The organism is Cyanobium sp. L1E-Cus (assembly GCF_024345755.1).
In the GTDB taxonomy this organism is placed as follows: Bacteria; Cyanobacteriota; Cyanobacteriia; order PCC-6307; family Cyanobiaceae; genus Cyanobium_A; species Cyanobium_A usitatum.
Genome location: NZ_JAGQBS010000002.1, coordinates 276,168 through 329,970 on the forward strand (window position 1 = coordinate 276,168; position 53,803 = coordinate 329,970).

A 53,803-nucleotide genomic window follows, 5' to 3' on the forward strand; every position below is an offset into this window, starting at 1 on the left:
CACCGGCCCCTTGGAGGTGGTGACCCAGGAGGAGGACGAGGTCTACGAACTGCAGTTTGGGCGGCACTTTGGCCGCGGCAAGGTGCGCAGCGCCCTACCCCTGGAGGAGGAATGAAAGCAGCTAGCACCGCGGTCTACGAGCAATCGGGCCTGAGCAGCGGCGAGCTCGAACACCTATCGGCGGTGGCGCGCCGGGCGGCGGAGGTCGGTGGCGAGCAACTGCGCCAGCACTTTGGCCGCCTGCAGCAGGTGCGTGAGAAGGGGCGCTCCGGCGATCTGGTCACCGAGGCAGACCATGCCGCTGAAGCAGCGGTGCTGGCGCTGCTCGAGGCTGAAACACCGCAGATTGGCGTTCTGGCCGAGGAGAGCGGACGCCGCCCCAGGCCAGGCGAGCTGGAGTGGTGCGTCGATCCCCTAGATGGCACCACCAACTACGCCCACAGCTACCCGCTGTTTGCCACCTCGGTGGGCCTGTGCTGGCGCGGCCAGCCCCTGCTCGGCGCCCTAGCCGCACCAGGCCTGGACCAGCTCTACTGGGCCGCACCAGGCCTGGGCTCCTGGTGCAATGGCAGCAGGTTGGCTGTTAGCGCCTGCCCCAGCCTTGAGCAGGCCCTGCTGGTGACCGGCTTTGCCTACGACCGCCGCAGCCGCCTCGACAACAACTACGCCGAATTCGCCTGGTTTACCCACCGCAGCCAGGGCGTGCGCCGCGGCGGCTCAGTGGCCCTGGATCTGGCCTTCGTGGCCGCCGGCAAACTCGATGGCATTTGGGAGCGGGGCCTATCGCCCTGGGATCTGGCCGCCGGAGCGGTGCTTGTGGAGCAAGCCGGCGGTGTGGTGAGCGCCTACGACGGCTCGGCATTTGCGATCGACTCGGGGCGGATCCTGGCCTGTGGAGCGACCCTGCAACCAGCCCTGATCGAAGGCCTGGCATCCTGCCGCCCCCTGGCCGGCGCCAGCTATGGCGCCCCCGAACTCGACTCCCCCTGATTCGATCCATAGGATCAGCCCACCCCATCCCACCTTCAACGCCGCAATGGCCCTGCAACCTGCCGCTGGCGTTCGGGATCTCAACCCCCGTGAAGTTGAGGGCAACCGGCGCATCGCCGATCAACTAGCAGCTGTGTATCGGCTTTGGGGCTACCAGGAGGTAGCGCCGCCCAGCTTTGAGCGGCTCGACACCCTGGAAGCCGGCGGTGGCATCGACGGCCGCGAGCTGGTGCGGCTGGCAAGTGATGAGCCCCTGGGGCTGCGTCCGGAGCTGACCGCCTCGATCGCCCGCGCCGCCAGCACCCGCCTGGCCGAGCGACCCCGCCCCCTGCGGCTCTGGGCCATGGGCAGCACCTTCCGCAGCTCCACGGCTGAAGGCGGCTCCCAGCGGCTGCATGAACAATTGCAGAGCGGCGTAGAGCTGCTCGGGGCCCAAACCGCCGCCGCCGATGTGGAGCTGATGCGGCTGCTGCTTGCCGCCGCCGGAGCCCTTGGACTGCAGGCCCATCACCAACCCCGGCTGCTGGTGGGGCACCACGGGGTGCTCAGCGCCCTGCTGCGCCAGCTACCCGAGCAGCAGCAGGGCGCTGCCCGCGCCGCCCTAACCAACTTCGACCCCCTGGCTCTGGCCCAACTGGCCTTGCCGGATTCTGATAGGCAGCGCCTGGGCAACCTGATGCGCCTGCGCGGCGAGCCAGCCAAAGTGCTGTATCAACTGGAGCAGTGGCTGGGCCCCATCACCCTGCTAACGGAGCTGGGCGAGACCCTGGCTGCGGTGGCCCCGGCCGCAGAGCGCCTGGGGGTGCAATTGCAGCTCGACCCCAGCTTCCAGCCCCACTTCGCCCTCTACGACGGCCTGGTGCTGAAGCTGGTGTGTCAAGGCCAGGAGGTGCCGGTGGAGATTGCCAGCGGCGGTCGTTACGACGCCCTGGTGGGTCGCTTTTGTCCAGAGCCAAGCGAGGCTGCGGGAGTGGGCTTTGGCTTCGATGTGGGAGCGGTGCGGGAGCTGGTGGCACCTGCCATAGAGAGCCCTTCGCCGGTACTGGTGGCCTACGGCAACCCCCAACACCTGGCCGCAGCCCTCGACCAGCTGGAGGCCTTGCACCAGATGGGCACCTGCGCTGAACTGCTCAGCGGGGCCTGCACCAACCAAGCGGAAGCAGAAGCCCTCGGCCAAGCCCGCGGCTGCGGCCGTACCCTCTGGATCGATTCCTAAAGTTCGAAGATGGCTCACACGATCGTCACCAACGTCTGCGAGGGCGTAGCCGATTGCGTTGATGCCTGCCCCGTGGCTTGCATCAACCCCGGCCAAGGTGCCAACAGCAAGGGCACAAACTTTTATTGGATCGACTTCGACACCTGCATCGATTGCGGCATCTGCCTGCAGGTGTGTCCCGTGCAGGGGGCCATCCTTCCCGAAGAAAAGCCCGAGCTGCAGCAGGCAGGCTGAGCGGCGCAGCGCACAGCCTGCCTGCTGCGCCGCTTAGCTTAGCCAAGACTTAGCCAAGTCAAAGTTCGGAGACCCCTCCCTCAGGTCCATTGAGCCGGAAGGCCCAAGCTCCGTAAGGTTTGCCCCAACGACCTAACGCTTGCCATGACGGTGCTGGAACAGGGCCAGATTCAGATCCACACCGAAAACATCTTTCCGATCATCAAAAAGGCCGTCTACAGCGGCCATGAGGTGTTTCTGCGGGAGCTGGTGAGCAATGGCGTGGATGCCATCAGCAAGCGGCGCATGGCGGCGATGGCTGGCGACTGCAGCGAAGGGCCTGAAGCCAAGATTTCGATCCGCATCGACCGCGAGGCCAACACTCTCACCATCTCCGACAACGGCATCGGCATGAATGTCGATGAGGTGAAGCGCTACATCAACCAGGTGGCCTTTTCCAGCGCCGAAGACTTCCTCGAGAAATACAAGCAAGAAAACGACGCGATCATCGGCCACTTCGGCCTGGGCTTCTATTCCAGCTTCATGGTGGCTAAGCAGGTGGAGCTGGTGACCCTCTCGGCCAGTGCTGGCGCGGAGGCGGTGCGCTGGAGCTGTGATGGCTCCCCCAACTTCAGCCTGGAGCTGGCCGAGCGCAGCGAGCCCGGCACCGACGTGATCCTGCACCTGATGGAGGAGGAGCTCGAATACATCGAGCCGGCCCGTATCCGCACCTTAATAACCACCTACTGCGACTTCCTGCCGGTGGAAGTGCAGCTGGAAGGCGAAACCGTCAATAAGCGCGAGGCCCCTTGGCGCAAGAGCCCCAGGGACCTCACCGACAACGACTACATCGAGCTCTACCGCTACCTCTATCCCTTCCAGGGCGATCCCCTGCTGTGGGTGCACCTCAACACCGACTATCCCTACAACCTGCAGGGCATCCTGTTTTTCCCCAAATCCACTGGCCGGGCCGATTGGGAGAAGGGCGAGATCAAGCTCTACTGCAACAACGTTTTTGTGAGCGACTCGATCAAGGAGGTGGTGCCCCGCTACCTGCTGCCCCTGCGCGGCGTGATTGATTCGCCCGACATTCCCCTGAACGTGAGCCGCTCCGCCCTGCAAACCGACCGGCGGGTGCGTTCGATCGGTGGCTTCGTGGCCAAGAAGGTGGGCGACCGGCTCAAGGAGCTACATCGCGACGACCCCAAGCGCTACGCCGAAAGTTGGGAGTCGCTGGCCCCCTTCATCAAGATCGGCGCCATGGAGGATGAAAAATTCGCAGACCAGGTGGCCGATCTGGTTCTGTTTGGCACTAGTTCTTCCCCCACGGAGCAGGAGCCTGGTGAGGGCGAGAGCATTGACCCCATCCCCGGCGAAGGCGGCAAGGCCTACACCACCCTGGCTGGCTACCGCACCCGCCTAGATGGCGCCAACGACAAGCGCATCCTCTACTGCACCGATGAAGCAGGCCAGGCTGGGGCCCTTGCCCTATGGAAGAGCCAGGGGGCCGAGGTGCTGCTGGCCGACACCTTCATCGACACCCAGTTCATCCCCTGGCTCGAATACCGCCACGAGGAGCTCAAATTCCAGCGGGTGGACAGCGAGCTGGATGAATCGCTGCAGGAGAAAGAAAGCGAGATCAGCGACGCAGACGGCAAGGACAATTCCGAAAAGCTGCGCGATTTATTCAAGGCAGCTCTGGCCAACGACAAGATCACCATCCAGGTCCAGGCCCTCAAGGGTGACAACGCCCCCGCCGCCTTGATCCTGCTGCCGGAGCAGATGCGCCGTCTCAACGACATGGGAGCCCTGATGGAGCAGCGCCTGCCGGGCTTGCCCGATCACCACGTGCTGCTTGTCAACCGCAAACACAAGCTGGTGGAAGGCCTGCTCAAGCTCTCTGCCGGTTCGGTGATCACAACCGGTGGCAGTGGCGGCAGCTCCCCCAGCCAGCAGCTGGCCGATGATCTTGGCCGCCATGTGTATGAATTGGCGCGCCTGGCGGTGGGCGGCCTGGAGCCCAACGAGCTGGCCGGCTTCCAGCAGCGCAGCGCCGATTTGATGGGCAAGCTGATGGAGCGGGGGCTCTGACTCCCTCAGGTAGCTAGCGGCAGGGCCAGCCCAGGCTGGATCTGCCCTTTGGTAGGATGTTCACTCGGGACTAGTCCCTGCAAGTCGTTTTGGAAATCGTTCATGTCCCGGGTCTGCCAGCTCACAGGCAAGCGCGCCAACAACGGCATGGCCGTCTCGCACTCCCACGTGCGCACCAAAAAGCTCCAGCAGGTGAACCTGCAAGAGCGCCGTCTGTGGTGGGCTGAAGGCAACCGCTTCATCAAGTTGCGCGTCTCCACCCGCGCTCTGAAAACCATCCAGAAGAAGGGCCTGGGCGCTTACGCCAAAGAGTTGGGCGTCAACCTGGCCAAAATCTGAGCCTGCGATGCGGCGTCGGGCACTTCTGCAGGGCCTAGTTGCTCTTCTGCCCGCAGCTGCGGGTGCTGCAAGCCTGTTGGCATCCAGCCGACAGGCTTTTGCTTTGGGAGGCACCCTGCCCGCACTCAACCAATCCGCCCCTGATTTCGACCTAGCCGGCATTGCGCCAGCAGCCGATGGTGAAGCCGTACCTACTCGGCTGAATTTGGCCGACTTCCAGGGCAAATGGTTGGTGCTCTACTTCTATCCCCGTGATTTCACCGGCGGCTGCACCATCGAAGCTCGTGGTTTTCAAAAAGACCTGGCCAGCTTCCGTGCCGCCAATGCGGCCGTGGTTGGAGTGAGTGCCGACGATGCCGAATCCCACGCCGATTTCTGCAGCAGCGAGGGGCTGGCGTTTCCCTTGCTATCTGATCCAGCTGGCACTGTGAGCCGCGCCTATGGCAGCTGGATCGCTCCCTTCTCTCAGCGCCACACCTTCCTCATCGACCCCTCGGGCATATTGCGCTCCACCTGGGTGGCGGTCCGTCCCAGCGGCCACAGCGCCGAAGTGCTCACCAGCCTTCGGGAGCTTCAGGCCAGCTGATCAGGCGCTAACGCAGCCAATTGGTCATAAAACAGCCAGTGGCGCCAGACATGCAAATACTTGCTGGTGTACTTCGCTCTGCTGGCGCAGCTCCAGCAGCCTTGAAGCGGGTGGAGGGGTGTCTAGCGCCCTATCCCAGCTGGCCACCAGCCCAGGGCCGGGCGCCATATCCAGATTTTGACAGGAGCAGCCCAGGTTGGCGGCGGCGGCAGCCACCTTGGGGTCATAGCTAAGGGCAGCGCAGGGCGCACCGGAGAGGGCTGCCAGGATCAGGCCGTGCAGCCGCATCGCCACCACCAAGCCAGCACCGCTGCATATGGCCATCGCCTCCTGGGGCCGCTCAGCCAGCACCTCCCGACTGCGGGCTGCCAGCCCGGGCGGCAGCAGCTGCTCGCGGCGCAGCTGCTCCAGCAGGCCCCGGTCCTGGTTGGCGTGGAAAGGCAGCCAGATCACCTTCCGGTCGTGGCTGGCGGCCAACTGATCCAGGGCTGCCAGATAGGGCCTCCAAGCTGAACCCTGCAACTGGCGGGTGGGGCGGAAGCAAAGCACCAAGGGGCCGCCCCTACCCCGCCATTGCTGGGGAGGTAGGCCCCAGACCGGATCGCTGCCCACGGGTCCGTCACGCCCCAGGCTCCTGGCCAGGGCAGCCGACTCCGGGTCGCGCCAGCTCACAGCCGTTGCCAATCGCAGCAGGCGGCCCACCAGCAATCGGCTGCGCCGCCGCTGCAGGGGTCCCAGCCCCTGGCCCCAAAGCAGCACAGGCTTGGCCTGCAAGCGGGCGGCCCCAATCAGAGCTGCGTAATAGAGCAGGCTCTTGAAACTGGTGGAATCCTGCAACAGGCTGCCGCCGCCAAGCACCAAGGCATCACAGTGCCGCAGCGCCTTGAGCACCAGGGGCAAGCTGCGGCGCGCCACCGTATCAACCCCAAAGCGCTCCCGCACGAGAGCACCGTCGTGGGCCGTAACCGTGGCCTGATAACCCGCTGGCAACTGGCTCAGCAGCACCTCCAGCAGGGCGTCGTCGCCCAGGTTGTGCTCGCCGTAGTAGCCGCAAAGCAACAGCCGCGGGGTCGGCTCCGAGATCTCCTGGCGGGTTGCGACCACAGACCGCTCGAAAGCACCCAAATAGCCTTTCAGCCTACCTAAGTTCTCCGCAGCTTTTCCACTTTTGCGGTTTGGTGAGCTCTGACCCTCAATGCCCAGACCCGCGATGCAGTGACCCGCAACTTACGCGCCGCATCCGCAATCACCACTTCGATAGCCAGCGCTGGAATGGGCTGACCCCCCGCGACGACGACATCATCATCGCCAGTCCGTACAAGAGCGGAACCACTTGGCTGCAGTCGATCGTGGCCCATCTGCTGTTTGAGGGCGAATTGCCTGCCTCGCTGGCAGAGCTCTCTCCCTGGCTGGAGGCGAATTATCACGATCTTGAGGCCCTGCAGCAAACCCTGGAGCAGCAACGCCACCGCCGCTTCATCAAGAGCCATCTACCCCTGGATGCCCTCCCCTGGGACCACCAGCGCTCGTTTTTATACATTGCCCGCGATGGACGGGATGTGGCGATGTCACTCTGGAATCACTACATCAATTGGAGTGACGAAGCCCACCAGCTGGTCAACCAAGTGCCCAACGAGCGGGGCGATACCTTTCCGCGCGCCCCCGCCGATGTGCAGACCTTCTTTGATGACTGGCTGCAACGCGGCTGGCTGGGTTGGGAGCAGGACGGGTGGCCCTACTGGTCGTTCTTTCACAACGTGCAGTCTTGGTGGGATCACCACCAACAACCCAACATTCTCTTGCTCCACTACAACGACCTCAAGGCCGATCTCCTTGCTCAGGTGCAGCGGATCGCCTGCTTCCTGGGCATAGACCCCGACCCGGAGCGCTTAGAAATGGTGTGTGCCGCCGTCGACTTCAAAGCCATGCGGCGGCGCAGCGCCACCTATGTGCCCTGCGGCGGGCGTCTCTGGAAGGGGGGCGCCGAATCTTTTCTCTACCGGGGTACCAACGGGCGTTGGCGGGGGGTGCTGCGGCCGGAGCAGCTGGAGGCCTACGAGCGGGTGAGCCGCAGCGCCCTTAGCCCCGACTGCCACCATTGGCTCCATCGAAGCTGCGATCAACAACTGCCCACGGTGGATGGCTAGGCGCGATGGTCACCGTTGAGACACTGGAAGCTCTGGATCTTTTGATCTGGCTGGGGAGTGGTGTCCTAGCCGGAGATAGGGCCCGCTGCAATCAGAGCACGGTCTCCCGGCGGGTCAGTCAGGCCGAGTCCAACCTCGGCCTCAAGCTGCAACGCAGAGGCGGCCAGTGGCACCTGAGCGGAAATTCCCTGCTGGTGCGAATGGAGAGAGAAGTGCACCAACTCAATCGAATCCATGGCCATCGCCCCCTGCGGCTTCAGGCTCCAGCCTGGAGTCAAGACCACCTACTAAGGCCGCTGCCGAAGAACTGGATCATCAACCCCAGCGACGCGCCGGGGTCGCCCCATCACTGTCTGGACCTGCTGAAGGAGCGGGTGGTCGACGCCTGCCTGGCAACCCTGCCCGAACGACCGTCCAGCGACGACCATCGCTTCACCTGTTTCGACCTCTACCGCTCGCCAATCCATCTGGTGACCCTGGCGGACTCTCGTGTGGTTGATATCTCCAGCCCAACCCGACTGGAGATCGGATCGTGCTGCCAGATCGCGACCTTCCCGTTCAATCCCCGCGCCCAGAATCTGTTCATCCAAAACTTCTTCCAGCATCACTTCCAGCCAGAGCAGGCCTACGCCGTCGCTAAACAAAGTCAGAAAGAGGCCGTGTACTTCGCCAACAGCCTGATACTCAAGACCCTGCGAACCACCCTGCCGGTGGTTGAGCTCGATGTCGCCGTGCCCTCCCATTACGTCGAGAGCTTGGTGGTGCTGCACGACAACCGAAACGCGCCGGCCATTGCCGAACTGGTCGACACCCTGCGCCGTCGCATCCAGGACCTGTCACGCTCCGAAGAGAAGCTCACGCCCCTGCTCTGACCCCATGCATGCCCTCTCCCTACCCACCTGGTGGATTCACGTCACCTCGGTGCTCGAGTGGGTGGTAGCGATGGTGGCCGTGCAGCGCCTGGGGGTGGCTCGCCGGGAGGGCGGTTGGCGTTGGTTGAGCCTGGCAATGTTGCCAGCCTTGGTGAGCGCCATGGCTGCCTGCACCTGGCATCTATTTGACAACAGCCCAAACCTGCAGGGCCTGGTGGTGTTTCAGGCGGGCCTCACCACCATTGGCAACGCCGCCTTGGCACTTGCAGCCTGGAACCTGCTGCGCCAGCAGCGGCAGGCGACGCCATGAGCGGCCCCCTCGGCTGGCTTGCCGGCATCGACCCCACGCCTTTGTTCGTGTTGTCGCTACTCCCCTATCTGGCCTTCCTTTGGTGGGCAGGGCGGATTGAGGGTTTCCCCAAGCTGGCCCTGCGGGGCTTTCAATTCACCCTGGTGTTTGTGGCCGTCACGATTGCCGCCGCCATCGTGGCCCAACTGCGCTACGGCGAGCTGCTGGCCAATGTGGATTCCTTGCATGGGGGAGCTGAATCGCTGCTCACGATCTCCAACCTGCTGGTGGTGCTGGGCTTCAGCGGCATTGGCGCCGTGATCACGGCCCAACCGCCCCGATCTTGATGCTCTGGCTTCTGGCGATCGTCGTCAGCCTGGCCGCTGGGCCCAGCCAGGCTGCACCCGTATTGAGAGTCGGCGTGGCGGATGGCTCCCAGCCCTGCTCCTATCGCCAGCGGGGCAGCTGGAGTGGCATGGCAGTGGAACTGTGGCAACAGGTCGCCGACCAGGAGCAGATCCCCTACGTACTGGTGCCAGCAGACAACACAACCGAGCTCCTGGCGGCCACCAAGCGCAACGAAGTGGACGTTGCGATCGGCTGCATCACCATCTCACCAGAACGCATCCGCCAGAACCGCTTCAGCCTGCCCTTTCAGGAATCGGGCTTGGGGGTGATGGTCAAACGCAACCAGCTGGAGCTCGGCAGTTCCCTGCTGCGCAGCCTGCTGGCTCCTGATCTGATCAGGCTGCTGGTGGCCTACGTGGTGCTGATAGGCCTGTTGAGCGTGGCTGTCTGGCAGGTGGAGCGCAACGGCAGCAAACCCAGCAGCTGGGAGATCGGGCCGCGCCGCGCCTTCGCCCTGATCTTCCAAGTGCTGGCCACCGGCCCTGGCACAAACACCGTTGTTGTTAGTACACGGGGCCACACCTTTGTCTTTGTGGCCTACCTGGTGCGGATCATCACGGCCTCGCTGCTGGTCAGCTACGTCACCTTGAACGTCGTGCGGGGCAACCAGGAATTGGCGAGCCCCAACATCCGCAGCCTCAACGATCTCGCCGGCCAGCGGGTTGCCGTGCGGCGTGGCACCGTCAGCGACGACCTACTGCAAAGACTCAACGACTCCGGCCTGCAGCCACCGATTCAGCTGCGCGAGCTGGATCAAGTGATCCGCGCCGACAGCCTGCTGGTGGCTGACGCCGTGGATGCGGTGCTCGCCGACGACATCCAGCTCGACTTTTTGCTGCAGCAACTGCCCCACAAGCGCTACGGGCTGGCGCTGCGCAACCTCAACCCCCAATCCCAGGCATTCGCCCTCTCACCAGGCATCAGCGAAGACCTGGAAACCCGGATCAATGAAGCGCTTGGCAGGCTCAAGCGCGATGGCGTAGTCACCCGGCTGCGGCAGCAGGCAATGAACAAGTCTTAAGCCGGGTCATCCATAGGCGGTGCTGCCCGGAAGATGGGGCGTTGGCACCTGCTCCATGATCGCTCCCCTCCTGGCCCTTGCCCCCGCCACCATCACCTGGTCACCCAAGGTGGCGTTGGTGATGATTGTCTGCAACGTGATCGCCATCGCAATTGGCAAGGCCACGATCCAACAGCAAAACGTTGGTCTGAAGCTGCCCAGCCCCGGGCTATTTGGCGGTTTCAGCCACGGCGCCATGCTCGGCACCTTGAGCCTCGGCCACATCCTCGGCATGGGCGCCATCCTTGGCATGGCCTCCCGCGGCGTGGTCTGAAAACCTGGGTTCCACCCTCAGGGCTCAGCGCCAACCCAGCAAGTAGGGCAGCGCCTTAAGCCCGTAGCGCTCAAAGCGGTATTCAAACAACAGGGCGGAGAGATCCTCCGCCCGCCGGGTTTGCAAGCCCGCCAGCAGGCGCTCCAGGCGAGCATCGGCCCTGGCATCAGCAAGTCCTAGCCAGGTGCGCCTAGCTAGGCGGCCACTCAGGCTCCAGCGCCAGCCCAGCTCCCGCCTTAGCAGGCTCGGGTATTGGTCTAGGACGGCACAGCCAGCTTGCTTGGCCAGGGCCTTCAGCAGCAGCGGTGCCAGCACCCTGGCACTGGCTAGGGCGTGGCGGATGCCCTCCCCACCCAGCAGGTTGGCCGTGCTCACCGCGTCACCTAGGCCGATCAACCTGCCCAGCCGGTGTGGTTCATGGCGGCGGACCGTGCTGCGAATGCGGCCCCCATGGCGATCGAGCACCTCGGTTTGGCCTAGGCCGCAGCGCTGCACCAGGGCGCCCAGCTCCAGAGCCAGCGCTGGCTGGGCACGGCTGGGATCGGCCAAGCGGCACACCCCCACCTTGAGCTGGCCAGGTGCCATCGGAAATACCCAGCCGTAACCCTGCCGCACCCAGTCGCTGCCAAGGAAAAAACTGAGCCGGTCTGCCCAGGGCCGGTACTGCTCGGGATGCACCTGCAACAACCATTCCACCCCCAGGCCGGCCACCAGCGGATCGGCCAGCTTTGCCTGCTCGCCAATCAAGGCTCGGCCCTCGCCGCTGGCATCCACCAGCCAGCGGCTGCGCAGCAAGCGGCGACCAGCAGCGCCATCGCGCACCACGGTGCAAACGCCAGCGCCATCTTGATGCCAGCCAATAGCCGTAACGCCGAGCTGCAGGCGGGCGCCCCAGGCCTGGGCCTGGCCAGCTAGCCACTGGCGCAGGGCGCCAAAATCGAGCACGGCGCCGAGGGGTTGCTCTGCGCTCCACAGCCGCCGCTGCTCGCCTGGTCCCACCAGCTGCCAGCCACTCCAGCGCGCCGCCACAACGTGAGCGGGTATGCCAAAGCGATCGAGGGTCTCAAGCGGCAGGGCCGCACTACTGAAAGCCGCCTGCCCCAAATTCTTAAGCCGATCAACCAGCAGCACATCAACCCCAGCCTGGGCAAGTAGACGGGCTAGCTCAGCACCCGAAGGGCCAGCACCCACCACAAGCACCTCGCAGTCGTAGGGCTCCGGTTCAGACAGCAACGGGCGCAGCTGCAGCAGGGAGACTGCTTTGAAGGGGAGCACCAAAACGGCTTATGATCCGCTCCGCCATCTGGGGCGGGGTGAGACCGAGGCTCTGCTTGCTCTGCTCCGGGCTGGCGTGGTCCACGAGCACATCGGGGATGCCGATGCGCAACACGGGCACCAGCACGTCGTGGTCGCTGAGGGTTTCCACCACGGCGGCACCGAAGCCACCAGGGAGGGCGCCCTCCTCCATGGTCACCACCTTGCCGATGCGCTTGGCCATGGGAAGAATCAAGGCCTCATCTAGGGGCCGCAGGAAGCGGGCATTGATCACGGCCGCCCGCAGACCCTTTTCCTGCAGCAGTCCGGCCGTAGCCATCGCCGGAGCCACCATGGCGCCATAGGCCACGATCAGCAGGTCGTCGCCGTCGGTGAGCAACTCGCCCCTGCCGATCTCTAAGGGTTCAAAACCCTCTTCTGCCAGAGGCACCCCCTCGCCTTCGCCGCGGGGAATGCGCAGGGCGCAGGGGCCGATGTGGTGAATTGAGGTCACCAGCATGCGCTGTAGCTCAGCCTCATCCTTGGGGGCCATCACCGTGAAATTGGGGACAGCGCGGAAGTAGCTGATGTCGTATTGCCCCTGGTGGGTAGGGCCGTCGGCGCCAACGATGCCGGCCCGATCCAGCACAAAGGTGACCGGCAGGTTCTGGATGCCGACGTCGTGAATCAACTGGTCGTAGGCGCGCTGCAGGAAGGTGCTGTAAACAGCCACCACGGGCTTGAGGCCTTCGCAGGCCATGCCAGCCGCCATGGTGACGGCGTGCTGCTCTGCGATGCCCACATCAAAATATTGATTGGGAAGAGCCTTCTCCAGCAGATCAAGTCCGGTGCCGGTGGCCATGGCAGCGGTGATGCCCACCACGGTGGGGTCCTGTTCACATAGCTTCACCAGCGTCTGGCCAAACACCTTGCTGTAGCTGGGTGGTTTGGGCTTGCTGGAGGGATAGGCCTTGCCAGTGGCCAGATCAAAGGCGCTCTGGGCGTGATAGCCCACCTGATCGGCCTCGGCGTAGGCGTAGCCCTTGCCCTTGGTGGTGGCCACATGCACCAGCACAGGACCCTCGGTGCGGTGGGCCTGTTCAAAGGTGCGCACCATGCCGGCGATGTCGTGGCCATCGATTGGGCCGATGTAGGTGAAGCCCAGCTCCTCAAACACCGCACCCACCTTGGGCACCGCCAAACGCTTCATGCTCTCTTTAAGCGTCTTGAGCTCGTTGGGCAGCTCGCCGTGCAGGAAGGGCAGGTGCTTGATCGCCTCCTCGGCATTGCCCTGCAGAAATTGCAAGGGTGGGCTCAGCCGCATGCGGTTGAGGTAGGTGGAAAGGGCACCCACCGGCGGGCTGATCGACATGTCGTTGTCGTTCAGCACCACCACCAGCTTGGTTTTCGGCAGGTGGCCGGCGTGGTTGATCGCCTCTAGAGCCATACCACCGGTGAGGGCACCATCGCCGATCACCGCCACGCATTTGAAGTCTTCACCGCGGCGATCGCGGGCCAGGGCCATGCCTAGGGCTGCCGAAATCGAGGTGCTGGCGTGGCCGGCACCGAAATGGTCAAAGGGGCTCTCGCTGCGCTTGAGGTAGCCGGCTACCCCGTTCTTCTGGCGCAGGCTATCGAAATCCTTGTAACGGCCAGTTATCAACTTGTGGGGGTAGGCCTGGTGACCCACGTCCCACACAACTTTGTCGTGGTCGAGATCGAGGGTTTGATAGAGGGCGAGGGTGAGCTCCACCACTCCCAGCCCGGGACCCAGGTGCCCGCCGCTGGTGCTCACCACCTCCAGATGGCGCTCACGAATCTGGCGGGCAATGGCTTCAAGCTCTGCCGTGCTCAGGCCGTGCAGCTGATTCGGGTGACTCAGCTCGCTGAGATGCATGCACAACCCTGGAGGTGGGGTGCAATCTAGGCCTTGGCTTCCGCCCAGGGGTGCGAATTGCGACACTGGTGGGATGAGCGAGGCCCCTGAGAGCTATCTGCAACGGATCCTGCGGGCGCGGGTCTACGACGTGGCGATTGAATCGCCACTGGATCCTGCGCCGAATCTCTCGGCGCGCCTGCACAACCGGGTGCTGCTGAAGCGTGAGGATCTGCAGCCCGTGTTCAGCTTCAAGCTGCGCGGCGCCTACAACAAAATGGCCGGCCTCTCGCCTGCCGAGCTGGAGCGGGGCGTGATCGCCGCCAGCGCCGGCAACCATGCCCAGGGAGTGGCGCTAGCCGCCCAGAAGCTGGGCTGCAGGGCCGTGATTGTGATGCCTGTCACCACACCGGAGATGAAGGTGAAAGCGGTGGCGGCCCGGGGCGCCGAGGTGGTGCTGCATGGTGACAACTACGACGCCGCCTGCACGGAAGCCACGCGCCTGGGCCTTGAGCGGGGGCTCAGCTTCATCCATCCCTTTGACGATCCCGATGTGATCGCCGGTCAAGGCACGATCGGGTTGGAGATCCTGCGCCAGTGCTCCTCGCCGCCTGACGTTATCTACGTGGCCGTAGGCGGTGGCGGCTTAATCGCCGGCATTGGGGCCTACGTCAAAACCCTCTGGCCCCAAGTTCAGATCGTTGGCGTTGAGCCAGTGGACGCCGATGCCATGACCCGCTCCCTAGCCGCCGGGGAGCGGGTGCAGCTTGAGCAGGTGGGCCTTTTCGCCGATGGCGTGGCGGTGCGCCGCGTCGGTGAGCTCACTTTTGAATTGGCAAAGCAAACGGTGGATCGCATGGTGACAGTCGACACCGACGCCATCTGCGCAGCCATCAAGGACGTGTTCGAAGACACCCGTTCGATCCTGGAGCCTGCCGGAGCCCTTGCCATAGCCGGCATGAAGCGCGATGTGGTGCAACAGGGCTTGCACGGCCAAACCTTGGTGGCGGTTGCCTGCGGCGCCAACATGAACTTCGACCGGCTGCGCTTCGTGGCCGAGCGCACTGAGATCGGCGAAGACCGCGAAGCGATGCTGGCGGTGGAAATCCCCGAGCAGACCGGCAGCCTGCGGCGCTTCTGTGGTGTGCTGGGCCAGCGCAGCCTCAGCGAGTTCAGCTACAGGCTGGCCGATCCCAGGGTTGCTCACATTTTTGTAGGGGTGCAAACCAGTGGCACGGCCGACGAGCAGCAACTGATCAACGACGTGCAGAACGCCGGCTTCCCCTGCCTCGACCTCTCCAACAACGAGCTGGCCAAGCTGCACCTGCGTCACATGGTGGGCGGCCGCCTGCCCGCCAGCGCCGGCCCGGCTCTCGCTCAGGGCGAAGAGCTGCTCTATCGCTTCGAGTTCCCCGAAAAACCAGGCGCCCTGATGGCGTTCGTAAACGCTTTACACGCCAACTGGAATATCAGCATTTTTCACTACCGCAACCACGGCGCCGACGTGGGGCGGATCGTGGTGGGGGTGCAGGTGCCTCGCGCTGACAGACCCGCCTGGCAGGAGTTCCTCGATGGCCTGGGCTATCAGCACTGGGACGAATCGGCCAACCCTGCCTACAAGCTGTTTTTAGGCCCCAGCTCAGCGCCCCTGCCAGCCCTGGCATGAGCCAAAAAAGCTGCGGTAACCTGCGGGCATGCAAAGCACGGGGCTGATTCAGGGCCTATCCCTGCCCGCCCGGATGGAGGCGATCCTCTACTTGAAAGGCCGGCCCCTCAGCCTGGCAGAACTTGCTGAGATCGCTGCGGTTAGCCGAGAGGAGGCGGAGCTTGGCTTGATCACCTTGATCACCGACTACGCCCACCGGGATACGGCCCTGGAGGTGCGCCAAGAGGGCAACCGGTACAGCCTGCAGCTGCGCGATGGGCTGGCAGACCTGGTTCAAAACCTCCTGCCCGTGGACCTATCCACGGCCGCCCTGCGAACCCTGGCCACGATTGCCTTAAAAAAGCGGATCTTGCAATCGGATCTAGTCGAGTTGCGCGGCTCCGGCGCCTACGACCACATCAAGGAGCTACTGGCCCAAAATTTCATCGAGCGCAAGCGCCAAAGCGAGGGCCGCTCCTACTGGCTCACCCTCAGCGAGAAGTTCCACCGCACCTTCGCCATCAAGGCTGAGGCTGACCTCTGGAAGCAAGCTGCCTAGAGTTGGCCCACTAACAAAATTACATGGACGCCCTGAGTTTCCTGCTGCAGGTTCTGGCCCAGACCCTCAGCATCTACACCCTGGTGTTGCTGGTGCGGGTGTTGCTGAGCTGGTTTCCCAATCTCGACTGGAGCAACCCCGTGCTTTCGACGGTGAGCTCGATCACCGATCCCTACCTGAATGCCTTCCGCGGCCTGATTCCGCCCCTAGGCGGCCTAGACCTTTCGGCGATCGTGGCCTTCATTGCCCTGCAACTGGTGCAGAGCCTGCTCGAAGGCGCCAGCGTTTCGGTGCTCGGAGCTGGTTACTGATCAGCTAATGCCTGTTCAAGGGGCAGCAGCTCGTCATCGGCGCCAGCGCGGCTGCGCACTGGAGCACTGAAACCCCTTGCCTTGACATTTCTGAAGCTGAGCGGTCCAGGGGTGCCAGCCGGCACCGATAGGCGCAGGGCAAAGGCAGAGGTGCCTGGTGGCACATCACCAATCGAACCCACCCGGGTGCGGTTTTGCAGCACCGGCTCGCCACTTGAATCAACGATCAGGGCAAAGACGTCGGTATCAACAACGGTCTTGCGGGTGGGATTCACCACGCTGCCGCGCAGGGCGTAGCAGCTGGCACCAGCCGGGCGCCGCAATTCCGGCTGTGCGCCAATGTCCTCGGCGGGGCAGGGATCGATGCTCAGCTCAGATACCTGCAGATCTGCTGCCCAGGCAGGAGCTGGCAGCACCAGCGCACCAATGACTAGGAGGGCGAGCAACCGCGCCAGCCACTTTGCAATCTCATGCCGTGGCCCAAGCTCAAAACCTTGCTTGCTCACCGCCTGTCACCACTGCCTCCAATCACGTTACGGGCGGCGCGGCTGGCCAGTTTGTCGAGGTTGGTCTGGGCAATTTGCTCTAGCTCCAGGCCAAGTTCAGTAGCGAGCTGGGCCACGTACCAGAGCACATCACCAAGCTCGAGCTGCAGGTCTGCAATCACCTCAGGCGAAAAATTGCCCTGACGGTCGCGCAGCACTTTTTTGACCTTGTCGGCCACCTCGCCAGCCTCACCGCACAGCCCCAGGGTGGGATAGATGGGGTTGGCGCCGGCATCTGGGTAGCGGGCCGTGGCGCGGCAACCCTCTTGGTATTGCTGAAAATCCACCTATGGCAGCCCATTGCAGGCCTGGATGGTAGTTTCCAGTCGTCTGTTGGCGTTTACATGCCCCAGCCCGATCTCATGCGTCGCACCAAGATCGTGGCCACGATCGGGCCTGCCACGGAATCCGCCGAACGTCTGCGCGAGTTGGTGGCCGCCGGCGCCACTACTTTCCGGCTCAATTTTTCTCACGGCGACCACAGCGAGCATGCGGCTCGCATCGCCACGATTCGTCAGGTGTCAACGGAGCTGGGAATTGAGCTCGGCATCCTTCAAGACTTGCAGGGTCCCAAAATTCGTTTGGGCCGCTTTGCCGATGGGCCGATCACCCTGGCCAAGGGCGATCAGTTCACCCTCACATCCAGGGATGTGGCCTGCAATCAGAAGATTGCCACCGTCACCTACGCATCTCTGGCCGATGAGGTGGTGCCAGGCAGTCGCATCCTGCTGGATGACGGTCGGGTGGAGATGGTGGTCGACAGCGTCGACAAGCCGGAGCAGACCCTGTTCTGCCGCGTCACCGTTGGTGGAGTGCTCTCTAACAACAAGGGGGTGAATTTCCCCGATGTGCAGCTCTCAATCCGTGCCCTCACCGAGAAAGACCGCATTGATCTGGCCTTTGGGCTGAAGCAGGGGGTTGATTGGGTGGCCCTCAGCTTTGTGCGCAACCCCTCGGACATGCGCGAGATCCGGGAACTGATCCGCAGCCATGGCCACGAAACCCCCGTGGTGGCCAAGATCGAAAAGTTTGAGGCCATCGATCAGATCGACGACATCCTGCCCCTCTGCGACGGGGTGATGGTGGCTCGGGGCGACTTGGGCGTTGAGATGCCCGCCGAAGAAGTTCCCCTGTTGCAGAAGGAGCTGATTCGCAAGGCCAACAGTCTCGGCATCCCGGTGATCACTGCCACCCAGATGCTCGATTCAATGGTGAGCTGCCCCAGGCCCACCAGGGCCGAGGTGAGCGACGTAGCCAACGCCATCCTTGATGGCACCGATGCCGTGATGCTCTCCAATGAGAGCGCTGTGGGCGATTTCCCCGTGGAAGCGGTGGCCACCATGGCCATAATCGCCCGGCGCATCGAGCGGGATTACCCCCGCCGGGTGCTCGATAGCCACATGGCAACCACCATCCCCAATGCCATCTGCCAGGCGGTGAGCAGCATTGCTCGCCAGCTGAATGCGGCCGCAATTTTGCCGCTCACCAAGGGGGGCTCTACGGCTCGCAATGTCAGCAAGTTCCGCCCCAGTACCCCAATTTTGGCGATCACCAGCGAGGTGAATGTGGCCCGGCAGCTGCAGCTTTGCTGGGGCGTCAACCCCTTGGTAGTAGAGGAGCAGAGCTCCTCCACCAGCACCTTCAGCCTGGCCATGGGCATGGCACGCGAGCTGGGCTTTCTTCGTGATGGTGACCTAGTCGTTCAAACCGCCGGCACCCTCTCGGGAATCAGCGGCTCCACCGACTTCATCAAGGTGGGCATCGTCTCCGCGGTGCTCTCTAAGGGAACCGGCGTCGGCACTGGATCCGTGAGCGGTCGAGTTCGCCTGGTTGACAGCCCAGAGGCAGCGGCGGCAATCCAATCTGGCGAAATCCTGGTGGTGCATGAAACCTGCGCCGATTACGTCGAGGCGATTCGCAAAGCCAAAGGGGTAGTTACGGAAGCTGGTGGCCTCGAGAGCCATGCCGCCTTGATCGCCGAGCGCACTGGCGTACCAACGATTGTGGGTGTCTGTAACGCGATCGCAAACCTGCGTCAGGGGGAAATCGTGACCCTGGATCTGCAGCGCGGCGAGGTGCATCGAGGCGCCCGCAGCCACGACGCTGACGACAGACCCGCCATCGTTTAGGGCCAGCAGCCGCCACCGCAGCCATGCCAACCAAGCTCCCCATGCGGGAAACCGTCGGCATGGCCCTGAGCACCCTGCGCTCCAATCGGCTGCGCAGTTTGCTGACCATGCTCGGCATCGTCATCGGCAATGCCTCCGTGATCACCTTGGTGGGGGTGGGGCGAGGCGCCCAGAACCTGGCCGAAGGGCAGCTAAGCAATCTCGGCGCCAACGTGCTGTTTGTAGTGCCTGGCAGCAACGACACCCGGCGCCAGGGCATCGACTTCCCCAAAAACCTCGTGCTTGAAGACGCGGTCGCCATCGGCGAGCAGGTACCAAGCGTAAAGCGGGTAGCCCCCCAGATCACCTTGAGCGGGGTGGTTCAGGCGGGCGGCCTGAGCAGCAGCACGTCAATTTTCGGTGTTACACCGGAGTTTCTGCCGGTTCGTCAATTTGAGATCGCCCAGGGGCGCTTCTTCACCGCCAGCGATCTCAACGGCGCTCGCAATGTCACCGTTGTGGGGCCCGACTTGGGCACAAAGATGTTTCCAGGCAAGGCGCCAGTGGGGCGCCAGCTGCGTATTCGCAACCAGCTGTTTGAAGTAATAGGCGTTCTTGAACCCAAGGGCGCCGTATTTGGTCAAAACCAAGACGAGAACGCCTACGTGCCCCTCAGCACCATGGTGAGCAAGCTTTCAGGACGCGACCCCACCTACGGGGTCAGCCTTAATTTCATTAGCGTCGAAGCCCGCGACGAGCAGAGCACGGGGGCCGCGAGCTTTCAAATCACCAACCTGTTGCGCCAGCGGCATCGGATCCTGCGGGAAGACGATTTTGCCGTGCGCTCCCAGAAAGATGCCCTCACGATTGTGAGCACGATCACTGGTGGCCTCACCTTGATGCTGGCGGCCATTGGTGCCGTGTCGCTACTGGTGGGCGGTATCGGCATCATGAACATCATGTTGGTGTCGGTGAGTGAGCGCACCGAGGAGATCGGCCTGCGCAAAGCCCTCGGCGCCCGCAGCGGCGATGTGCTGCTGCAGTTTCTGGTGGAGTCGCTGGTGCTGGCCAGCCTGGGGGGCGTGATCGGCAGCGCCGTGGGCCTTGGCACGGTGGCTGTGGTTGGCGTTCTGACACCCCTACCGGCATCGATTGGTGCGGCCACGGTGCTGGTCACGGTGGGGCTATCCGGTTCGATTGGCCTTTTCTTCGGCGTAGTGCCCGCCCGCCGGGCTGCGCGCCTCGACCCAATCGTTGCCTTGCGCAGCCTTTGAAAAGCTCTGGAGAACCCGCAGCGCGACGGGGCGAAACCAGAAAAAACCATTAAAAATTCAAAACAGTGGCGTCCGTCACTAAACCCGCACTTAAGCCAGTGGCTTTATGGGTGGAGAATTCGGGATTCAGTCGTGGCCCACCTGGCGTGCAGTTACCGCAATACCAGCGATCGGATGGTGATCCTGCGCTGCATCGGTCCCGAGCAGTTCTTCCTCGAACGAGTGGTGTTTCCCTTCGAGCTGCTCAGCTTCCAGTGCCCACCAAGCAGCGTGGTGAAGATCTGGACCCACGGCCTAGGTGGGCCTGAATTGGTGGAGACAGTTAACTCCGGCGATCTGGTCAACGATCCACCGGCCCAACCAGCTCAACCGGCCCAACTCGAATCTCTGCGCTGGGCAACGGCTAGCTGAAGCTGGGCTCGGGGAGGGGGCCTGGCGCCGTTACACTTGTCAACAAAGTGTCTCAGCTATGAACCAGCGCTGGCGTCTGATTGCCCTCTGGCTGCTGCCCCTTGCAGTGGTCGCATTCCTCGGCTGGCAGCTGCTTGGTAACGGCGGCACGGCCCGTTTCAAACCAGAAGGCGCCACGGTTGCTCCCCGCAATGCGGCAGTAGCCCGCATGAGCTACGGCCGCTTCCTCGATTACGTCGATGCGGGCCGGGTAACGGCGGTTGATATTTTCGACGGCGGTCGCAGCGCAGTTATCGAGGCTGTGGATCCTGACCTCGACAATCGGGTGCAGCGTCTGCGCGTAGACCTGCCCGGTGTTGCTCCAGAGCTGGTCAACAAGCTCAAAGAGCAGGGCATCAGCTTCGATATCCATCCACCTAAAACCGCTCCACCAGCTCTTGGATTGCTCGGCAATCTGCTCTTCCCATTGCTGCTGATCGGTTCGCTGATCTTCCTTTCACGCCGCGGCAACGGCATGCCCGGGGGTCCAGGTCAGGCGATGCAATTCGGCAAAACCAAAGCCCGCTTCGCCATGGAAGCTGAAACTGGCGTCAAATTTGACGACGTAGCTGGTGTTGAAGAGGCCAAACAGGACCTCCAGGAAGTTGTCACCTTCCTAAAAACCCCTGAGCGCTTCACTTCAGTTGGCGCCAAGATCCCCAAAGGGGTGTTGCTGGTAGGACCTCCCGGTACCGGCAAAACCCTGCTAGCCAAGGCAATTGCTGGTGAAGCCGGAGTTCCCTTCTTCTCGCTTTCAGGATCTGAATTCGTTGAAATGTTTGTTGGCGTGGGCGCCAGCCGGGTTCGTGACCTGTTCAAGCGGGCTAAGGAAAACAGCCCTTGTTTGATCTTCATCGACGAAATTGATGCGGTGGGACGCCAGCGTGGTGCTGGTGTCGGCGGCGGTAACGACGAGAGGGAGCAAACCCTCAACCAGCTGCTCACCGAGATGGACGGCTTTGAAGGCAATAGCGGCATCATCATCATTGCCGCAACAAACCGAGCCGATGTGCTCGATTCAGCCCTGTTGCGCCCAGGTCGTTTCGATCGCCAGGTTCAAGTTGATGTGCCAGACATCAAAGGGAGGCTGTCTGTGCTCAAGGTGCACAGCCGCGATAAAAAGCTGGCCGATGATGTGAACCTTGAAGTGATTGCTCGCCGTACACCAGGCTTCTCCGGCGCCGATCTCGCGAACCTGCTCAATGAAGCGGCAATCCTCACGGCCCGGCGCCGCAAGGAGGCAACTTCACTTGCCGAAATTGATGATGCCGTCGATCGGATCATTGCCGGCATGGAGGGCAAGCCCCTCACCGATGGGCGCAGCAAGCGCCTGATCGCATATCACGAGGTTGGCCATGCCCTGGTGGGCACCCTGGTGCAGGCCCATGACCCCGTTCAGAAGGTCACCCTGATCCCACGTGGCCAGGCCCAAGGACTTACCTGGTTCTCCCCCGACGAGGAGCAGATGTTGGTGAGCCGGGCCCAGCTCCGAGCTCGCATCATGGGTGCCCTCGGCGGCCGGGCTGCCGAGGATGTCGTCTTCGGCCACGCAGAGGTCACAACTGGTGCAGGTGGTGACATCCAGCAGGTCGCCTCGATTGCCCGCCAAATGGTCACCCGGTTTGGCATGAGCGATCTAGGCCAGGTCTCCTTTGAAGCAGGCAACCAGGAGGTTTTCCTGGGCCGCGACCTGATGACCCGCAGCGATGGCTCCGATCGCCTTGCCAGCAAGATCGATGATGCCGTGCGCCAAATGGTGCACAGCTGCTACGCAGACACGGTCAAGTTGGTGGCAGAGCACCGCGCCTGCATGGATCGGGTAGTGGAGCTACTGATCGAGAAAGAGAGCCTCGATGGCGAAGAATTCCGCTCCATCGTGGCCGAATTCACGGCAATTCCAGAGAAGGAGCGCTTCTCGCCCCTGCTGGCCGGCTGATCAAGCAGTCGCACTAGCCATCACAGGACCGGCATCCACGCGACTCGTCGTGGGTGCATTTTTTTTGCTCAGCCAGCGAGCCACCCAGCCCGCTGCCACTCGATTCGACTCCTCAGCTGCCTAACTGCTCTCAAACACTCTGAGGGAGATCATCCGGTCACCGGGCTCACCCACGTCCACGAAGTAGTAAGCAATAAAACTTGGCGGCACTGGTCCGATCCGTAAACCAACCCGTGTTCGAAACTCCTTTAGATGACCGATATGCAAGCCATGATTCGTAGGCAGGCACTTAAGGGAAGCGGCCCTAACCCAACTAAAGTTCCACACCAAAGCACTCAATTGGACTTCTTGGTATGGCGGCCATCGATCCAACAGAAACGCTGGTAAAGCAGCCCGAGCCGCAGTGGATCGGCGAGGCTCTCGGCACCAATGTAAAAAGCCTGGAGGCCAAGCTGCTGGGGGAGGGCAGGGGGTTTCAATCGACCACTTGGCGCCTGGAGCTGAACTGCGATCCACCTGAACAAGGGCCAGCAAGCGTAATTCTCAAAAGTGAAACCTCCAATAAGGACTTCAATGAGTTCAGTCGACTGAATAACGCCTTTGGTCGTGAGGTGGGTGTTTACACTCACTGCACGCCAAGATTGGAAAATCACAAACCCTCAGTCTTTGCAACCAATTCCTCTGAGCCATATTGGTTACTGATCGAGGATCTGACCCACCTACGTTCAGGTGATCAAGTAATCGGACTCAGCTACCAGGAAACGTTGGCCACGATTCAACGCATGGCAGCTATCCACGCCGAATTCTGGCTTGATCCTTCCTTGAACCAGCACAGCTGGTTGCCAAACCATGGCTTCTGGTTTGCAGACCCCAAAGCAGAAATAGTTGATGATTTCTTTGCCACCTACGGCGTGCGCTTCGGCACGGATGTTTGCCGGTTATATCGCGCGGTACTGGAGCAAAGCTCTGACATTGATCAGGCTCTCAATGACAGGCCTTGGACGCTCGTCCATGGTGATCTGCGCGCCGACAATTTACTATTCGGCCATACGCTGGAAGATCCGGAGTCGGTAATAATTGATTGGTCCTGGGCCAGCCGTAGTTCAGCCGCTATTGATATCGCCTTTTTGATTGGCGGCAGCACCCCCCAGGCTCAGCGGCTTGGACGTCATGAAGACCTGCTGCTGGCGTGGCACCAAGAACTACTCAAGCTTGGAGTTTGCGATTACTCGCTTGAAGAGGCCAGGTACGACCTGCAATTAGCGGCTTTACGGACGATCACTGCCGGCATAGCCATGCATTCCTTCACGGGCCCAGATATTCCGATCCGGGCAGCCCTGTTCATGGATGACGCGATCCAGCGTCATGCGGCCTACGCCTTGGAAATTGACGCCTGGCAAGCTCTGCCCGATCCGAGTGCCTGGAATGCCTGATATTGATGTGAATCTCGCCAACCCGCCGCTGGCTCCCGGCCCCTATTTGCGCCTGGGTGCAGGCAGCGATTGGCCAAAGGCAAACGGTTTCAGTGACAACAACTGTGCCAGCCAGCAGCCCCCTGCCCTGTTTGGGTGCGGCACTGGCAATAACGGCCTAGCCCTTGGAGCTTCAGGCAGCTTCGAGCCGGCAGCAGTGATCGATGCCGCGGCGGGATATCGCTTCAACAGCTGGTTGCGGGCCGAAGCCCTGCTCAGCTGGAGGCCAGAGCTTGAGTTCAGCGGCCAAAGCAACTTCTCTGGGCGTGCTGGGGCCAACCAGCCTGTGACTGGCTCAGCCTCCTCAGTGGCCGGTTTTGGGGTTGCCTATGTCGATCTACCCAAAGTGGGCCGGGTTCGCCCTTTCCTTGGCGCCGGCCTGGGTGTCGCCCGCAACAGCCTTAGCTCCGTTAGCTATCGCTTCCCTGGCATCGCTGCTAATGCTGCAACGGTCACGCCCGATGGCAGCTCCAGCGATCTGGCCTACCTACTCACCGCCGGCATCAGCATTCCCCTTAATAAGCGGCTAGATCTCGACTTGGCCTATCGCTTTAGCGACCTTGGGGATGTGCGCACCAATAGTGGTCAGGCTGGCTTGTCGCGACCGACGCTGCCAGCAGGCACAACAATCCCTATCGGAGGAACCCAGGCGGCCTTACAAGCCCATGGGGTGCAGCTGAGTTTGCGCTACTCGTTTTAAAAAACACTTTAAAAAAACCTTTTTTAAAAACCCTTTATTCAGATATTGCCCGGGAACACCAGCCAATCCCTCAAACAGGACGCACAGGTCGTTTTTCGATGACCTTGTCAATTAAGCCGTACTCAACAGCCTCCGCGGGTGACATGAAAAAGTCGCGGTCGGTGTCTTCCTCAATGCGGGGCAGGGCTTGTCCCGTGCGATCGCTGAGCTCCTGGTTGAGCTTCTGCTTCAAGTAGAGAATTTCGTTTGCCTGAATACGGATGTCGCTGGCCTGGCCGCGGGCGCCGCCCAAGGGCTGGTGGATCATGATTCGCGAGTGGGTGAGGCTGCTGCGCTTGCCCTTGGTGCCAGCGCAAAGCAGAAAGGCACCCATCGAAGCGGCCAGGCCTACGCAGACGGTTTGCACATCTGGCTTGATGTGCTGCATGGTGTCAAAAATTCCCAGACCGTCGTATACCGATCCACCCGGAGAATTGATGTACATGAAAATATCCTTCTCGGGATCTTCTGCCTCAAGGAAAAGCAACTGGGCCACAACCCGGTTGGCCGACTCAGCAGTGACCGGTTCACCCAAGAAGATGATGCGCTCCCGCAGTAGCCGGGAATAGATGTCAAATGCGCGCTCACCCCGGCCCGACTCTTCAATAACGATCGGGATCATGGAGCTGCATTTGCGAGTGGTTCCGATCCTACTGAGCCCGGGCGGCTAGGGTCGACCAACCTTGGCCTAATCCAGCGTGAGTGCAGCCCTCACCGTTGCCGACAGCAAGCGGGAGTTTCACCGCGCCTTCCCCCACGTAATCGCGCCGCTCTATCGCCGCATGGTGGATGAGCTGCTTGTGGAGCTGCACCTGCTCAGCCGTCAAACCGGCTTTCGCAGTGATGCCCTGTTTGCCTGCGGCCTGATCCAGGTGTTCGACAGTTTTGCCCGGGGCTATCGCCCTGACGGCCAGCGCCTCCCCCTGCTCCAAGCCCTTTGTTCCGCTTCCGGCTTCGATGCCAACCAGTTGCGCCAGCAGCGTGACAGCGCCATGGCAGCCATGGGCAGCCACAGCGTCGAGCAGGTGAAGCAATGGATCGAACAGGAGGGTTTGGGCGCACCCGAACCCCTTGCGGCAGCTCTTGCTGACATCCGCCGCCCCGATTTCCACTATTCACGGTTGATGGCCGTAGGCCTGCTGAGCTTGTTGGAGCAGGCGCAGGGCGCAGACGCCTTGGATGCCTCCGCCCTGCGCAGCTATGCCCACGATCTGGGCGGCTCCATGGGCTTGCTGCGCGAGCGACTCGACAAGGACCTGAGTCTTTACGCCACCAACCTCGAGAAAATGGCCCAGGCAGTTGAGCTAATGGCGGAAACCGTTGCTGCTGAACGCCGTAAACGGGAACGGCAGCAACAGGAAGCCACCGAGGCACCTACCGAGATTGCAGCTGAAGCCGCCCAGTCAGCTGGCTGAGGGCTGAGCCAGGAGCAGCTGGCACTGCCGTCAGGCTGAGCTGGCTTGCCAGTTGGACGGGCTTGGGCAATTCGGGCGGCAGCAAGCCCCGCTCTGCAAGCGCTGCAGGCCGCAGCCGCAACTGCATCGAAGCGCCAAGGCCTGGCTGATTCAGCACAGGCGTGGCTGCTGCAGGAGTAGCGGCAGGTGGTTCGGGTCCAAGGAACAGCAGCAGCTGGGTGCTGCCTGAACCAGCCAGCACCCAGCGCCAACCTCCCACGACTCGCCCATCCTGCTGGCGCCAGAGCGTCGCGGCTAAGGCCTTGGATCCAGATTGCGTCGCCTCGAGTCCCTGGGTCTCCAGCGGTTCAACAAGCCCGGCAAGCATCTGGTTCCAGGGACGCCGATCCCCTGAGACCGCCAACTGCAGCTCCAGACCCGTTTGGAAGGGCCCCTGGGCCAGCGGGCGCAGTCGCAAGACAAAGGGCACACGACGCAGCATGGTTATTTGGGCATCACCGATGCCGTAGCGAGCCGACAGCGGTTCCCGGATCAGCTGGCGGCTCAGCAGCCCCTGCAGTAAGCCCTCAAGGCCAGGACCGCGCCAATCCAGCAGCAACTCTGAAGGCAGGGGGGGAGGCACAACGGCTGGCAGCGCACGGCCTGGGGCGGCCAGCAGGCCGCTGGCGGCAGCTGCTTCTCCAGCGAGCCCCAGGTTGGCCCCCTCGAGCTCGAGACTCAAACATCCCTCCTGGAAGCGTTGCAGCAAAGGGGCTGCAGGGCCCGCCATCACGCCGAGGCCAAGGGGGGCCCAGAAAACCGCTTGCTCCTGCTGCAAACGCTGCAGACAGCGCTGCTCCAGACCGCGGCGCTGACGTTGGGCCAACTTGAGCTGGTCTTGCAATAGCCGCTTGGCAAGGGGATCGGCTGCCACGACCACGAGGTCATCAACCCGAATTCCATGGGGAGGCAGGGGGCTTCCTACTTGAAACTGATAGGCCAAAAAGGCGCCACCATCGCCATCGCGCCCCCAGAACTGCCACCAGAAGCGGCGCTGCTGACGCCAAATCCGACGCGCCTGAGCAGCGCCGAGGCGCTGGCTCCACAGGGCTGGCACCGGTCGCTCCGGGGCGGCGGGAAAGCTCTGCAGCAGGGCAGCCTGGCCAATCAACCGCTCCAGGCCCTCGGCCCGGGGCCGGGGGGATCGCAGCAGCAAGCCAGCGGGAAGCAGCAGCAACAGAACTGTCAGGGTGAGGGTCCAGCGCAAGCGGGTCACGCCACAGCTCCGTAGAGGGTGGTGCGGCGCCGCACCGGACGGCCAAGCCGCTGGGCAGCCGCCTCAAGCGCCTGGGGGGACTGGCGGGTGCCGCCGCTGGCACCGGCCATCGTGGTGATGTGTTCCTCCATCAAGGTGCCGCCCAGGTCATTGCAGCCCCAGCGCAGGGCCTCGGTGGCTCCTGGGAGGGTGAGCTTCACCCAGCTGGGCTGGTGGAAGCGAAACCAGGGCCCCAGTAACAGCCGGGCCTGGGCCGTGAGCCGCAACATCGCTGCAGGGTCGGGCTGGTCCCGTTGCACCCGGGAGCGCAGGGCAGCTGGCGCCGAGGCGCCCACAAATGGCAGCAGCACAAACTCAGTGAAACCCTGGCGCTGATGCTGCCAGGCGTAGCGCTGCACCGCCACCAGGGTGAGCAGGTGAGCCACCACGTCTGCCGGGGACTCGATGTGGCCTGCCATCAGGGTGCTGGTGGCAGGCAAGCCGTGTTGGTGCACCTGAAGCATCACCGCCACCCACTCCCTGGCCGTGAGTTTCTCCGGACAGAGCACCTGCCGCACCGGCTCACTGAGCACCTCTGCCGCCGTACCCGGCACCGATCCCAGGCCAGCCGCTTGCAACCGCGCCAGCACCTGATCGAGGGGCAGCCTGTCGTGCTGGGCGAAATAAAGCAGCTCCTGGGGCGAAAAGGCATGCAGGTGCAACCCCGGTGCCGCCTGCTGCAACAGACCAAGCAACCGTTCGGCATAGGCCAGCTGACTGCCTGCCACCGTGGCGGCTGGGTTGAGTCCGCCCTGGATGCAGAGCTCGGTGGCTCCAGCCTCAAGCGCCTCGGCGGCTTTTTGCTGCAGGTCTGCTTCGCTAAGCCAGTAGGCGCCGGGGTCGCCAGCATCGCGACGGAAGGCGCAGAAGCTGCAGTGCTTGATGCAGTGGTTTGAAACGTTGAGGTTGCGGTTCACCACGTAGGTGACGATGTTGCCCGCGAGTTGTTGACGCAAGCCATCTGCAGCGCGGCGCAGCAGTTCATCCTGCTCGGCATCAGCGGTGCGGCTGAGCAGGACCAGACCGAGGGAGGCAAGCAAGGCCGGATCCCAGCTGCCCGGTTCGTGCTTATCGCTATCACCACTGAGCGGCAGCTTCGGCTGGGCCGAGTGGATGGCCGCAACTAGGTCATCTAGGTCAAGGGCATCTACGTCAAGGGCCTCTAGGTCAAGGGTTGCCGAAGGGCTAGAGGGCCCAGCTGGGGGTGGCACCAGCAGCTCTGCGGCGCTCTGCCAGGCCCAATCCGCTAACCCAGCGGGAGTGGGGGATGGTGGCGAAGAGCCGGCTGGGCTCACTTGCGGCGCTTGGTTTGAAGGGCGTTGCGACGGCGACGATCGCTCCACTCGATGATGGAGAGATAGATCACTCCTCCGCTGACAAACACCAGCAACAACACCGCGATTGCGGAAAGCACCTGGGAGGCGGAGAGGTTCAGCTCAGGCACAGAGGATCGTCAAAGCCAGGTCAGAACTTGATGCTGTTGTCGCCGTGACGACCCCAGACCACCATGGCGATGGAAAAGCTGAAAAGAGCAGCCAAGGAGGCCCAACCCGCAGAGATCAACATGGTGCAGCTTGCAGTCTTTGAAGGCACTTTACCTAGGCTGGAGCCCTAAAGGTGTTCGTCGTTGCAGTCCGTGGTTGTGGTCCTTTCCTCCGCCAGCCCCGTTCAGGAGCGACTGCGCCTGCGCCAGCCATACCCCGATTTCAAGGTGGTGGTGCTTGACGACGACTTCAACACCTTTCAGCACGTGGTGGAATCACTGGTGCGCATCATCCCGGGCATGCTCGCTGATAAGGCCTGGGATCTGGCCCACCGCATAGACGGGGAGGGTTCGGCGGTGGTGTGGTGCGGCCCCCAGGAACAGGCTGAGCTCTACCATCAGCAGCTGGGAGCAGCCGGCCTGACCATGGCTCCTTTGGAGCGGGCATGATGGGCCGGGTGGTCATCACCCACAGCACCTACGTGGAGGGGCTGATTCCGCTGCTCAAGCAACTTGCGCTCTGCCCTGGCATCGACACCGTCACCCCGGCGGTTATCAGCCGCGTGCGTGGCCGCAGCAGCCAGATGCGGCTGCGGGTTTCAGCGCCCATCACCGGTGGGCACAAGCTCGTCGCCCGCCGCGGCAGCAGCGTGCAGGAGGTGTTTGTAGTCACCGGCTGGAGCCGCGAGCAACTGCAGCAGTGCCTAGATCGCTTGCTGGGTCAGACACCACCCAAAAGCAACTCACCGGAAGGGGAACGCTCGTAGGACGCCGTTGCCTGAAACCGGGCAAAGGCGCCCCCCTCCCGAAACCAGGGCTCAAGCTCAAGGCTGAGCCCTTCGGGCTGCAGCTGCCAGCGCTGCTGAAGGTAGGCGGAATATTCCTCAGGGGTGCTTTGGGCGGCCTGCCAATGCACCACCGCGAAGCTCAAGGCGCTAACCCGCACGGTGCCCCCTTCTGATTCCTGAATCTCCTCTTCAAAAAGGAAGGTGCGGAAGCGATCCTGGGCGTCGCGTCCCTCGAGGCAGTATTTGCGCAAGTAGAGCTCCCGAGCGCGAGGAAAAACCGGGCCTGGGGCGAGGGCCAGAAGGGCTTCAAAGGCCTGCTGAAAGGACTCCATCAAGGCTGGCGGCCGAACCCGACCACGGCAGTAACAAGGTCCAGAATGGCCCCTGATCTCCACCGTTGTCGCCACCCCACCATGCCGATCTCCCCCCAGCAGCTCAATGGGGCCATGGCCTGGCGCTACGCCACCAAGGTGTTTGACCCCAGTCGCCGCATTGACGACACCACCTGGGCCGCCCTGGAGGACGCCCTCGTGCAAAGCCCATCGAGCTATGGCTTGCAGCCCTGGAAATTTCTGGAGATAAACGACCCCGCCCTGCGCCAGCAGCTGCGCCCCGAGTCGTGGAACCAGAGCCAGATCACCGACTGCTCCCATCTGGTGGTGTTCCTGGTGCAACGCCAGATCGGCGCCGCCGAAGCCGATCGCCTAATCGAAACGATGGCAGCCGTTCGCGGCCTCGATTCAGCCGCCCTGGCCACCTACCGCCAGATGATCGATGTCGACCTGATCAATGGCCCTCGCAGCCAGCAGATCGACCGCTGGGCCAGCAATCAGGTGTACATCGCCCTGGGCACCTTCATGACAGCTGCTGCCCTGCTCGAAGTGGACACCTGTGCCATCGAAGGCTTCGATCCGCTTGCTTACGACCGCATTCTCAACTTGGCAGACTCGCCCTACCGCAGCTGTGTGGTGTGTGCGGCTGGCTATCGCGACAGCAGCGATAGGTACGCCTCACTGGCGAAGGTTCGCTACGCCCCCGCCGAACTCATCGAGAGGCGTTGATTTGAAAGGGGTGGACCGCCGTGCCGTTTTGCCCCAGTGTTCGACCTGGTGGAACCAGAAGAGGGTCAAGGACGGGGCGCCGTTTCCGACTACGAGGCCGGTTTACGTTGCTTCCGCTGCAGACCCCCATGTCGAAAAGGGAGTCAGATCAGAAAACTGTAAAAGGCAGTCACCAACAAGGCAGTCCTCTGGAAGTGTAGGCCGATTACGGGTTTTGCGGGGGCAGGGGCCAGATGGATCTGACCCGCTCTAAAAGCTGCTCCGCCTGGCCAGCCCTTTCCCCAGCTGTGACCCCGTGCAGCAGCAGGGTGACATGACCAAGCTTGCGTCCTGGACTGGAGCCCTCCTTGCCGTACCAGTGCACCGTGGCCTCCGGTATGGCAGCCAGATCATCCCGCTTGGCCTGGTAGTCGGCTTCCGAACTTTCAAAGCCCAACAGATTCACCATTAGTGCCCCCGGCACCTGCAGCTCTACAGACCCCATCGGCAGGCCAGCAACGATCCTCACCTGCTGCTCGAACTGGCTGGTATGGGCTGCCTCAATCGTGAAATGGCCGGAATTGTGGGTGCGGGGGGCGATTTCATTAACCTGCAGACCGCCCGAGCCATAAAAAAGCTCAATGGAGATCACGCCCACGTAATTGATCGCCGTGAGCAGGGAAGCGGCGATATTGCGGGCATAGGCCTGCACCGCATGGGGCACTGAGGCCGGCGCCAGCACCCAGTCGCATACCTGCTGATGCTGGTGGGTCTGCACCAAGGGATAACAGCGCACGTTGCCAGCCCGGTCGCGGCAGGCGAGCTGGGAGAGCTCCTGCTCAAAATTGACAAACTCCTCAAGAATCCAGTCACCTAGGGGCACCCTTGCCAGCAGGGCCGTGAGATCTTCAGGGCTGCGCAACACGGCTGTCCCCTTGCCGTCGTAGCCGCCGGTGGAGGCCTTGGCCATCAATGGGTAGTTGAAGCCTTCAGGCAACAGGCCACTGGTGGGCAGATCGCACCAGCGCGGGCAAGGCAACCCCTGATCCTGCAGCAACTGCCGCTGGCCCCGCTTACTGACTAGGGGCGCGAGGGCCTCCAGGCTTGGCAAAAAGACGACTCCGTCAAAACTGAGCGGCGCCAGGGCCGGCAGGTCTAGCCATTCGTTTTCAAAGGTGATCGCGCCACTGCGGCGCGCCAGCTCCCGGGTGGCCGCCACATCGTCGAGTTCGGCCAGCACCACACTGCTGGCAAGGGCAGTGGCGGGATCCTGAGCCCCTGGTGTCAAAACATGCAGGGGCACATTGAGCTTGCGGGCAGCGGCGGCAAGCATCAAGGCCAATTGGCCGCCACCAACTACACCGATAGCAACTGCAGCGCTAGCAACTGGCTCAGTCACAGGGTTGGCACCAGCCACGGATCTTGGAACTCGCAGCTTGCAGCGTATGAATCAGGACGCCCCGTTGAACTCGTACCAGGCCACAAGCAGCTGATAGGCAGCATTGCGGCGGACCCAAAGCCTGGAGTCACCACCCTGATCTGGATGCCAATCGATCACTTTACGGCGCCAGGTAGCGCGCACTTCCTGCCAACCACTGCCTGGTATCACTCCCAGCTCTTCGCAAGCCTCTCGGTAGCAACTCAGGAAGGCATCGGAACCGGTAGCGGTTGTTGGGGCGGCAGCCACAAAAGCTGGGGCGCCCTGCTCCAAACGGTCCACCACTTGCTGGGCCTGCTTGCTGGCCTGAACCGCCGCCGCCAGCTGCTGGCGGGCCGTATCCATCTGAGCCCCCAGAGTGCCAGCCAGCTTCTCCACCTGGCGTTGGGCTTGCTGGGCAGTGGCCAGGGCCTCGGCCCGCCCCTGGCCACTGCTGGCCACAGCAGCATCGAGGCTGGCCGTGGCCCGGCTGCAGCTCTGCTGGGCCTGCTGAATCTGCTGGTCCATCGTTGCCATCTGACTGGACACATCTGCAGCGACCGCCTGGGTATCGGCCTGGGCAGCCTGCGCTGAGCTGATCGCCCGGGAAGCTTCGCTGCGCAATCGGGCCAGCTGGGCCTCCTGGTCGCAGCGGAGTCGGTCTAGAGCCGCCTGGGCTTGGCTTGCCTCGCTGCGTAGCTAGGCCAGCTGCTGCTCCTGACTGGCAATCAACCCATCGAGCTGACGCCGAGCCGCTGCCAGTTGATCATTGAAGCCACCGGCGAAGGCATCCAGCTGGCCCTCCACCAACTGGACGGCCGCCAAAGTACCGCTGGTGTCGGCTGTTTGGGTAACCAGATCGCGGCGCAGGTTGGCCTCTAACTGAACGCGAGCCTGCTGGGCTGCAGAGAGCTCAGCCTGCAAAGCCCTAATTTTTGCGCCCGCCTGGGCTGCGGTTCTGTCCTGTTCGCCCTGGAGCGACTCCAACGCTGCCAGTGCCGCCGCCGCCTCGGCGCGAGCCTGGGCCAGCTGCTGGCTAGCCCCCTCGTCAACCCTGGCTAGGGCAGCCTGGGCCGACTGGGTGGTGCGCTGCGACTGCTCCAGCGCCCGTCCCCGTGCGCCGACCCCAGCCTTGGGGGAGCGCAACAACACCACGCCAAAAGCGGAAAACACCAGTGGCGAAACCAGCACCCAATAGGTGTCATTGCTGATCTCCTGGTTGCCCTCGCGGGCGGCCTGCTGGCCCCGCATCAGGATCAACAGAAACAGCACCACTCCCAGCCCAAGGCTGAACAGGCCCACCATCTGGCGTTCGCTGAGGCTGGAGCGAGTTTTGCCACCGGAGGAAGCCATTGCCGTCATTTCAGGCGGACTAACCCTAGGCAGACTTCCGGGACTGGTCTGGTAACAGGCTCTTCAAGTGAGGCCGCGATCACCAGCGAAGAGATAGCGCACCAAACTCAGCATCAGCACGATTAAAAACAATGCCAAACCAATCGTGCAGGCGTAGCTGATCTCCAGCTCGGCAAAAGCCTGGTCGTAGACGTAGTAAACGAGGGTGCGGGTGGAATCGGCAGGGCCACCTTGAGTCATTAAATACACCTCTTCGAACACCTTGGTGGCCGCAATTGCGGAAATGACCGCCACCAGGGTGATGTAGGGCCGCAGCAGCGGCAGGGTGATGTCTAGGTGCTTGCGCAAGCCCTCACTGCCATCGAGGGCCGCCGCCTCGTAGAGATCGGGGGAGATGCCCTGGAGCCCGGCCAGAAAGATCACCATGTAGTAGCCGAGGCCCTTCCAGAGGGTCACGAGCATCACCGACGGCAGGGCCAGCAGCGGCGAGGTGAGGAAACCGATGGGATCGAAGCGGCTGCCCAACAGGGCGGTGAGCCAGCCGTTTATCAGGCCGTTTTCGGCATAGATCCAGCGAAAGGCAATGGCCGCCACCACGATCGACACCAACACCGGGGTGTACAGAGCACCGCGAAACCAATGGATCCCCGGCAGCTGGCGGTTGACCAGCACGGCTAGGGCCAGGGCGCCGACCACGATCGGGGGCACCACTCCCAGCAGATACAAAAAGGTGGTGCCGGTGACCCGGAAAAACATCGGGTCGGCCAGCAGGCGCTGGATATTGGCCAGGCCAACGAAGCGCAGCGGCTCGCTGACATCGAGGCCGGCCTGGCTGAAGCTCATCACCAATGCCATCGCTGCCGGGATCAGCACCGACAGCCCGATCAGCACCAGGGCAGGGATCAAAAAGCCCCAGGCCGTGGCGGTGCGCTTGCGGAGATTTGCCTCGCTCATACAAGGCAAAGTACCTGGGCTAGATAATGATCGCCCTATGGATCTGCAAACGATCAGGGTGGAGCTGCAGGCTTCCCCCTACCCGGTGATCATCGGCTCGGCAGCCTTGCTGAGTCTGGGCGACCAGATTCGAGGCCTGGGCTTTAAAGCAGGCACCAAGGTGCTGCTGGTGACAAACGCTGTGGTGGAAGCCCATTACGGCGCCACTGCCCTGCAAAGCCTCAGCGAGGCTGGCCTCGATGCCAGCACCCTGGTGATCGAGGCGGGAGAAGATCAGAAAACCCCAGCCACCGTGGGCCTGATCCATAACGCAGCCTTTGCCCGCCGGCTGGAGCGGGGCTCGCTGATCGTTGCCCTTGGCGGTGGCGTAGTGGGCGACATGGCTGGATTTGCAGCCGCCACCTGGCTGCGGGGCATTGCCGTGGTTCAGGTGCCCACCACCCTGCTGGCCATGGTGGATGCGGCGATCGGCGGCAAGACCGGCGTCAATCACCCCGGCGGCAAAAACCTGATCGGCGCTTTTCACCAGCCGCGCCTGGTGCTGATCGACCCCAGCAGCCTTGCCACCCTGCCGGAGCGCGAATTTCGCGCTGGCATGGCCGAGGTGATCAAATACGGCGTGATCGGCGACCCCGAGCTGCTTGCCGACCTAGAGGCATGCGGCGCCCAGCTGGCCAGCTTGACCTCATTGCCAGCCGAGCTGCTGCAGCGAATCCTGGTGCGCTCCGCCGCCGCCAAGGCGAAGGTGGTGGCCGCCGATGAACACGAAGGGGGCCTGAGGGCGATCCTCAACTACGGCCACACCCTGGGCCACGTGGTGGAGACCCTCTGCGGCTATGGCACCTACCTCCATGGGGAAGCCGTTGGCTTGGGCATGCTGGCGGCCGGCGAAATCTCCCTGGCCATGGGCCTGTGGAGCGCCAGCGACCAGGCCCGCCAGCGGGCCGTAATCGCCGCCGCAGGTCTGCCGCTGGCCTGGCCAGCCCTCGATCCCAACGCCGTGCTGGCCTGCCTGCAGGGCGACAAGAAGGTGAGGGAGGGTCAGGTGCGCTTCGTGCTGCCCACCGGCATCGGCAGCGTGGAGATCCGCAGCGACGTCAGCGAAGCAACCATCCGCAGCGCGCTCGCCAGCTGCGCCTAGAGGGCGTTGCGTGGTGGGTGGCCGTCGCCGCGCAATAGCTGGCGCTCCCAGCGATTTAGCTGCCGCAGTAGCAGGGCGCTGCCGCCAAGCAGCACCAGCAGGGTCAACCGGGCCGGCAGCCCGGGCAGCCAGGCCGCCACTAGCAGCTCCACCCCCAGGGCCACCAGCACTAGCGGCCGCCAGCGGCGTATCTGTCGCAGGGCACCGGAGCAGGCACGGCAGTGGCGGGTGTGGCTGTCGTAGCGATCCATAAGGGCTGAGCGACCCAGCCGGGGCGGCAGGGCGGAGCCTGGGCATGGCTGGCCAGCAACATCTTTGACCCATTTGTGCAACGCCCGCACGTAGATGTCGGCGCCGGTGGGCAGGAAGCTCGCCTGGTTTTGAACCCGTTCCTGCCAGTGCAGAAACACCTGGTCGTCTTCGAGCACCGTGTGGTTGCCGATGTGCTGCAACCACACCGGCCGAGCCCGCAACAGCAGCCGGGGCAACAGCGAGCGGAACTGAAACGGGAAACGGGCAAACAAGCGGCATTCCCCAGCCCGGATCGGCGTGGCATACACAACCGTGAGGAAGCGGGCAAATCCCTTCGCCGTGAGGTCGTGCCACATCAGGCCCGGCGCCTGAAAGGTGGTGAACTGGCTGCCCAGGCGCCCCCGGCGCGGGCCCTCGGGCCAAGTGGCGGTGAACCCCTCCGGCCCGAAACTGGTGAGCTCGGCCACCACCGGAGCGGCGTTCTGGCGCTTACCCACCGTGCGGTGGTGGGTGAAGGGCACATGGCTCACATCGAGCACGTTCTCCAGCAGGGTGAGGGCATCCATCGGCAGATCGCGGAAGGTGTCCTGCACCAGCCAGCCGGGTTCCTCGAGCACGGGCACCAGCGGCAGGGGCACCGCCGCAGCCGCGGCATGGTCGCCGGCAAACACAAACAGCAGCCCCTGGGCGCTGGCTGTGGCGTAGCGGCGGCAGGAGCTGCGGGGGTTGGCGCCGATTGCGGCTTCGGCCTGGGGGATCGCGGTGCAGCTGCCCTGGGCGTTGAAACTCCAACCGTGATAAGGGCACTCCAGCTCACCCCTTTCGTTGAGGCGGCCTTCGCTCAAGGGTACGAGCCGGTGGGGGCAGACGTCGGCAAAGGCGCACCACTGCTGGCCTGCAGCGTCCCACCACAGCACCAGATCCATCTCCAGCAGGGTGAAGGCCGTGGGGCGGCGAGGGTCGAGATCCTGCAGATAGGCAACCGGATACCAACGCTGCAACCAGTGCTCCTGCCTGATGCTGGCGGTGGGATTGGCAGGAGCGGGGATCACCATGGGGTGCGGCAGCAACTGGGGAGAGCCGGTGGATCGATGATGGCGCGCTGACCCGCAGCTCCGCTCAACTAGAAGCCGAGGTGTAGAAGCGCTGGGCGTAGCGCCACAGCAGGCGACTGCCAGCCAGGCAAAGCCCGGCGGCCAGCAAAGAACCGAAAGCCCAGATGGCCGAACCCCGACCCAGCAACGCCTCGGCGGGCACGGTGGTGAGGAAGGCCACCGGCAGCACAAAGGTGAACAGCAGCCGCAGCGCCGGCGGATAGGCACTCACCGGGTAGCGGCCAGCCACCAGGGTGTAGCGCAACACCTCGGTGGCATTCCACACCTTCACAAACCAGATACTGAGGGCCGCCAACACAAACCAAAGGCTGTAGAGAATCACCAGGGCTGCAAACAGCAGCGCCAGCGAGAGCAGCACGGGCCCAGCCGCCGGCAGGCCGGATGGAGCCCCAGGACCCCTGTTCAGCAGGGCCCAGGCGATCAAGCCAAGGCCAGCCAATATTCCTGGCAGCCCCCAGGGCGACACGGTGCGGGCCGACAGCCAGAACTGGCTGTCAATTGGCTTGAGCAGCACGTAGTCGAGGGTGCCGGTCTGCACGTGGTTAACGATGCGGCTGAGGTTGGGCTGCAGCACGCAGGTGGTGAACCCATCCAGCAGCGTGTAGAGGCCCAGCACCACCAAAGCGCCACTCCAGCTCCAGCCACCCAGCTGGGGCCCACCACCAAACAGCAGCTGCAGCACAAAGACGCTGCCTGCCAGGTTGCCCAGCACCGACAGCAGCTCGATCCAGGCATTGAGCGGGTATTCGAGTTCGGCCGCCAGGGAGGTGCCCCAAAAGCAGCGCAGGCTGCGCCAGTAGCGCGCAAACTCCCTCACGCCCCCATCGCCGAGTAGCGGCGCAGGCCCGCCCGCCACAGCCAGTGGCCGATCGGCAGCAGCAGCAGGCACCAGGCGGCGATCGCCCCAAAACCCAAAGCCACATTCACCGGTTCGCCGGCCAGCAGCCGGGCGGGGAAGTCGACCATCCAGGGGAAGGGAGTGGCCAGGGCCAGCCGCCGCACCGATGGAGGAAAGGTGTCCAGGGGTGCAACTATGCCAGACAAAAACAGATAGGGAATCATCAACAGCCGGTCGAGGGCCGCTGCCCGCTCACTCCAAAAACAAAGGGTGGTAACGAGCACCTGCAGCAGAAAGCGCAGCAAAAAGGCCGCCACAATCGCCAGAATTCCCAGCAGTAAAGCCCCCGCCGACGGCAGCCACAGCAAGCCGGGCGCAGCCAGCCCTACCACCAGCACCATCACGGCCACAAACGGAATTCGAGACGCCTGTTCACTGAAATGGGCCGCCAGGTATCGCCAGAGCGGCGAAAGCGGCTGCAGTAGGAAAGGCGACAGGCGGCCCTGCAGGGCGTCGTCTTCGAACACCTGAATCAGCCAAACCACCGTGAATTGGCGCACCACAAAGGCCGCCAGGAAGTAGTGGCTGAGCTGCTCGGGGGAGAGGCCAGCCGCCGCCGCCGCGCCCGAGCCGCTCCAGACGCCGAGCATGATCAAGGGCAACACCCCAGATAGGGCCCAGAGGGCGATCTCGGCCCGGTATTCGAGCATCAGCGCGTACTGACTGCCCAGCAGCGCCCGCGCCACCCGCCATGCCCAGCTCACTGGGAAGCCCCGGAGTTTGAATCACGCTGGCGGAACAAACCGCCGATCAGCTCCTCCACCGGCGGATCACTCACCTCCAGATCCACCACCGCAAAGCGCTCCAGCAGCGCCGCCACCTTCTCTGCGAGCTGGGCCCGCGGCACCAGCAGCCGCACCAGGTGGCCCTGATGGGCCTCGAGCTGGCCGAAACCGGCAAAGGCCTCCGGTGGGTGGAGGTCGGCAAGCTCCAGCCGCACCTGGCGGCAGGGGGCCAACCGCTGGGTGAGATCGGCCAGGGAACCGTCGTGGAAGAGCTGGCCTTGGTGGATCAGCAGCACCCGCGGGCAGAGGGCGGTGATGTCACCCATGTAATGGCTGGTGAGCAGCACGGTGGCGCCGGTGCGGCGGTTGTAGTCGGCGAGGAAATCCCGCACCCGCGCCTGGGCATTCACATCCAGACCCAGGGTGGGCTCATCGAGAAACAACACCGCCGGCTCGTGCAGCAGGGCCGCCAGCAGTTCGGCCTTCATCCGCTGGCCAAGGGAAAGCTTGCGCATCGGTCGCCGCAGCTCCTGGCCCAGCTCCAGCATCTCGGCGAGTTGGCCAATGCGCCGCTGGGCCTCCGCCTCCGCAATGCCATAGACAGCGGCATTAACCCGCAGCGAATCGAGGGCGGGCAGGTCCCAGATCAGCTGCTGGCGGTTGCCCATCACCAGGGTGATCTGGCGCAAGAAGCGGGCCTGACGCCGAAAGGGCTCGTGGCCTGCCACCTCCAGCTCGCCGCCGCTGGGGTGGATCAGGCCGGTGAGCATCTTCAAGGTGGTGGTCTTACCGGCGCCGTTGGGGCCCAGGAAACCAACGATCTCGCCCGGCTCGATTGTGAAGCTGATTCCATCCACCGCCAGCACATCGCGATGGCGTCGCCGCAGCAGATGTTGGATTGTGCCGGCCAGGCCAGGCTGCTTCTCGCTAATTCGGTAGGTCTTGCTCAACCCGCTGGCGCGAATGATTGGCCCTGCCACAACGTTTTGCAATCAGGCTCACCGTAGGCAGCCAGCTGGACTGTTTAGGGTTTAGGTACCCCATCCCTGCAGCCTCCAAGAAGTTGACCGGCGTCGACTGGCTCTGGCTGTTACATCCCGCCCTTGCGGTAGCCCTGGTTTTTCCCCTGCTGGGCGCTGGCTCACCAGCTCGGTGGTGGCCAGCCAGCTCGACGCCATGCGCAGCTCCCTGCTGCTCGTGCTGGCTGGCAGCGTGCTGGCCCTGGTAGCTCTGTGGCGGGTGCGACAACCCCCTCGATCCAGCCTTCTGGCAATCCCATTTCTGGGGCGGCATGGGGCTCACCGGCTTGCTGCTCTTCTCCCTAGCAGCCCGCCCGGAGATCCTGCGCCAACTGCGCTGGCGGCGCCTGCACCTCAGCGCCAACGCCCTGGCGGCCCTGATCTTTCTGGCCCAGGGGATCACGGGCCCGAGGGACCTGCTGGAAATTCCCTTGAGCTGGCAAAAGGCCACCATCTGGAGCTGTGTCTTCAGCTTGCGCGTCTGCCCGCCCCTGGCCCCACCCGGCTGAAGCGCAGCCTGCTGCCAGCCAATCCCCCAAACGAGCAACATGGGGCTGTGATGGCTGAGATGCAGCAATGAGCCTGGTGGCAGTGACGGGAGCATCCGGAAAAACCGGTTGGCGGGTGGTGGATGAAGCCTTGAAGCGGGGCCTGGCGGTGAGGGCGATCGTGCGGCCCGGCTCGGTGCTGCCAGCGTCCCTGGCTGAAGCAGAGCAGCATGGGCGGCTCGATGTGCGGCGTCTGGATCTCAGTGCCACCGAGGCCTTGCATGCCGCCTTGAGCGGCTGTGACTCCCTGGTGATCGCCACTGGCGCCCGGCCATCAGTGGATCTGGCCGGCCCCCTCAAGGTTGATGCCTTCGGGGTGCGCGACCAGATCCGCGCCTGCCAGGCGGTGGGCCTGAAGCGGGTGGTGCTGGTGAGTTCGCTCTGCGCCGGTCGCTGGCAGCACCCCCTAAACCTGTTTGGCTTGATCCTGGTGTGGAAACGCCTAGGCGAGCGCTGGCTTGAAGAAAGCGGACTCGACTGGACCGTGGTGCGCCCCGGCGGCCTCAGCGAGGACGACAGCCGCAGCGAAAGGGAGGGGGTAGTTTTTTCCGGCCCCAACCAGCAGGAGAGCAGCAGCCTGCCCCGCCGCCTGGTGGCCCGGGTGTGCCTCGAGGCCCTGGAAACCCCGGCCGCCAGCGGGCGAATCATCGAAATCACCAGCAGTCCCACCCAGCAGCCCCAAGCCCTCAACCAGTGGCTGGAGGCAGCGATCCCGGCTCCCGGCTGAAGCTGGGCAGCTCTGGGGCCACACCCCGGCCGTAGGCCAGCCAGCGGAAATCCCCCAGAGCCACCGGATCCACCAGGCGCAGCAGGGCCTCGCGCCTGGCCAGCACTGTGGCCAGCTCAGCCGGGGCCTCCTGCTGCAGCCCGTGCAGCCGCTCGGCCAAGCCCAGGGCGAGCAGGGCCTGACCCTGGCGGCACTGGCCCAGGGGCAGCCAGCCGCTGGCGGCGGCGGCGACATCGACGCTCTCAACACACAAATGGGCGGTGAGATCCCAGGCGCCTGGCTCCAGCAGCGGATCGCCGCTGGCCTGCTGGCCCCGATAAGCCATCAAGGTGCCGCCAGAGCGCTGGGGGGCGTAGTAGCGCCAGGCCTCCAAGGCGTAGTCGATCACCAGCAGCTGGCCCTCGGCCACGGCTGCGGCGCACTCGCCAAGCCAGGGGGCCAGGCCCGGGTGCAGCTCGCTGCACCAGCCGGAAGGGCGCTGGGGCGATGGGGGCAGGAGTCCGAGGGGCTCGAGTTGGGCGGCAGCTGCCGGCTCCAGGGGCCCGCCGGGCTCCAGCCGCAGCGAGAGCTCCGCCCCAGGGCCCTCGTGCAGCGACACCATTTGCTGCCGCCAGAGCGCCCCGTCCCACTCGATCCGATCCACCGCCAGGGCATCGAGCACCTCATGGGCGAGCACCACACCGCGCAGCGGTGATGCCGCCAGCTCGGCGAAGCTGGCCCAGCGACAGGGCAGGGGGCAGTCCTGCAGCAGGGCTCGCTGACGGGCCGCCATGCCCCCGTTGGGCTCCACCAGCACCAGCTCCAGGCGCTGCGCCAGCTGGGGCCAGCCAGCCACCAGGGCCTGGGCCAATTGCAGAGCCAAGCTGCCCTCGCCTGGCCCTGCCTCAACCAGAGCCAGGGGCCCGGGACCGGCCGCCAGGGCAGTGAGCCACTCGGCCAGCTGGGGTGCCAGCAGGGCGGCGAAATCCGGCCCCAGGGAGGGGGCGGTGGCGAAATCCCCCGCCGGGCCGATGCGCAGCCGGCCAGCCCCATAGGCGCCGTGCAACGGATCGTGCAACACCCATTCCATATAGGTGCGGAAAGGCACCGCTGCGCCGACGGCCTCGAGGCGCTGCAGCAGCCAGGGGGGCAAGCTCACGCTCAGACGCCTGCTCAGGGAGAATGCATCTTCGCTGAGGCAGGTGTATGGGTCGCGCTTGGAACGCCGTGCTGCCTGCGCTGGTGTCGCTGTTGCTGGTGTTGGCCTGCTGGCTGGGAGTGGGCATTGCTCCGGCCCAGGCCTACGACAACCCCGACCTCCTACCCGACCACCCCACCCCGGTGATCGACCTGGCCAAGGCCCTCACCGATGGTCAGCGCATCAGCCTGGAAGAAAATCTCACCCGCTTCGAGGCCGACACCGGCTGGAAACTGCGGGTGCTCACCCAGTACGACCGCACCCCAGGCCAGGCGGTGAAAGACTTCTGGAACCTGGACGAACGCAGCTTGCTGCTGGTGGCCGATGAGCGCGGCGGCAACCTGCTCAACTTCAACGTGGGTGATGCCCTGTTTGCCCTGATGCCCCGCACCTACTGGGTAGAGCTGCAGACCCGCTTCGGCAACCAGTACTACGTGCGCGACAACGGCCAGGACGCCGCCATTGTCGATGCCCTAGCAGCGGTGGAAATTTGTTTGGAGCGGGGTGGTTGCCAGGTGGTGCCAGGCCTGCCACGCGAGCAGTGGCTGCTCACCCTCTCCACTTCCATGCTCGGCGGCCTGGTGGCGGGCTTCGCTTCCTACCCGCGCAAAGAGGGTCGCAAGGTGGAGTGGGCCTGGGTGCTGCTGCTCTCACCTTTGTGGCTGATCCTGTTTGGAGCCCTAGGCCTGGGCCCGATCCTGACCCGCACCAACGACCTGCTGCCGGTTGCCCGCAACACCCTGGCCTTCCTCGGGGCAGCTCTTGGCGCCTACCTAATCGCCGGAGCCACCGTGGGTAAGGCCAGGCTCAAAGATGCCGATCAGAGTTAGAACTTTCAGCCGGGATTTTGACTGCGGCTGCGCGGTCCCAACTTTTCAAGCCCCTCGAGCTGACAGCGCAGGGAGCCCGCAGGCGCGCAGGCGGGCTTGATTTCAACTTTGGCTATGGACTGGGGCTGCTGATCGCGCAGACGGCTGAGGTTGTCGTCGTAAAAGCGCTTGAGGTCGTGGAAGCGCTTTACCGGCTGGCCGTAGAAGCTGCGGCCGGCGAGGGTGGGGAAGCTGGCCCATTCGGGGGCCAGTTTGGCCGCCAGCAGCGGCGAGAACACGCCTTGATCAGCCAGGGCCAGGGCACCACGACGCTGGATTAGGTAGATGGCGCCCTGGTCTTGAACCTGGGGGCCAAAGGCCGCGATTCCCAAGGAGCGCGAAACCATGGTCCAGGTGAAGGGCATGAACTGGTAAGCACCCGCCGCGGCACTGGCATAGCGAGCAGTGCGAACCACTCGGTCGGGATGGCGCTCCAGGGAGGGCATCAGGCCGCCACCAAACATGATCCGGTAGCCGATGTCGTCGCCATCGGCCCAGGTGCCTTCGGCGTAGCGAATGGTGTTGAGCAGGGCGCGGCGCTCAGCCGTGATCGCGAAGATCCGCACCGGCGGTGGGGGCAGGGGCAGGGCAATAGCCGTGGGGAAGCTGGGCTGAGAGGGCCCAGATGCTTGAAGCAACTCGGAGCCTTTGAGCAACTCAGACGCCTGGGCTACCGGAGCCGTCAGGGAAAGGGTGCCGAGGCCTACAGCCAAGGCAAGGGCGGATCGAAAACAGGTGCTGGGCAAGGTCATACCGGAGCGGATCAAACGGCAGACCGCCTGCAGGCGGCCAAATCTGAAATGCGTAGAAAAGATTTGTTCGTGCCAATTTGCCTATCAATCCACCCAGACACGATGGAGTTAGTGCCAATCACACAGGTGTCCACCAGTGTCAACAACTACAGCGAACGGTTCAGATCACTGTGGCCCAGGTAAATTACGTCTGAATTTTTGACTAAAACGAACGACCCGCTACAAAAGCTGCCAGCGCCTCGGCCGCCTGCGCCGCACCATGGCCAGCCAATGGCTTACCAGTGGGGGGCTGCAAAGGCTGGTCGAGCTGCCAATCCCCCTGGCGGGCCTGCTCCTGGCTGAGCAGCCGGTGCCAGCCGTGGCGCACCAAAGCCGCTTCCAGCACGGGCGCTTCGGCAAAACCTTCGCGATGCACCAAATGCACCCCCACTCCGGCGCTCAAGGCCTCGCAAAAGGAGCTGTATCCGGGCTTGGTGATCAGGCGGGCGCAGTGCCCTAATACCTCCAGCGGCCGCACCCCGGCAGGCAGCAGGCGGCAGTTGGCAGCTGGGGCCAAACGGGGATCGGGACTAACAAACACGTGATCGGGCCAGAGCTGCAGCAACTCCGGATCCAGGTCGTAGCCCAGCCCCCCAAAACTCACCAGCACGCAACGATCACGCTCTTCCGGCAACTGCAGCTGGCGGGCCAGGCTGCCCGGCTCAAGCCGGGGGCTACCGGCGGTGAGCCCAATCGACAGCTCGGGGATGCCCCAGTCGATCGGCATCGCCAGGGGGCAGCGCAGCAACAGGTCGCCCTGGCGGTAGGCCGCCAGGCAACGGTCGGCCCAGGGGCTGAAAGCGGCACCCATAGCCCCGTAGATGGCCTCCCAGCCAAAGCTGGCTAGCCAGATCAGAGGCGCCCCGAGGCCTCGAGCCAAGGCCGCCGCCGCTGGGGGCACGTCTGCAAGCACAAGCAGCGGCATCGCTTGGGCGGCCAGCCAGGCCTGCTCAGCAGCCAGCTGGGCGGGCAGCTCAGCTTCCAGGGCCGATAGGGCGGCCAGGGTTGCCCCAGCGTCGGCCCCTAGGGCATCGGCCTGCACCACGCCCACGTCCCAACGACAGGGGCGGTGTTCAAAGGGCACGGGGCCCAGGGCGGAGCGCAGAAAGGCCTCAGGTAGGGCCGTGGACAACACCAAGCGCCAGTCGGGCCGCAGCCCATGCAGGGCGGTTAAAACAGAAGCGGTGCGGGAGCCATGGCCAAAACCATGGGCACTGACGCAGGCATAAATCAGCACGGCGCCAGTTCGGGAGCTGGGTTGGGGGCCGGGTTAGGGGCCGGTTTGGGAGCAGTCCAGAGGCGCTCTTCGTAGAGCAGCTCACCACCAAGGCCAAACCAGCGATGGCTGGCACTCACGACCTCCTGGCCCACCAGCTCCACCCAGCTGAAGTGACGCAGGGCCTGGCCGGCGCCATCGGTGCCGTGGCGGGGAACGCAGGCGGTGTTGAGGTAGGAGGTGCCGGCCCGGTCGCGGCAGAAGCTTTGGCGATCCCCCTGGCCGCGCCTGAGGGCATGGTGCATATGCCCAAACACCACCAAGGGCACCGGTCGATTGAGGCGGATCTGGCGGATGGCCAGGGCTAGGTCGAGATCACCCCAGTCGCAGGCGGGTGGCTTCCAGTCGCGGCCGCAGGGGGAGGTGGCATCGCTGCCGAGGCCGGAGGGTCCGCTATGGCTCAGCAACACCAGGGGCCAGTCGGGGGGTGCGGTGGCGGCGGCGGCCGTGATCCGATCGGCCGACTCCTGCAAGCTCACCGGGCCGAAGGCAGCCAGCGCCGCCCGAGAAAGCTTGAAACCACCACCGGCGGTAGCCGGCCGCCCCCCCACCACCGCCAGATCCGGCGGGCTCAGGGCTCGCATTTTCCAGCCGCAGTGAACCTCTCCCAGCAGGTCGATCTGGTGCTGCAGCGTGCGCCCAGAAGCGTCCTTGCCGGTGTCGTGGTTGCCAAGGATGCAGGCCACTGGCATGGGCAGTTGGCGCAGCAGGGCCGGAATCCGCTGCTGACCATCGCTTAGGTCGCCCACCACGAGCAGGGCATCGGGGGCCAGGCAGTCCAGCAGCGCATGGTCGCTGTGGTCCCATTCACCATGCAGATCTCCGGCGATGGCAATGCGGAGCGTTTTCCCCCCGCCGGATACCGCCATCACTGCTGCCTAGGCTCATGCCATCCTGCATCAGCTGAGGCCCCGGGTTGGTTTTCACCGCCACCAATAACCACGCACCGCAAGATCTGCCCGCCGCGATCAGCGCCCTAAAACAGGAGCGCAAGGCTGTGATCCTGGCGCACTACTACCAAGACGAAGCCGTTCAGGACATTGCCGACTTCATCGGCGACTCGCTAGAGCTCTCGCGCAAGGCCGCCGCCACCGACGCCGAGGTGATCGTTTTTTGCGGCGTTCACTTCATGGCGGAGACCGCCAAGATCCTCAGCCCGGACAAAACCGTGCTGCTGCCAGATCTGGAGGCCGGCTGCTCGTTGGCGGATGCCTGCCCGGCCGAGGAGTTTGCCGCCTTCCGCGCCGAGCATCCAGACCACATCGCCGTGAGCTACATCAACTGCTCGGCGGCAGTGAAAGCCCTCAGCGACCTGATCTGCACCAGCAGTAACGCCGTGGATCTGGTGAAGCAGCTGCCAGCCGACCGGCCGATCCTGTTTGCCCCCGACCAAAACCTGGGCCGCTGGGTAGAGCGCCAGAGCGGCCGCCAGCTCACCCTCTGGCCAGGCAGCTGCATCGTGCATGAGACCTTCAGCGAACAAGCCTTGCTGCAGCTGAAGCTCGAGCACCCAGCGGCTGAGGTGCTGGCCCATCCCGAGTGCCAGCAACACCTACTGGACCTGGCCGACTTCATCGGCTCCACCAGCGCCCTTTTGCGTCAAGCAGAGCAGAGCCCCGCCACCAGCTTCATCGTGCTCACCGAGCCGGGAATCTTGCACCAGATGCGGCTGAAACTGCCCCAAAAGACCTTTTTCGAGGTGCCGGGCGCCGATGGCTGCAGCTGCAACGCCTGCCCCTACATGCGGCTCAACACCTTGGAAAAAGTGTGGCGGTGCCTCGATCGGATGGAACCAGAAATCGTGATGGATGAGGCGCTGCGGCTAAGGGCCCTGGCACCGATCGAGAAGATGCTGGCCATGAGCCGCTGAATCAGTAGCTGTAGTTGGCCACAAACAGGCTGGTGTCGTCGGAGGGCTCGCTGCCGGGCTTGTAGATACCGCGGCTGGCGGCGCCATTGGCGCGGGCTCGGGCCAGCAGGGCGGCCTGACCAGCCTGCAGGTCGCTGCCGCCCCAGTGCTGCAGACAGGAGTGCTGCAGGGCACGGCCGTAGGAGAAGCCCAGGTGCCACGGGGCGTACCCCTGGGCGGCCGCGTGATTGATGGCGTTGAGGCAAAGGCTGGCGTCTTCTTCACTTAGACCGCCACTGAGAAACAGGATCGCTGGCACCGCCGCCGGCACGGTGCGCCTCAGGGTACGCACAGTGAATTCACCCACCTCCTCTGCGCTGGCCTGCTCGGGGCATAAGGCACCTGGGCAGGTCATTGAGGGTTTGAGCAGGCTGCCCTCGAGAAAGACGCCGTTCATCGCCAGGGCCTCGTAGGTGGTGCGCAGCACCCACTCCTGCACCGAGGCGGTGGTGGTGATGTCGTGGTCGCCATCCATGAGGATCTCGGGCTCCACGATCGGCACCAGGCCCTGCTCCTGCACCGTGCGTGCGTAGCGGGCCAACCCCCAGGCGCTCTCACGCACCGCCAGCTCCGAAGGAGCGCCGCTGGCGCTGATCTGCAACACGGCGCGCCACTTGGCGAAGCGCGCCCCGCGGGCGTAGTAGAGGGCGGCCCGCTCGCCGAGGCCCTTGAGGCCGGTGCACCAGCTCTCCCCCTCCAGGGCGCCGGCCAGGGGTTCGACCCCCTGATCCACCTTGATGCCGGGCACGATGCCCTGCCGTTGAAACAGCTCCACGAGCGGCACGCCACCGGCCGCGGCGGTGCTGTCTTGAAACAGGGTTTCCTCGTAGAGGATCACGCCGGAGATGTGCTGGCTGAGGCCGTCGGTGCTGGCCAGCAGGGAGCGGTAGGCGCGCCGGTGCTCCTCGCTGTTCTCCAGGCCGATGGCCGCGAAACGCTTGCCGATCGTGCCGGTGGATTCATCCGCCGCCAACAGCCCTGTGCCCGGCGTTGCCAGGGCCGCAGCGGTGGCGGCGAGCTCATCGCGGAAGTCGTTGAGGGCCATGGCGGCAGCCGGCGGGGCATCCCTGGCTAGTCGCGGCGCCGCAAACCGTCAACCGTGGTTGGGAGCGGGGAGTTCGCCGCCAGGGCAGATGCCTGAACAGAGAAGTCGCGTTAGGCAAGGCTCCCTAAGGTGCCCGCACCGGGCAATCCGCCACCCATGCGCACCGCCACCTTCGTCAATGGCGACGCCATGCCCCTGCTTGGGCTTGGCACCTGGAAATCGGCTCCAGGGGAAGTGGGGGCCGCGGTGCGGGAGGCCATCCGGCTGGGCTACCGCCACATCGACTGTGCCAGCGTTTACGGCAACGAGCCAGAGGTGGGCGAGGCCCTCCGCGGCGCCATCGAAGCTGGCGAGGTGAAGCGGGAGGAGCTGTGGATCACCTCCAAGCTCTGGTGCAATGCCCATGGACGCGACAACGTCGCAGCGGCGCTGCGCCGCAGCCTCACCGATCTGGGCCTGGCGTGGCTGGATCTCTACCTGATCCACTGGCCGGTGCCGATCAAGTCGGGCGTGGCCTTTCCCACCAGCGGCACTGACCTGCTGCCACTGGCACAGGTACCGCTCGAATCCACCTGGGAGGGGATGGAAGCAGCCCTGGAGGCGGGCCTCACGCGTCACATCGGCGTGAGCAATTTCTCCAGCCGCAAGCTGCACGACCTATTAGCCCACTGCCGGATCCGGCCGGAGGTGAATCAGGTGGAACGGCACCCCCTGTTGCAGCAGCCGGGCCTGGTGGCCTACTGCGCAGCCGAGGGCGTCCACCTCACCGCCTACTCGCCGCTCGGCTCCCAGGACCGGCCCGCCGCCCTCAAGGGCGCCGATGAACCGGTGCTGCTGGAAAACCCATTGATCGGCACGATCGCCGCGGAACATGGCTGCAGCCCCGCCCAGGTGCTGATCGCCTGGCAGCTGCAGAGCGGCATCTCCACCATTCCCAAATCGGTGCGCCCGGCGCGGCTGCTGGAAAACCTGGCGGCAGCGGAGATCACACTCACACCGGCCGATCTCGAGCGAATCGCCGCACTGGATCAGCAGCGCCGCCTGGTGGATGGCTCGTTCTGGCTGCTGGAGGGGGGCCCGTGGTCGCTGCAGACCCTCTGGGACGAAACCTGATCACCGCTTACCCATGCCCCTCCCCACCGGCAGCCTGCTGGAGCACACCCCCCAGGGGCTCTACTGCCGGGCGGCGGCGGCCTGGATAGACCCCGTGGGGCCGGTGCCCCGGGCCCTGATCACCCACGCCCACGCCGACCACGCCCGGCCCGGCTGCGGCGAATATTGGGCGGTGGGCGCCAGCGAAGCGATCCTGCGGCAACGCCTGGGAGCCACGATCAACCTGATCCCGGTCGACTACGGCGCCGCCCATCGCATTGGTGAGGCCAGGGTGTCGTTTCACAGCGCGGGGCATGTGCTGGGCAGCGCCCAGATCCGACTGGAGGCGGGCGGTGAGAGCTGGCTGGTGAGCGGCGATTACAAGCGCTGCGCCGACCCAAGCTGCTCCCCGTTTGAGCCGGTGCAGGCAGACGTATTTATTACTGAGGCCACCTTCGGCCTGCCGATCTATCGCTGGCAGAGCGGCGCCGAGGTGGCCGGCGAGATCCTTGCCTGGTGGCAGGGAGCACCGGAGCGGCCGTCGATCCTGTTTGCCTATGCCTTCGGCAAGGCCCAGAGGCTGCTGGCGGAGCTAGCCGCCATCGGTGTCAAAGATGAGATCCTGTTGCACGGCGCCGTGGAGGCCCTGATGCCGGCCTACCGGGAGGCGGGGGTGCGGCTGCCGCCCACCCTGCCGGTGAGCTCGGCTGCCAAGGGGGAATCGCTGGCGGGCCGCCTGGTGATCGCGCCGCCCTCAGCCCACCGCTCAGTGTGGATGAAGCGGTTCAAGCTGCCGCAGACGGCGTTCGTGAGTGGCTGGATGGCGGTGCGTGGCGCTCGCCGCCGCCGCGGCTATGAGCGCGGCTTCGTGATGAGCGACCACGCCGACTGGCCCGGCCTGATCCAGAGCGTGCAGCAGAGCGGCGCCCGGCAGGTGTACGTGACCCACGGCAACAGCGACGGCCTGGCCCGCTACCTGAGCGAGGTGGAAGGGATCAGCGCCGAACCGCTGGCGGGCTGAGACCGGCATGCGTCGCTTCGCCGATCTCTACAGCGCGCTCGATGCCAGCAGCGGCACCCAGGCCCGGGTGGATGCCCTCGTCGCCTACTTCAGTGGTGTTGATGCCGCCGATGGCGCCTGGGCCCTGCACGTGCTGCTGGGCAAGCAGGGCAAGCGCCTGATCACCGGCCGCCGTCTGCGCCAGATCTGCCTGGAGGAATCCCCCCTGCCGGAGTGGTTGTTCGACGACTGCTACGCCCACGTTGGTGATTCGGCCGAAACGATCACCCTGCTCTGGGCCCAGGTGGGCGCTGGGGCGAGCGAACCCCTGCAGCACTCCCTACACACCTGGATGGAGCAGCTGCTGCCGGCCGCCGCCGCCCTGGAGGGCAGCGAGCAGGCAGAAGCGGTGCGGCAGCTTTGGCGGGGCCTCAGCAGATCCGAACTGCTGGTAGCCAACAAATTGCTCACCGGTGGCCTGCGGGTGGGCGTGGGCCAGGGGCTGGTGGTGCGCGCCCTGGCACGCCTCAGTGGGCTGGAGGAAGCGCAGCTGCAGCACCGGCTGATGGGCGGCTTCAAGCCCAGTGCTGCCGCCCTCACCGCCCTGCTGGCCCCAGCCGATGGAGCCGAAGCGGTGCCCAGCCGCCCCTACCCCTTCTACCTGGCATCGCCCTTGGAGCAGCAGCCGGCCGGCCCCGCCAGCGATTGGCAAGCGGAGTGGAAGTTCGACGGCATCCGCGGCCAGCTGATCCGCCGCGCCAACGAGGTTTTTTTATGGAGCCGCGGCGAAGAATTAATAGGTGCCGCCTTCCCCGAATTGCTCGCAGCGGCAGGGTGCCTGGCCAACGGCACCGTGCTCGACGGCGAGATCCTGGTGTGGCCCGCAGGCTCCGACCAGCCCGCCCCCTTCGCCCAGCTGCAGCGCCGCCTGGGCCGCAAAGCGCCAGGGCGCAAGCTGCTGGCCGAGTGTCCGGCGGCCTTCGTTGCCTACGACCTGCTGGAGCTGGGGGGCGACGACCTGCGCCAGCGACCCCTGAGCCAGCGCCGCTCAGCCCTGGAGGAGCTGCTCCAATACCTGCTTGAAACGACACCCACCCCTGAAGCCGGGCTCCTGCGCCTATCCCCCCGCCTACCCCTAACGGCCTGGGAGCAGCTGGAGCCTTTGCGCCAGCAGGCCGCCAGCGCCACCGCCGAAGGGCTGATGCTCAAGAACCTCGCTTCGCCCTACCTGGCCGGCCGCAAGCGGGGCCACTGGTGGAAGCACAAGCGCGATCCCTACACCCTCGATGCGGTGCTGCTGTATGCCCAGGCCGGAAGCGGTCGCCGCGCCAACCTGTTCACCGACTACACCTTCGGGCTGTGGGATGGCGAAGGGCAACTGGTGAGCTTCGCCAAGGCCTACTCCGGCCTCGACGACGCCGAGATCACCGCGCTCGACCGTTGGATCCGCAGCCACACCACCGAGCGCTTCGGGCCGGTGCGGGCGGTGCAGCCGCTGCAGGTGTTCGAGCTGGCCTTTGAGGGGCTGCAGCGCTCCAGCCGACACAAGAGCGGCATCGCCGTGCGCTTCCCCCGCATCGCCCGCTGGCGCCAAGACAAACCAGCAGCAGAAGCCGACAGCCTGGCCAGCGCCCTTGCCCTGCTAGCAACCCAGCCATGAGCCGGAAGCCCCCTGGCCAAACAAAGTCCGGCGATCTCCTGGCCCCGATCGAAGCCTGGTTTGAGCTTCAGGGCTGGACGCCCCTGCCCTTTCAGCGCCAGTGCTGGCAGGCCTATCTGGCCGGCGAGAGCGGCCTGATCCAGGTGCCCACCGGCTCGGGCAAAACCTATGCCGCCGTGATGGGTCCGATCGCGGAGCTGCTGGCCGAGCCCAGCCCCGGCCTGCGCCTGCTCTATCTCACGCCCCTGCGGGCCCTGAGCCGCGATCTTGCCCAGGCGATCCAGCAGCCAATCGAGGCGATGGGCTGGCCGCTGCGGGTTGGCATCCGCAATGGCGACACCTCCAGCTACGAGCGCGGCAAGCAACTGCGCAGCCCGCCCGAAATCCTTATCACCACGCCGGAATCGCTCAGCCTGCTGCTGGCCAATCCCAAGGCCCCTGCCCTATTTGCGAGCCTTCAGGCGGTGGTGCTGGATGAGTGGCACGAGTTGATGGGCAGCAAACGCGGCAGCCAAACCGAGCTCTGCCTGAGCTGGCTGCGCAGCCAGCAGCCGGGCCTGCGCACCTGGGCAATCAGCGCCACAATCGGCAATCTCGAAGAGGCCGTCCGCAGCGCCCTGGGTGCCGCCAGCGAACCTCGCCTGATCACCGCACCGATAGCCCGGGCCACGGAGATCCGTAGCCTGCTGCCCGAGTCGATCGATGGCTTTCCCTGGGCCGGCCACCTCGGGTTGCGGCGCTATGAGGATCTGGTGGCGGCCCTGGAGCCCGGCGTCTCCACCCTGCTGTTCACCAACACCCGCAACCAGGCCGAGCGCTGGCACCAGTGCCTCCGCTACGCATGCCCGGAAATGGAGGGCGCCCTAGCCCTGCACCACAGCGCCATCGACCGGGCCGAGCGCGAAGCGATCGAAGCCGGGGTGAAAGCAGGAGCCCTGCGCTGGGTTGTGTGCACCAGCTCCCTCGATCTGGGCGTGGATTTCCAGCCGGTGGAGCGCGTGGTGCAGATCGGCTCTGCCAAAAATGTGGCCCGGCTGCTGCAGCGAGCTGGCCGCAGCGCCCACCTCCCCGGCGGCACCTCCCAGGTGTTGTTCATGCCCACCCACGCCTTAGAGCTGCTGGAGCTGAGCGCCCTGCGTCGGGGCCTGAGCGAGGGGCTGGTGGAGGCGCGCCGACCACCGACGGCACCGATCGACGTGCTGCTCCAGCACCTCACCAGCCTGGCCTGCGGCCCAGGCTTTGAGCCGGAGCAGGCACTGGCAACGGTCCGCACCGCCTGGAGCTACCGCCAGCTCAGCGATAGCGACTGGCAGTGGTGCCTGCGCTTCCTCGAGCACGGCGGCGACTGCCTTGGTGCCTATCCGCGCTACCGCAAGCTCGAGCGCGATGGCGATCTCTATCTGGTGAAGGAAAAGACCATTGCCCGAATGCATCGCCTGCACATCGGCACCATCACCGCCGACCGGGCCGTCACGGTGCGCTTTGTGCGCGGCGCCGTGCTCGGCCATGTGGAAGAGGCCTTCATCGGCCGGCTCAAGGCCGGCGATGTGTTCTTCTTTGCCGGCCGTCAACTGGAATTCGTGCGGCTGCGGGAGATGACGGCCCAGGTGAAGGCCAGCTCCAAAAAGAGCAGCACCGTGCCCGCCTGGTCTGGCGGCCAGATGGCCCTTTCCGACCTGCTCAGCCAGCACCTGCGCGCCGAAGTGGATCGTTGCGCCCGCGCCCTGGCGGGGGAAGCCAAGCTCGATAGCCCCGAACTTATGGCCCTGGAGCCCCTGCTTCAGCGCCAGGTGCAGCTCTCAAGGCTGCCAAGGCAACACGAATTACTGGTGGAGGTGTGTAACAGCCGTGAGGGCAGCCACCTCTATGCCTATCCATTTGATGGGCGCTTTGTACACGAGGGCCTGGGTTTTCTCTGGGCCTGGCGCCTGGCCCGCCACCAGCCCAGCACGATCACGGTGTCGGTAAACGACTACGGCTTTGAACTGCTAGCGCCAAAAAACTATCCATTTGAAGAGTTATTTGAGCTACACGCCGAAGAACTGCTCGACGCCACCAATCTCAAGGACGACTTGGAGCAAGCAATCAACCTCTCAGAGCTATGCCGGAGGCGTTTCCGCGCCATTGCCCAGATCAGCGGCTTGGTGCTGAACGGCTACCC

58 protein-coding genes, 1 other RNA gene and 1 pseudogene (2 of these 60 only partly in view) are annotated in these 53,803 nt (G+C 64.4%); 35 read left to right on the forward strand and 25 right to left on the reverse strand.

Annotation, left to right across the window (positions count from 1 at the left end):
• The 7 genes from KBZ22_RS01505 to KBZ22_RS01535 all read left to right on the forward strand — a co-directional run.
• Positions 1-115 carry the end of a 2Fe-2S iron-sulfur cluster-binding protein gene (locus KBZ22_RS01505; RefSeq protein ID WP_254941498.1) on the forward strand. 254 nt of this gene lie to the left of the window's left edge, so the window shows 115 of its 369 coding nt (coding positions 255-369); the start codon falls outside the window, past its left edge; its stop codon occupies positions 113-115.
• The gene (locus tag KBZ22_RS01510) at positions 112-990 is read left to right on the forward strand and encodes an inositol monophosphatase family protein (RefSeq protein WP_255020759.1); all 879 of its coding nucleotides are present in this window, start codon (positions 112-114) and stop codon (positions 988-990) included. Before KBZ22_RS01505 ends, KBZ22_RS01510 begins: the two co-directional genes overlap by 4 nt.
• A gap of 46 nt (positions 991-1,036) precedes the next feature.
• Positions 1,037-2,206 (forward strand): ATP phosphoribosyltransferase regulatory subunit, encoded by a 1,170-nt coding sequence (locus KBZ22_RS01515; protein WP_255020760.1) that lies wholly within the window; start codon positions 1,037-1,039, stop codon positions 2,204-2,206.
• Positions 2,207-2,215: 9 nt separating this feature from the next.
• Positions 2,216-2,440: a ferredoxin family protein gene (locus KBZ22_RS01520; protein ID WP_106501642.1), complete on the forward strand. Its 225-nt coding sequence runs from the start codon at positions 2,216-2,218 to the stop codon at positions 2,438-2,440.
• A gap of 144 nt (positions 2,441-2,584) precedes the next feature.
• Positions 2,585-4,510, forward strand: coding sequence for a molecular chaperone HtpG (htpG, locus tag KBZ22_RS01525; protein ID WP_255020761.1), 1,926 nt, complete (start codon positions 2,585-2,587; stop codon positions 4,508-4,510).
• Between the two features lie 102 nt (positions 4,511-4,612).
• Positions 4,613-4,849 (forward strand): 50S ribosomal protein L28, encoded by a 237-nt coding sequence (gene rpmB / locus KBZ22_RS01530; protein ID WP_106501739.1) that lies wholly within the window; start codon positions 4,613-4,615, stop codon positions 4,847-4,849.
• 7 nt (positions 4,850-4,856) lie between these two features.
• Complete coding sequence (locus KBZ22_RS01535; RefSeq protein ID WP_254999292.1) at positions 4,857-5,435, forward strand: peroxiredoxin; 579 nt, start codon at positions 4,857-4,859, stop codon at positions 5,433-5,435.
• 24 nt (positions 5,436-5,459) lie between these two features.
• Here the strand turns inward: KBZ22_RS01535 and csaB are convergent, their stop codons facing one another.
• The gene (csaB, locus tag KBZ22_RS01540; RefSeq protein ID WP_254941492.1) at positions 5,460-6,539 is read right to left on the reverse strand and encodes a polysaccharide pyruvyl transferase CsaB; all 1,080 of its coding nucleotides are present in this window, start codon (positions 6,537-6,539) and stop codon (positions 5,460-5,462) included.
• 74 nt (positions 6,540-6,613) lie between these two features.
• Here csaB and KBZ22_RS01545 point away from each other — a divergent pair, with 74 nt between their 5' ends.
• Genes KBZ22_RS01545 through psaK form a run of 6 tightly spaced genes read left to right on the forward strand, consistent with a single transcriptional unit; the run spans position 6,614 to position 10,485 of the window.
• Positions 6,614-7,582: a sulfotransferase domain-containing protein gene (locus KBZ22_RS01545; RefSeq protein ID WP_255020762.1), complete on the forward strand. Its 969-nt coding sequence runs from the start codon at positions 6,614-6,616 to the stop codon at positions 7,580-7,582.
• A gap of 5 nt (positions 7,583-7,587) precedes the next feature.
• Complete coding sequence (locus KBZ22_RS01550; RefSeq protein WP_255020763.1) at positions 7,588-8,454, forward strand: hypothetical protein; 867 nt, start codon at positions 7,588-7,590, stop codon at positions 8,452-8,454.
• Positions 8,455-8,458: 4 nt separating this feature from the next.
• Positions 8,459-8,764, forward strand: a complete 306-nt coding sequence (locus KBZ22_RS01555) for a DUF2499 domain-containing protein (protein ID WP_106501638.1) — start codon at positions 8,459-8,461, stop codon at positions 8,762-8,764.
• A complete protein-coding gene (locus KBZ22_RS01560; protein ID WP_106501637.1) occupies positions 8,761-9,090 on the forward strand; it encodes a DUF3593 domain-containing protein in 330 nt (109 codons plus the stop codon). Before KBZ22_RS01555 ends, KBZ22_RS01560 begins: the two co-directional genes overlap by 4 nt.
• Positions 9,090-10,172, forward strand: coding sequence for an ABC transporter substrate-binding protein (locus KBZ22_RS01565; RefSeq protein WP_255020764.1), 1,083 nt, complete (start codon positions 9,090-9,092; stop codon positions 10,170-10,172). The genes KBZ22_RS01560 and KBZ22_RS01565 overlap by 1 nt, the downstream gene beginning before the upstream one ends.
• Positions 10,173-10,227: 55 nt before the next feature.
• A complete protein-coding gene (gene psaK / locus KBZ22_RS01570; protein WP_255020765.1) occupies positions 10,228-10,485 on the forward strand; it encodes a photosystem I reaction center subunit PsaK in 258 nt (85 codons plus the stop codon).
• Positions 10,486-10,509: 24 nt separating this feature from the next.
• Here the strand turns inward: psaK and KBZ22_RS01575 are convergent, their stop codons facing one another.
• Positions 10,510-11,760, reverse strand: a complete 1,251-nt coding sequence (locus tag KBZ22_RS01575) for an NAD(P)/FAD-dependent oxidoreductase (protein WP_315858591.1) — start codon at positions 11,758-11,760, stop codon at positions 10,510-10,512.
• Complete coding sequence (dxs, locus tag KBZ22_RS01580) at positions 11,708-13,636, reverse strand: 1-deoxy-D-xylulose-5-phosphate synthase (protein WP_255020766.1); 1,929 nt, start codon at positions 13,634-13,636, stop codon at positions 11,708-11,710. The genes KBZ22_RS01575 and dxs overlap by 53 nt, the downstream gene beginning before the upstream one ends.
• A gap of 73 nt (positions 13,637-13,709) precedes the next feature.
• Between dxs and ilvA the strand changes: the two genes are divergently transcribed.
• Genes ilvA through KBZ22_RS01595 form a run of 3 tightly spaced genes read left to right on the forward strand, consistent with a single transcriptional unit; the run spans position 13,710 to position 16,130 of the window.
• On the forward strand, positions 13,710-15,281 hold the full coding sequence (gene ilvA, locus KBZ22_RS01585; protein ID WP_255020767.1) for a threonine ammonia-lyase, biosynthetic: 1,572 nt from the start codon (positions 13,710-13,712) through the stop codon (positions 15,279-15,281).
• Between the two features lie 28 nt (positions 15,282-15,309).
• The gene (gene scpB, locus KBZ22_RS01590; protein ID WP_254941483.1) at positions 15,310-15,819 is read left to right on the forward strand and encodes an SMC-Scp complex subunit ScpB; all 510 of its coding nucleotides are present in this window, start codon (positions 15,310-15,312) and stop codon (positions 15,817-15,819) included.
• Positions 15,820-15,842: 23 nt separating this feature from the next.
• On the forward strand, positions 15,843-16,130 hold the full coding sequence (locus KBZ22_RS01595) for a YggT family protein (RefSeq protein WP_106501631.1): 288 nt from the start codon (positions 15,843-15,845) through the stop codon (positions 16,128-16,130).
• Here the strand turns inward: KBZ22_RS01595 and KBZ22_RS01600 are convergent.
• Together KBZ22_RS01600 and KBZ22_RS01605 are read right to left on the reverse strand one after the other, a co-directional pair.
• Entirely contained in the window at positions 16,124-16,576 is a 453-nt protein-coding gene (locus KBZ22_RS01600) for a hypothetical protein (RefSeq protein ID WP_254941482.1), read from the reverse strand. The genes KBZ22_RS01595 and KBZ22_RS01600 overlap by 7 nt on opposite strands.
• 56 nt (positions 16,577-16,632) lie before the next feature.
• Complete coding sequence (locus KBZ22_RS01605; RefSeq protein ID WP_254941481.1) at positions 16,633-16,962, reverse strand: nucleoside triphosphate pyrophosphohydrolase family protein; 330 nt, start codon at positions 16,960-16,962, stop codon at positions 16,633-16,635.
• Positions 16,963-17,019: 57 nt separating this feature from the next.
• On the opposite strand from KBZ22_RS01605, the gene pyk reads away from it, so the two are divergent.
• From pyk to KBZ22_RS01635, 6 genes are all read left to right on the forward strand, one after another.
• Positions 17,020-18,804, forward strand: a complete 1,785-nt coding sequence (pyk, locus tag KBZ22_RS01610; protein WP_254941480.1) for a pyruvate kinase — start codon at positions 17,020-17,022, stop codon at positions 18,802-18,804.
• A 23-nt stretch (positions 18,805-18,827) separates the two neighbouring features.
• On the forward strand, positions 18,828-20,057 hold the full coding sequence (locus KBZ22_RS01615) for an ABC transporter permease (protein ID WP_255020768.1): 1,230 nt from the start codon (positions 18,828-18,830) through the stop codon (positions 20,055-20,057).
• 132 nt (positions 20,058-20,189) lie between these two features.
• Entirely contained in the window at positions 20,190-20,468 is a 279-nt protein-coding gene (locus KBZ22_RS01620; protein ID WP_255020769.1) for a DUF1830 domain-containing protein, read from the forward strand.
• Positions 20,469-20,526: 58 nt separating this feature from the next.
• The gene (ftsH, locus tag KBZ22_RS01625) at positions 20,527-22,443 is read left to right on the forward strand and encodes an ATP-dependent zinc metalloprotease FtsH (protein WP_255020770.1); all 1,917 of its coding nucleotides are present in this window, start codon (positions 20,527-20,529) and stop codon (positions 22,441-22,443) included.
• A gap of 353 nt (positions 22,444-22,796) precedes the next feature.
• Positions 22,797-23,876: an ecdysteroid 22-kinase family protein gene (locus KBZ22_RS01630; RefSeq protein ID WP_255020771.1), complete on the forward strand. Its 1,080-nt coding sequence runs from the start codon at positions 22,797-22,799 to the stop codon at positions 23,874-23,876.
• A complete protein-coding gene (locus tag KBZ22_RS01635) occupies positions 23,869-24,615 on the forward strand; it encodes an outer membrane protein (protein ID WP_255020772.1) in 747 nt (248 codons plus the stop codon). The genes KBZ22_RS01630 and KBZ22_RS01635 overlap by 8 nt, the downstream gene beginning before the upstream one ends.
• A gap of 70 nt (positions 24,616-24,685) precedes the next feature.
• Here the strand turns inward: KBZ22_RS01635 and clpP are convergent, their stop codons facing one another.
• Entirely contained in the window at positions 24,686-25,276 is a 591-nt protein-coding gene (gene clpP, locus KBZ22_RS01640; protein ID WP_106501623.1) for an ATP-dependent Clp endopeptidase proteolytic subunit ClpP, read from the reverse strand.
• A 76-nt stretch (positions 25,277-25,352) separates the two neighbouring features.
• On the opposite strand from clpP, the gene psb29 reads away from it, so the two are divergent.
• Complete coding sequence (gene psb29 / locus KBZ22_RS01645) at positions 25,353-26,069, forward strand: photosystem II biogenesis protein Psp29 (RefSeq protein ID WP_255020773.1); 717 nt, start codon at positions 25,353-25,355, stop codon at positions 26,067-26,069.
• On the opposite strand, the gene KBZ22_RS01650 is transcribed toward psb29, so the two are convergent.
• Genes KBZ22_RS01650 through petN form a run of 4 tightly spaced genes read right to left on the reverse strand, consistent with a single transcriptional unit; the run spans position 26,029 to position 28,929 of the window.
• Positions 26,029-27,324 (reverse strand): hypothetical protein, encoded by a 1,296-nt coding sequence (locus KBZ22_RS01650; RefSeq protein WP_255020774.1) that lies wholly within the window; start codon positions 27,322-27,324, stop codon positions 26,029-26,031. The two genes, psb29 and KBZ22_RS01650, sit on opposite strands and share 41 nt — an antisense overlap.
• Positions 27,321-28,658: a CofH family radical SAM protein gene (locus KBZ22_RS01655; RefSeq protein ID WP_255020775.1), complete on the reverse strand. Its 1,338-nt coding sequence runs from the start codon at positions 28,656-28,658 to the stop codon at positions 27,321-27,323. The genes KBZ22_RS01650 and KBZ22_RS01655 overlap by 4 nt, the downstream gene beginning before the upstream one ends.
• Positions 28,655-28,807 carry a hypothetical protein gene (locus tag KBZ22_RS01660; RefSeq protein ID WP_193486092.1) on the reverse strand — a complete coding sequence of 51 codons (153 nt, stop codon included), beginning with the start codon at positions 28,805-28,807 and terminating at the stop codon, positions 28,655-28,657. Before KBZ22_RS01660 ends, KBZ22_RS01655 begins: the two co-directional genes overlap by 4 nt.
• A 20-nt stretch (positions 28,808-28,827) precedes the next feature.
• Entirely contained in the window at positions 28,828-28,929 is a 102-nt protein-coding gene (gene petN / locus KBZ22_RS01665; protein ID WP_106501620.1) for a cytochrome b6-f complex subunit PetN, read from the reverse strand.
• A gap of 70 nt (positions 28,930-28,999) precedes the next feature.
• Here petN and clpS point away from each other — a divergent pair, with 70 nt between their 5' ends.
• Positions 29,000-29,296 carry an ATP-dependent Clp protease adapter ClpS gene (gene clpS, locus KBZ22_RS01670; protein ID WP_127431955.1) on the forward strand — a complete coding sequence of 99 codons (297 nt, stop codon included), beginning with the start codon at positions 29,000-29,002 and terminating at the stop codon, positions 29,294-29,296.
• A complete protein-coding gene (locus KBZ22_RS01675) occupies positions 29,296-29,613 on the forward strand; it encodes a DUF2103 domain-containing protein (RefSeq protein WP_255020776.1) in 318 nt (105 codons plus the stop codon). The genes clpS and KBZ22_RS01675 overlap by 1 nt, the downstream gene beginning before the upstream one ends.
• Here the strand turns inward: KBZ22_RS01675 and KBZ22_RS01680 are convergent.
• Complete coding sequence (locus KBZ22_RS01680; RefSeq protein ID WP_255020777.1) at positions 29,568-29,966, reverse strand: hypothetical protein; 399 nt, start codon at positions 29,964-29,966, stop codon at positions 29,568-29,570. The two genes, KBZ22_RS01675 and KBZ22_RS01680, sit on opposite strands and share 46 nt — an antisense overlap.
• 81 nt (positions 29,967-30,047) lie before the next feature.
• Between KBZ22_RS01680 and KBZ22_RS01685 the strand changes: the two genes are divergently transcribed.
• Positions 30,048-30,695 carry an NAD(P)H-dependent oxidoreductase gene (locus KBZ22_RS01685; protein WP_254999260.1) on the forward strand — a complete coding sequence of 216 codons (648 nt, stop codon included), beginning with the start codon at positions 30,048-30,050 and terminating at the stop codon, positions 30,693-30,695.
• Positions 30,696-30,703: 8 nt separating this feature from the next.
• Here KBZ22_RS01685 and ssrS read toward each other — a convergent pair.
• The 5 genes from ssrS to KBZ22_RS01710 form a co-directional block, all read right to left on the reverse strand.
• Positions 30,704-30,885: non-coding RNA, 6S RNA (gene ssrS / locus KBZ22_RS01690), on the reverse strand.
• A gap of 15 nt (positions 30,886-30,900) precedes the next feature.
• Positions 30,901-32,073 carry a 5-(carboxyamino)imidazole ribonucleotide synthase gene (locus KBZ22_RS01695; RefSeq protein ID WP_255020778.1) on the reverse strand — a complete coding sequence of 391 codons (1,173 nt, stop codon included), beginning with the start codon at positions 32,071-32,073 and terminating at the stop codon, positions 30,901-30,903.
• A 51-nt stretch (positions 32,074-32,124) separates the two neighbouring features.
• Positions 32,125-32,715 (reverse strand): hypothetical protein, encoded by a 591-nt coding sequence (locus KBZ22_RS01700; protein WP_255020779.1) that lies wholly within the window; start codon positions 32,713-32,715, stop codon positions 32,125-32,127.
• Between the two features lie 75 nt (positions 32,716-32,790).
• Entirely contained in the window at positions 32,791-33,453 is a 663-nt protein-coding gene (locus KBZ22_RS01705) for a hypothetical protein (protein WP_255020780.1), read from the reverse strand.
• A gap of 54 nt (positions 33,454-33,507) precedes the next feature.
• A complete protein-coding gene (locus KBZ22_RS01710; protein WP_254999257.1) occupies positions 33,508-34,398 on the reverse strand; it encodes a carbohydrate ABC transporter permease in 891 nt (296 codons plus the stop codon).
• A gap of 37 nt (positions 34,399-34,435) precedes the next feature.
• Here KBZ22_RS01710 and aroB point away from each other — a divergent pair, with 37 nt between their 5' ends.
• Positions 34,436-35,539, forward strand: a complete 1,104-nt coding sequence (gene aroB, locus KBZ22_RS01715) for a 3-dehydroquinate synthase (RefSeq protein WP_255020781.1) — start codon at positions 34,436-34,438, stop codon at positions 35,537-35,539.
• On the opposite strand, the gene KBZ22_RS01720 is transcribed toward aroB, so the two are convergent.
• The 4 genes from KBZ22_RS01720 to KBZ22_RS01735 all read right to left on the reverse strand — a co-directional run bounded on the left by KBZ22_RS01720 (position 35,536) and on the right by KBZ22_RS01735 (position 39,497).
• A complete protein-coding gene (locus KBZ22_RS01720) occupies positions 35,536-36,846 on the reverse strand; it encodes a Rieske 2Fe-2S domain-containing protein (RefSeq protein ID WP_255020782.1) in 1,311 nt (436 codons plus the stop codon). The two genes, aroB and KBZ22_RS01720, sit on opposite strands and share 4 nt — an antisense overlap.
• 64 nt (positions 36,847-36,910) lie before the next feature.
• A complete protein-coding gene (locus KBZ22_RS01725; protein WP_254942981.1) occupies positions 36,911-37,723 on the reverse strand; it encodes an ABC transporter permease in 813 nt (270 codons plus the stop codon).
• Positions 37,720-38,454, reverse strand: a complete 735-nt coding sequence (locus KBZ22_RS01730; RefSeq protein WP_255020947.1) for an ABC-2 family transporter protein — start codon at positions 38,452-38,454, stop codon at positions 37,720-37,722. Before KBZ22_RS01730 ends, KBZ22_RS01725 begins: the two co-directional genes overlap by 4 nt.
• 50 nt (positions 38,455-38,504) lie before the next feature.
• Positions 38,505-39,497 carry an ATP-binding cassette domain-containing protein gene (locus KBZ22_RS01735; protein ID WP_255020948.1) on the reverse strand — a complete coding sequence of 331 codons (993 nt, stop codon included), beginning with the start codon at positions 39,495-39,497 and terminating at the stop codon, positions 38,505-38,507.
• Positions 39,498-39,592: 95 nt separating this feature from the next.
• On the opposite strand from KBZ22_RS01735, the pseudogene KBZ22_RS01740 reads away from it, so the two are divergent.
• Positions 39,593-40,057 (forward strand): annotated as a pseudogene (locus KBZ22_RS01740) (DUF4079 domain-containing protein).
• A gap of 67 nt (positions 40,058-40,124) precedes the next feature.
• Positions 40,125-40,823: an SDR family oxidoreductase gene (locus KBZ22_RS01745; protein WP_255020783.1), complete on the forward strand. Its 699-nt coding sequence runs from the start codon at positions 40,125-40,127 to the stop codon at positions 40,821-40,823.
• On the opposite strand, the gene KBZ22_RS01750 is transcribed toward KBZ22_RS01745, so the two are convergent.
• Positions 40,783-41,961: an SAM-dependent methyltransferase gene (locus KBZ22_RS01750; protein WP_255020784.1), complete on the reverse strand. Its 1,179-nt coding sequence runs from the start codon at positions 41,959-41,961 to the stop codon at positions 40,783-40,785. The two genes, KBZ22_RS01745 and KBZ22_RS01750, sit on opposite strands and share 41 nt — an antisense overlap.
• Before the next feature lie 47 nt (positions 41,962-42,008).
• Between KBZ22_RS01750 and KBZ22_RS01755 the strand changes: the two genes are divergently transcribed.
• Positions 42,009-42,830, forward strand: a complete 822-nt coding sequence (locus tag KBZ22_RS01755; RefSeq protein ID WP_255020785.1) for a TPM domain-containing protein — start codon at positions 42,009-42,011, stop codon at positions 42,828-42,830.
• 5 nt (positions 42,831-42,835) lie between these two features.
• Here the strand turns inward: KBZ22_RS01755 and KBZ22_RS01760 are convergent, their stop codons facing one another.
• From KBZ22_RS01760 to KBZ22_RS01770, 3 genes are all read right to left on the reverse strand, one after another.
• Positions 42,836-43,621 carry an endolysin gene (locus KBZ22_RS01760; RefSeq protein ID WP_396111550.1) on the reverse strand — a complete coding sequence of 262 codons (786 nt, stop codon included), beginning with the start codon at positions 43,619-43,621 and terminating at the stop codon, positions 42,836-42,838.
• A 202-nt stretch (positions 43,622-43,823) separates the two neighbouring features.
• Positions 43,824-44,897 (reverse strand): hypothetical protein, encoded by a 1,074-nt coding sequence (locus tag KBZ22_RS01765; protein WP_255020787.1) that lies wholly within the window; start codon positions 44,895-44,897, stop codon positions 43,824-43,826.
• Positions 44,891-45,805: a TIGR04168 family protein gene (locus tag KBZ22_RS01770; RefSeq protein WP_255020788.1), complete on the reverse strand. Its 915-nt coding sequence runs from the start codon at positions 45,803-45,805 to the stop codon at positions 44,891-44,893. The genes KBZ22_RS01765 and KBZ22_RS01770 overlap by 7 nt, the downstream gene beginning before the upstream one ends.
• A 47-nt stretch (positions 45,806-45,852) precedes the next feature.
• Between KBZ22_RS01770 and nadA the strand changes: the two genes are divergently transcribed.
• A complete protein-coding gene (gene nadA / locus KBZ22_RS01775) occupies positions 45,853-46,806 on the forward strand; it encodes a quinolinate synthase NadA (RefSeq protein WP_255020789.1) in 954 nt (317 codons plus the stop codon).
• Between the two features lies 1 nt (position 46,807).
• On the opposite strand, the gene KBZ22_RS01780 is transcribed toward nadA, so the two are convergent.
• Positions 46,808-47,890 carry a class I fructose-bisphosphate aldolase gene (locus KBZ22_RS01780; RefSeq protein WP_255020790.1) on the reverse strand — a complete coding sequence of 361 codons (1,083 nt, stop codon included), beginning with the start codon at positions 47,888-47,890 and terminating at the stop codon, positions 46,808-46,810.
• 156 nt (positions 47,891-48,046) lie between these two features.
• Here KBZ22_RS01780 and KBZ22_RS01785 point away from each other — a divergent pair, with 156 nt between their 5' ends.
• The 4 genes in view from KBZ22_RS01785 to KBZ22_RS01800 are tightly spaced (at most 13 nt apart) and all read left to right on the forward strand, a layout consistent with a single transcriptional unit that may run on beyond the window.
• Positions 48,047-49,003, forward strand: coding sequence for an aldo/keto reductase (locus KBZ22_RS01785; protein WP_255020791.1), 957 nt, complete (start codon positions 48,047-48,049; stop codon positions 49,001-49,003).
• Positions 49,004-49,016: 13 nt separating this feature from the next.
• A complete protein-coding gene (locus KBZ22_RS01790) occupies positions 49,017-50,003 on the forward strand; it encodes a ligase-associated DNA damage response exonuclease (protein WP_255020792.1) in 987 nt (328 codons plus the stop codon).
• Positions 50,004-50,010: 7 nt separating this feature from the next.
• Positions 50,011-51,642 (forward strand): ATP-dependent DNA ligase, encoded by a 1,632-nt coding sequence (locus KBZ22_RS01795; RefSeq protein WP_255020793.1) that lies wholly within the window; start codon positions 50,011-50,013, stop codon positions 51,640-51,642.
• Positions 51,639-53,803 carry the 5' portion of a ligase-associated DNA damage response DEXH box helicase gene (locus KBZ22_RS01800; protein WP_255020794.1) on the forward strand. 319 nt of this gene lie beyond the right edge of the window, so only the first 2,165 of its 2,484 coding nucleotides appear in the window; its start codon is at positions 51,639-51,641; its stop codon lies off the right edge, out of view. Before KBZ22_RS01795 ends, KBZ22_RS01800 begins: the two co-directional genes overlap by 4 nt.

What these genes read in the sequence shown, in the direction of transcription:
- KBZ22_RS01510 (WP_255020759.1), top strand. Translation starts at nt 112, where the DNA reads ATGAAAGCAGCTAGCACCGCGGTCTACGAGCAATCGGGCCTGAGCAGC.
- KBZ22_RS01515 (WP_255020760.1), top strand. Translation starts at nt 1,037, where the DNA reads ATGGCCCTGCAACCTGCCGCTGGCGTTCGGGATCTCAACCCCCGTGAA.
- KBZ22_RS01520 (WP_106501642.1), top strand. Translation starts at nt 2,216, where the DNA reads ATGGCTCACACGATCGTCACCAACGTCTGCGAGGGCGTAGCCGATTGC.
- htpG (WP_255020761.1), top strand. Translation starts at nt 2,585, where the DNA reads ATGACGGTGCTGGAACAGGGCCAGATTCAGATCCACACCGAAAACATC.
- rpmB (WP_106501739.1), top strand. Translation starts at nt 4,613, where the DNA reads ATGTCCCGGGTCTGCCAGCTCACAGGCAAGCGCGCCAACAACGGCATG.
- KBZ22_RS01535 (WP_254999292.1), top strand. Translation starts at nt 4,857, where the DNA reads ATGCGGCGTCGGGCACTTCTGCAGGGCCTAGTTGCTCTTCTGCCCGCA.
- KBZ22_RS01550 (WP_255020763.1), top strand. Translation starts at nt 7,588, where the DNA reads ATGGTCACCGTTGAGACACTGGAAGCTCTGGATCTTTTGATCTGGCTG.
- KBZ22_RS01555 (WP_106501638.1), top strand. Translation starts at nt 8,459, where the DNA reads ATGCATGCCCTCTCCCTACCCACCTGGTGGATTCACGTCACCTCGGTG.
- KBZ22_RS01560 (WP_106501637.1), top strand. Translation starts at nt 8,761, where the DNA reads ATGAGCGGCCCCCTCGGCTGGCTTGCCGGCATCGACCCCACGCCTTTG.
- KBZ22_RS01565 (WP_255020764.1), top strand. Translation starts at nt 9,090, where the DNA reads ATGCTCTGGCTTCTGGCGATCGTCGTCAGCCTGGCCGCTGGGCCCAGC.
- psaK (WP_255020765.1), top strand. Translation starts at nt 10,228, where the DNA reads ATGATCGCTCCCCTCCTGGCCCTTGCCCCCGCCACCATCACCTGGTCA.
- dxs (WP_255020766.1), bottom strand. Translation starts at nt 13,636, where the DNA reads ATGCATCTCAGCGAGCTGAGTCACCCGAATCAGCTGCACGGCCTGAGC.
- ilvA (WP_255020767.1), top strand. Translation starts at nt 13,710, where the DNA reads ATGAGCGAGGCCCCTGAGAGCTATCTGCAACGGATCCTGCGGGCGCGG.
- scpB (WP_254941483.1), top strand. Translation starts at nt 15,310, where the DNA reads ATGCAAAGCACGGGGCTGATTCAGGGCCTATCCCTGCCCGCCCGGATG.
- KBZ22_RS01595 (WP_106501631.1), top strand. Translation starts at nt 15,843, where the DNA reads ATGGACGCCCTGAGTTTCCTGCTGCAGGTTCTGGCCCAGACCCTCAGC.
- pyk (WP_254941480.1), top strand. Translation starts at nt 17,020, where the DNA reads ATGCCCCAGCCCGATCTCATGCGTCGCACCAAGATCGTGGCCACGATC.
- KBZ22_RS01615 (WP_255020768.1), top strand. Translation starts at nt 18,828, where the DNA reads ATGCCAACCAAGCTCCCCATGCGGGAAACCGTCGGCATGGCCCTGAGC.
- ftsH (WP_255020770.1), top strand. Translation starts at nt 20,527, where the DNA reads ATGAACCAGCGCTGGCGTCTGATTGCCCTCTGGCTGCTGCCCCTTGCA.
- KBZ22_RS01630 (WP_255020771.1), top strand. Translation starts at nt 22,797, where the DNA reads ATGGCGGCCATCGATCCAACAGAAACGCTGGTAAAGCAGCCCGAGCCG.
- KBZ22_RS01635 (WP_255020772.1), top strand. Translation starts at nt 23,869, where the DNA reads ATGCCTGATATTGATGTGAATCTCGCCAACCCGCCGCTGGCTCCCGGC.
- clpP (WP_106501623.1), bottom strand. Translation starts at nt 25,276, where the DNA reads ATGATCCCGATCGTTATTGAAGAGTCGGGCCGGGGTGAGCGCGCATTT.
- petN (WP_106501620.1), bottom strand. Translation starts at nt 28,929, where the DNA reads ATGTTGATCTCTGCGGGTTGGGCCTCCTTGGCTGCTCTTTTCAGCTTT.
- KBZ22_RS01675 (WP_255020776.1), top strand. Translation starts at nt 29,296, where the DNA reads ATGGGCCGGGTGGTCATCACCCACAGCACCTACGTGGAGGGGCTGATT.
- KBZ22_RS01680 (WP_255020777.1), bottom strand. Translation starts at nt 29,966, where the DNA reads ATGGAGTCCTTTCAGCAGGCCTTTGAAGCCCTTCTGGCCCTCGCCCCA.
- KBZ22_RS01685 (WP_254999260.1), top strand. Translation starts at nt 30,048, where the DNA reads ATGCCGATCTCCCCCCAGCAGCTCAATGGGGCCATGGCCTGGCGCTAC.
- KBZ22_RS01705 (WP_255020780.1), bottom strand. Translation starts at nt 33,453, where the DNA reads ATGACGGCAATGGCTTCCTCCGGTGGCAAAACTCGCTCCAGCCTCAGC.
- KBZ22_RS01710 (WP_254999257.1), bottom strand. Translation starts at nt 34,398, where the DNA reads ATGAGCGAGGCAAATCTCCGCAAGCGCACCGCCACGGCCTGGGGCTTT.
- aroB (WP_255020781.1), top strand. Translation starts at nt 34,436, where the DNA reads ATGGATCTGCAAACGATCAGGGTGGAGCTGCAGGCTTCCCCCTACCCG.
- KBZ22_RS01720 (WP_255020782.1), bottom strand. Translation starts at nt 36,846, where the DNA reads ATGGTGATCCCCGCTCCTGCCAATCCCACCGCCAGCATCAGGCAGGAG.
- KBZ22_RS01730 (WP_255020947.1), bottom strand. Translation starts at nt 38,454, where the DNA reads ATGCTCGAATACCGGGCCGAGATCGCCCTCTGGGCCCTATCTGGGGTG.
- KBZ22_RS01745 (WP_255020783.1), top strand. Translation starts at nt 40,125, where the DNA reads ATGAGCCTGGTGGCAGTGACGGGAGCATCCGGAAAAACCGGTTGGCGG.
- KBZ22_RS01755 (WP_255020785.1), top strand. Translation starts at nt 42,009, where the DNA reads ATGGGTCGCGCTTGGAACGCCGTGCTGCCTGCGCTGGTGTCGCTGTTG.
- KBZ22_RS01760 (WP_396111550.1), bottom strand. Translation starts at nt 43,621, where the DNA reads ATGACCTTGCCCAGCACCTGTTTTCGATCCGCCCTTGCCTTGGCTGTA.
- KBZ22_RS01770 (WP_255020788.1), bottom strand. Translation starts at nt 45,805, where the DNA reads ATGGCGGTATCCGGCGGGGGGAAAACGCTCCGCATTGCCATCGCCGGA.
- KBZ22_RS01780 (WP_255020790.1), bottom strand. Translation starts at nt 47,890, where the DNA reads ATGGCCCTCAACGACTTCCGCGATGAGCTCGCCGCCACCGCTGCGGCC.
- KBZ22_RS01785 (WP_255020791.1), top strand. Translation starts at nt 48,047, where the DNA reads ATGCGCACCGCCACCTTCGTCAATGGCGACGCCATGCCCCTGCTTGGG.
- KBZ22_RS01790 (WP_255020792.1), top strand. Translation starts at nt 49,017, where the DNA reads ATGCCCCTCCCCACCGGCAGCCTGCTGGAGCACACCCCCCAGGGGCTC.
- KBZ22_RS01795 (WP_255020793.1), top strand. Translation starts at nt 50,011, where the DNA reads ATGCGTCGCTTCGCCGATCTCTACAGCGCGCTCGATGCCAGCAGCGGC.